Annotated in this window: 46 protein-coding genes (1 of these 46 running past the window's edge); 17 read left to right on the top strand and 29 right to left on the bottom strand. The window is 69.4% G+C overall.

Annotation, left to right across the window (positions count from 1 at the left end; all coding sequences use genetic code 11):
* Positions 1 to 95: 95 nt before the first annotated feature.
* From AB0M73_RS32490 to AB0M73_RS32515, 6 genes are all read right to left on the bottom strand, one after another.
* The gene (locus tag AB0M73_RS32490; RefSeq protein ID WP_363898692.1) at positions 96 to 1,493 is read right to left on the bottom strand and encodes a carboxylesterase family protein; all 1,398 of its coding nucleotides are present in this window, start codon (positions 1,491 to 1,493) and stop codon (positions 96 to 98) included.
* Between the two features lie 2 nt (positions 1,494 to 1,495).
* Positions 1,496 to 2,443, bottom strand: a complete 948-nt coding sequence (locus AB0M73_RS32495; protein ID WP_363898695.1) for a catalase family peroxidase — start codon at positions 2,441 to 2,443, stop codon at positions 1,496 to 1,498.
* A 466-nt stretch (positions 2,444 to 2,909) separates the two neighbouring features.
* Complete coding sequence (locus AB0M73_RS32500; RefSeq protein ID WP_363898698.1) at positions 2,910 to 3,638, bottom strand: pentapeptide repeat-containing protein; 729 nt, start codon at positions 3,636 to 3,638, stop codon at positions 2,910 to 2,912.
* A gap of 21 nt (positions 3,639 to 3,659) precedes the next feature.
* Complete coding sequence (locus tag AB0M73_RS32505; RefSeq protein ID WP_363898701.1) at positions 3,660 to 4,553, bottom strand: hypothetical protein; 894 nt, start codon at positions 4,551 to 4,553, stop codon at positions 3,660 to 3,662.
* A gap of 617 nt (positions 4,554 to 5,170) precedes the next feature.
* Positions 5,171 to 6,778, bottom strand: coding sequence for an AMP-binding protein (locus AB0M73_RS32510; RefSeq protein ID WP_363898704.1), 1,608 nt, complete (start codon positions 6,776 to 6,778; stop codon positions 5,171 to 5,173).
* Between the two features lie 70 nt (positions 6,779 to 6,848).
* On the bottom strand, positions 6,849 to 10,211 hold the full coding sequence (locus AB0M73_RS32515) for a S8 family serine peptidase (protein ID WP_363898707.1): 3,363 nt from the start codon (positions 10,209 to 10,211) through the stop codon (positions 6,849 to 6,851).
* 322 nt (positions 10,212 to 10,533) lie between these two features.
* Here AB0M73_RS32515 and AB0M73_RS32520 point away from each other — a divergent pair, with 322 nt between their 5' ends.
* The gene (locus AB0M73_RS32520) at positions 10,534 to 12,210 is read left to right on the top strand and encodes a cytochrome c biogenesis protein DipZ (RefSeq protein WP_363898710.1); all 1,677 of its coding nucleotides are present in this window, start codon (positions 10,534 to 10,536) and stop codon (positions 12,208 to 12,210) included.
* Positions 12,211 to 12,372: 162 nt separating this feature from the next.
* Positions 12,373 to 13,215: an SAM-dependent methyltransferase gene (locus AB0M73_RS32525; protein ID WP_363898713.1), complete on the top strand. Its 843-nt coding sequence runs from the start codon at positions 12,373 to 12,375 to the stop codon at positions 13,213 to 13,215.
* Positions 13,216 to 13,345: 130 nt separating this feature from the next.
* Here the strand turns inward: AB0M73_RS32525 and AB0M73_RS32530 are convergent, their stop codons facing one another.
* The 9 genes from AB0M73_RS32530 to AB0M73_RS32570 form a co-directional block, all read right to left on the bottom strand.
* Positions 13,346 to 13,513, bottom strand: a complete 168-nt coding sequence (locus tag AB0M73_RS32530; RefSeq protein WP_363898716.1) for a hypothetical protein — start codon at positions 13,511 to 13,513, stop codon at positions 13,346 to 13,348.
* Positions 13,514 to 13,520: 7 nt separating this feature from the next.
* On the bottom strand, positions 13,521 to 14,318 hold the full coding sequence (locus AB0M73_RS32535; protein ID WP_363898719.1) for a hypothetical protein: 798 nt from the start codon (positions 14,316 to 14,318) through the stop codon (positions 13,521 to 13,523).
* 192 nt (positions 14,319 to 14,510) lie between these two features.
* Positions 14,511 to 15,818, bottom strand: a complete 1,308-nt coding sequence (locus AB0M73_RS32540) for a rhamnulokinase family protein (RefSeq protein ID WP_363898722.1) — start codon at positions 15,816 to 15,818, stop codon at positions 14,511 to 14,513.
* On the bottom strand, positions 15,815 to 17,857 hold the full coding sequence (locus tag AB0M73_RS32545) for a bifunctional aldolase/short-chain dehydrogenase (RefSeq protein ID WP_363898725.1): 2,043 nt from the start codon (positions 17,855 to 17,857) through the stop codon (positions 15,815 to 15,817). The genes AB0M73_RS32540 and AB0M73_RS32545 overlap by 4 nt, the downstream gene beginning before the upstream one ends.
* The gene (gene rhaI / locus AB0M73_RS32550) at positions 17,845 to 18,993 is read right to left on the bottom strand and encodes an L-rhamnose isomerase (protein WP_363898874.1); all 1,149 of its coding nucleotides are present in this window, start codon (positions 18,991 to 18,993) and stop codon (positions 17,845 to 17,847) included. The genes AB0M73_RS32545 and rhaI overlap by 13 nt, the downstream gene beginning before the upstream one ends.
* 32 nt (positions 18,994 to 19,025) lie before the next feature.
* Positions 19,026 to 20,078 carry a rhamnose ABC transporter substrate-binding protein gene (gene rhaS, locus AB0M73_RS32555; protein ID WP_363898728.1) on the bottom strand — a complete coding sequence of 351 codons (1,053 nt, stop codon included), beginning with the start codon at positions 20,076 to 20,078 and terminating at the stop codon, positions 19,026 to 19,028.
* Between the two features lie 14 nt (positions 20,079 to 20,092).
* A complete protein-coding gene (locus AB0M73_RS32560) occupies positions 20,093 to 21,043 on the bottom strand; it encodes an ABC transporter permease (RefSeq protein WP_363898731.1) in 951 nt (316 codons plus the stop codon).
* Positions 21,040 to 22,002, bottom strand: a complete 963-nt coding sequence (locus AB0M73_RS32565) for an ABC transporter permease (protein ID WP_363898734.1) — start codon at positions 22,000 to 22,002, stop codon at positions 21,040 to 21,042. The genes AB0M73_RS32560 and AB0M73_RS32565 overlap by 4 nt, the downstream gene beginning before the upstream one ends.
* A gap of 87 nt (positions 22,003 to 22,089) precedes the next feature.
* The gene (locus AB0M73_RS32570; RefSeq protein WP_363898737.1) at positions 22,090 to 23,577 is read right to left on the bottom strand and encodes a sugar ABC transporter ATP-binding protein; all 1,488 of its coding nucleotides are present in this window, start codon (positions 23,575 to 23,577) and stop codon (positions 22,090 to 22,092) included.
* Between the two features lie 135 nt (positions 23,578 to 23,712).
* Here AB0M73_RS32570 and AB0M73_RS32575 point away from each other — a divergent pair, with 135 nt between their 5' ends.
* Positions 23,713 to 24,723, top strand: a complete 1,011-nt coding sequence (locus tag AB0M73_RS32575) for a LacI family DNA-binding transcriptional regulator (RefSeq protein ID WP_363898740.1) — start codon at positions 23,713 to 23,715, stop codon at positions 24,721 to 24,723.
* Here AB0M73_RS32575 and AB0M73_RS32580 read toward each other — a convergent pair.
* Entirely contained in the window at positions 24,720 to 24,875 is a 156-nt protein-coding gene (locus tag AB0M73_RS32580; RefSeq protein ID WP_363898743.1) for a hypothetical protein, read from the bottom strand. The two genes, AB0M73_RS32575 and AB0M73_RS32580, sit on opposite strands and share 4 nt — an antisense overlap.
* Positions 24,876 to 25,425: 550 nt before the next feature.
* On the opposite strand from AB0M73_RS32580, the gene AB0M73_RS32585 reads away from it, so the two are divergent.
* On the top strand, positions 25,426 to 27,033 hold the full coding sequence (locus AB0M73_RS32585; RefSeq protein WP_363898746.1) for a DUF885 domain-containing protein: 1,608 nt from the start codon (positions 25,426 to 25,428) through the stop codon (positions 27,031 to 27,033).
* Complete coding sequence (locus tag AB0M73_RS32590) at positions 27,030 to 27,464, top strand: DUF6086 family protein (protein ID WP_363898749.1); 435 nt, start codon at positions 27,030 to 27,032, stop codon at positions 27,462 to 27,464. Before AB0M73_RS32585 ends, AB0M73_RS32590 begins: the two co-directional genes overlap by 4 nt.
* Positions 27,465 to 27,505: 41 nt before the next feature.
* Here AB0M73_RS32590 and AB0M73_RS32595 read toward each other — a convergent pair whose 3' ends face one another.
* Entirely contained in the window at positions 27,506 to 27,940 is a 435-nt protein-coding gene (locus tag AB0M73_RS32595) for a hypothetical protein (protein WP_363898752.1), read from the bottom strand.
* A 26-nt stretch (positions 27,941 to 27,966) separates the two neighbouring features.
* Positions 27,967 to 29,043 carry a DUF6745 domain-containing protein gene (locus AB0M73_RS32600; protein ID WP_363898755.1) on the bottom strand — a complete coding sequence of 359 codons (1,077 nt, stop codon included), beginning with the start codon at positions 29,041 to 29,043 and terminating at the stop codon, positions 27,967 to 27,969.
* Positions 29,044 to 29,210: 167 nt separating this feature from the next.
* Between AB0M73_RS32600 and AB0M73_RS32605 the strand changes: the two genes are divergently transcribed.
* Both AB0M73_RS32605 and AB0M73_RS32610 read left to right on the top strand, forming a co-directional pair.
* Complete coding sequence (locus AB0M73_RS32605) at positions 29,211 to 29,963, top strand: class I SAM-dependent methyltransferase (RefSeq protein ID WP_363898758.1); 753 nt, start codon at positions 29,211 to 29,213, stop codon at positions 29,961 to 29,963.
* A 283-nt stretch (positions 29,964 to 30,246) separates the two neighbouring features.
* Complete coding sequence (locus AB0M73_RS32610; RefSeq protein WP_363898761.1) at positions 30,247 to 31,392, top strand: DUF222 domain-containing protein; 1,146 nt, start codon at positions 30,247 to 30,249, stop codon at positions 31,390 to 31,392.
* A 4-nt stretch (positions 31,393 to 31,396) separates the two neighbouring features.
* Here AB0M73_RS32610 and AB0M73_RS32615 read toward each other — a convergent pair whose 3' ends face one another.
* Both AB0M73_RS32615 and AB0M73_RS32620 read right to left on the bottom strand, forming a co-directional pair.
* Positions 31,397 to 33,592: a hypothetical protein gene (locus AB0M73_RS32615; protein ID WP_363898764.1), complete on the bottom strand. Its 2,196-nt coding sequence runs from the start codon at positions 33,590 to 33,592 to the stop codon at positions 31,397 to 31,399.
* 61 nt (positions 33,593 to 33,653) lie between these two features.
* Positions 33,654 to 34,397, bottom strand: a complete 744-nt coding sequence (locus tag AB0M73_RS32620; RefSeq protein WP_363898767.1) for a TetR/AcrR family transcriptional regulator C-terminal domain-containing protein — start codon at positions 34,395 to 34,397, stop codon at positions 33,654 to 33,656.
* A gap of 88 nt (positions 34,398 to 34,485) precedes the next feature.
* Here AB0M73_RS32620 and AB0M73_RS32625 point away from each other — a divergent pair, with 88 nt between their 5' ends.
* From AB0M73_RS32625 to AB0M73_RS32635, 3 genes are read left to right on the top strand one after another with little or no spacing between them, the layout of a single operon-like run.
* Positions 34,486 to 35,973, top strand: a complete 1,488-nt coding sequence (locus tag AB0M73_RS32625; protein ID WP_363898770.1) for an FAD-dependent oxidoreductase — start codon at positions 34,486 to 34,488, stop codon at positions 35,971 to 35,973.
* 54 nt (positions 35,974 to 36,027) lie between these two features.
* Positions 36,028 to 37,386, top strand: coding sequence for an FAD-linked oxidase C-terminal domain-containing protein (locus AB0M73_RS32630; protein WP_363898773.1), 1,359 nt, complete (start codon positions 36,028 to 36,030; stop codon positions 37,384 to 37,386).
* Positions 37,383 to 38,780, top strand: a complete 1,398-nt coding sequence (locus AB0M73_RS32635; RefSeq protein WP_363898776.1) for a carboxylesterase family protein — start codon at positions 37,383 to 37,385, stop codon at positions 38,778 to 38,780. The genes AB0M73_RS32630 and AB0M73_RS32635 overlap by 4 nt, the downstream gene beginning before the upstream one ends.
* On the opposite strand, the gene AB0M73_RS32640 is transcribed toward AB0M73_RS32635, so the two are convergent.
* The 4 genes from AB0M73_RS32640 to hrpA form a co-directional block, all read right to left on the bottom strand.
* Positions 38,767 to 39,186, bottom strand: a complete 420-nt coding sequence (locus tag AB0M73_RS32640) for a hypothetical protein (RefSeq protein ID WP_363898779.1) — start codon at positions 39,184 to 39,186, stop codon at positions 38,767 to 38,769. The genes AB0M73_RS32635 and AB0M73_RS32640 overlap by 14 nt on opposite strands.
* 78 nt (positions 39,187 to 39,264) lie before the next feature.
* Positions 39,265 to 39,642, bottom strand: a complete 378-nt coding sequence (locus AB0M73_RS32645) for a hypothetical protein (protein WP_363898782.1) — start codon at positions 39,640 to 39,642, stop codon at positions 39,265 to 39,267.
* Positions 39,635 to 40,120 carry a SigE family RNA polymerase sigma factor gene (locus AB0M73_RS32650; protein WP_363898784.1) on the bottom strand — a complete coding sequence of 162 codons (486 nt, stop codon included), beginning with the start codon at positions 40,118 to 40,120 and terminating at the stop codon, positions 39,635 to 39,637. Before AB0M73_RS32650 ends, AB0M73_RS32645 begins: the two co-directional genes overlap by 8 nt.
* 69 nt (positions 40,121 to 40,189) lie before the next feature.
* Positions 40,190 to 44,071 (bottom strand): ATP-dependent RNA helicase HrpA, encoded by a 3,882-nt coding sequence (gene hrpA, locus AB0M73_RS32655; protein WP_363898787.1) that lies wholly within the window; start codon positions 44,069 to 44,071, stop codon positions 40,190 to 40,192.
* Between the two features lie 110 nt (positions 44,072 to 44,181).
* Between hrpA and AB0M73_RS32660 the strand changes: the two genes are divergently transcribed.
* The gene (locus AB0M73_RS32660) at positions 44,182 to 44,949 is read left to right on the top strand and encodes a hypothetical protein (protein WP_363898790.1); all 768 of its coding nucleotides are present in this window, start codon (positions 44,182 to 44,184) and stop codon (positions 44,947 to 44,949) included.
* 553 nt (positions 44,950 to 45,502) lie between these two features.
* Here AB0M73_RS32660 and AB0M73_RS32665 read toward each other — a convergent pair.
* Both AB0M73_RS32665 and AB0M73_RS32670 read right to left on the bottom strand, forming a co-directional pair.
* Positions 45,503 to 46,222 carry a PaeR7I family type II restriction endonuclease gene (locus tag AB0M73_RS32665; protein ID WP_363898793.1) on the bottom strand — a complete coding sequence of 240 codons (720 nt, stop codon included), beginning with the start codon at positions 46,220 to 46,222 and terminating at the stop codon, positions 45,503 to 45,505.
* 17 nt (positions 46,223 to 46,239) lie between these two features.
* Positions 46,240 to 47,886 carry an Eco57I restriction-modification methylase domain-containing protein gene (locus AB0M73_RS32670; RefSeq protein ID WP_363898796.1) on the bottom strand — a complete coding sequence of 549 codons (1,647 nt, stop codon included), beginning with the start codon at positions 47,884 to 47,886 and terminating at the stop codon, positions 46,240 to 46,242.
* Positions 47,887 to 48,021: 135 nt separating this feature from the next.
* Here AB0M73_RS32670 and AB0M73_RS32675 point away from each other — a divergent pair, with 135 nt between their 5' ends.
* Entirely contained in the window at positions 48,022 to 49,125 is a 1,104-nt protein-coding gene (locus AB0M73_RS32675; RefSeq protein WP_363898799.1) for a methyltransferase domain-containing protein, read from the top strand.
* Here the strand turns inward: AB0M73_RS32675 and cynS are convergent.
* Complete coding sequence (gene cynS / locus AB0M73_RS32680) at positions 49,106 to 49,552, bottom strand: cyanase (protein WP_363898802.1); 447 nt, start codon at positions 49,550 to 49,552, stop codon at positions 49,106 to 49,108. The genes AB0M73_RS32675 and cynS overlap by 20 nt on opposite strands.
* 138 nt (positions 49,553 to 49,690) lie before the next feature.
* Between cynS and AB0M73_RS32685 the strand changes: the two genes are divergently transcribed.
* The 3 genes from AB0M73_RS32685 to AB0M73_RS32695 all read left to right on the top strand — a co-directional run bounded on the left by AB0M73_RS32685 (position 49,691) and on the right by AB0M73_RS32695 (position 52,266).
* Positions 49,691 to 50,572 (top strand): hypothetical protein, encoded by an 882-nt coding sequence (locus AB0M73_RS32685; protein ID WP_363898805.1) that lies wholly within the window; start codon positions 49,691 to 49,693, stop codon positions 50,570 to 50,572.
* Between the two features lie 61 nt (positions 50,573 to 50,633).
* Entirely contained in the window at positions 50,634 to 51,395 is a 762-nt protein-coding gene (locus tag AB0M73_RS32690) for a TIGR02452 family protein (RefSeq protein ID WP_363898808.1), read from the top strand.
* Between the two features lie 205 nt (positions 51,396 to 51,600).
* Positions 51,601 to 52,266 (top strand): phosphotransferase, encoded by a 666-nt coding sequence (locus AB0M73_RS32695; RefSeq protein WP_363898811.1) that lies wholly within the window; start codon positions 51,601 to 51,603, stop codon positions 52,264 to 52,266.
* Here the strand turns inward: AB0M73_RS32695 and AB0M73_RS32700 are convergent.
* Both AB0M73_RS32700 and AB0M73_RS32705 read right to left on the bottom strand, forming a co-directional pair.
* Positions 52,230 to 53,252, bottom strand: coding sequence for a 3-oxoacyl-[acyl-carrier-protein] synthase III C-terminal domain-containing protein (locus AB0M73_RS32700; protein ID WP_363898814.1), 1,023 nt, complete (start codon positions 53,250 to 53,252; stop codon positions 52,230 to 52,232). The genes AB0M73_RS32695 and AB0M73_RS32700 overlap by 37 nt on opposite strands.
* Positions 53,249 to 53,983: a methyltransferase domain-containing protein gene (locus tag AB0M73_RS32705; RefSeq protein ID WP_363898817.1), complete on the bottom strand. Its 735-nt coding sequence runs from the start codon at positions 53,981 to 53,983 to the stop codon at positions 53,249 to 53,251. The genes AB0M73_RS32700 and AB0M73_RS32705 overlap by 4 nt, the downstream gene beginning before the upstream one ends.
* Before the next feature lie 45 nt (positions 53,984 to 54,028).
* On the opposite strand from AB0M73_RS32705, the gene glgX reads away from it, so the two are divergent.
* Entirely contained in the window at positions 54,029 to 56,143 is a 2,115-nt protein-coding gene (gene glgX / locus AB0M73_RS32710; RefSeq protein WP_363898819.1) for a glycogen debranching protein GlgX, read from the top strand.
* Positions 56,140 to 57,671: the 5' portion of a malto-oligosyltrehalose synthase gene (gene treY, locus AB0M73_RS32715; RefSeq protein WP_363898822.1), read on the top strand. The gene runs 661 nt beyond the window's last position; the window shows 1,532 of its 2,193 coding nt (coding positions 1-1,532); the start codon lies at positions 56,140 to 56,142; its stop codon lies off the right edge, out of view. The genes glgX and treY overlap by 4 nt, the downstream gene beginning before the upstream one ends.

A 57,671-nucleotide genomic window follows, 5' to 3' on the forward strand; every position in this document is an offset into this window, starting at 1 on the left:
TCGAGGCATCACAGTCACGTCGGCGTCCCGGACGGACGCCGGCCTATTTTCCCGCATCAACAGCGGCCGTCACAGGCCCCCGTTACTCGCGGGGGTTAGAACCAGGTGCTGGAGGGCCAGGTCAGGTCGCCCCAGGCCTGGCGGCGAACCGCACCGGGGTCGTCCTCCAGGCGGGGCGGGGAGGCCATGATCATGGTGGGGCGGGAGATGGTGTCGTAGGGGGTCCAGGGGACCTTGCCGTCGCGGACGAAAGAACCCCAAGCGGCGTGCATGGTCCGGGACAGCGAAGTCGCGGCGGGGTCGCCGAGGTCGCCGCCGCCGACGGCCCACGCGAAGACGACGTCGGTGCCATGGGCGGCCCGAACGGCACCGGGCAGGGCGCCATCGAACAGGTAGCGCCAAGTGGGCGCGTAGCGGGACTGGGCGTCGACGAGCCGCAGCGTCGGAATGCCGTACCGCTCATCGGTCATCACGCCAGCCAGATCATCCCCATACACGGCAAGGATTTCGCCGGCACGGGCAGAACCGAAGGCCTCGGTCAACACGCGAGGAGCCGGCAAAGCGGCGCGAGGGTCGAGACCGACGAAGGTCCCGGCCTCGTTGACTGCACTGGAGGCAAGCAAAGCGACCTTGGCGGCCGAACCCGAGGCGATCCGGCGGACGGGAACGTCGGGCAGCACGGAGCCGTCGACCACGGGACGCCACGTCCACACGCCGTACATCGGCGGCGACACGGTCTGCTGCGCGGCCAGCAACTCCCCCGCCGGCACAACCGGAATCCGCCGCCGGTCGATCCCCAACCGGTCGGCGTTGGCGCGGGCGACCGCGGGCGTCGTCACGTGATCACCGCCCCCGCTCTGGGAAATGGCCCGCTGGAACAGACCAGACGCCGCGGGCACGGCCATCAGGGTGGCCACGCTCTTGGCCCCGGCGGACACCCCGCCGACGGTGACCTGCCGCGGATCCCCGCCGAACGCGGCGATGTTGTCCCGCACCCACCGCAGCGCGGCGACCTGGTCCAGCACACCGCAGTTGGTGTCGTCGAAGAAGCCGAACGCCCCGAGCCGGTAGTTGAAGGTCACGACGACCACGTCGTGGTTGCGCACGAACGTCTCGCCGTCGCCGATACCGTCCGGCCCGGCTCCGGTCATGTAGCCGCCGCCGTGGATCCACACGAACACCGGCCGCGGCGTCGCGGACGGCCGGGCGGGAGCGCACACGTTGACGTAGAGGCAGTCCTCGCTCATCCGCTGTGGATCGTCCACAGCGGCCGGTCGCGGACCGGGAATCACCCCGGCCGGCAACACGGTCTGCATGGCCCGCGCGCCGAAAGCGGTGGCGTCCCGCACGCCGATCCACGGCGACGGGGGCAGCGGCGGCCGGTGCCGCAGCGGGCCGGTGGGCGGCTGCGCGTACGGAATTCCGCGCCATGCCAGGGCCTCTCCGAGATCGACGCCGCGTACCTGTCCGTTGCTGGTGGCGACGATCGCCATGCTCACTTCCCCTGGGTGCGCCTGCCGTGCGAGACCGAATACACCTGGCCGCGGAACCGCAGCACCGGGTCGTCGGACAACTCGATGCCGGGCACCAGCCGGGTCGGGTCGAACATACGCCGGTCCCACTTGGCCTGGTCCTCGACCGGGCCGGTCACCAGCAGCCGCCCGGCGGTGATCTCCGTGCGGTCGTGCGGCCACAGCACCGTGCAGTCGTCGGTGGGATCGGTCGGCTCGGCGATCTGCACCTTGAGCTGGAACGCCACCGTGGTCGTGGCCAGCCGCTCGGCCAGCTCGTCGCTCAGGTACGTCGGCGACTTCTCCGAGGCTCGCTCGTCCGAGAGCTGCTGCACGCCGGCCTCGGGCTCCCAGCGGTAGCGCACGGCCGTGCGGCGGCGCATCTTGTCCAGCCAGATGAAGGCGTGCACCGCCCAGTAGCGGATCGTCGCGTAGCTCACGGGAATCGGCGTGTTCTTGACGGCGCGCAGGCCGCGCATGGCCTCCGTGTGCTCGGTGGCGTAGCGGCGCACGACTTCGGGGTCGGGCGAGCCGGTGAACATGTTCGGCTCGGCCGCCTCCAGGAAGTTGCGGAACGCCTGCGGTGTCGCCGCGACGAACACGGGCTGGCTCACCGACACCAGATCAGTGGCCACGCCGCCCGGCAGGTGGAAGGCGACCGAGAGGCCGCGGGCCGACCGCGTCCGGTCCCAGATGTAGGGGTTTCCCGAGAAGTTGGAGAAGCGCACCGTCGCCGGCACCGGATCGCCCTGCAGGTGCGCCGCTGTCGTCAGTTCCGCGGCTGCCCCCGTCGGCAGGAAAACCGCGCGGTAGCAGGAGCCCTTCGCGTGCGCCCGGCGGTAGCCGGGGTAGAGCCCGGACACCCATTCCAGCCGGTCCACGATGTCTACGGCCGACTGGGGGTGGGCGCCGTCGGGGGGCTGAACGGACATGTGGGCGATCCTGTTCGGCTCTGCGTCGGAGCGCCAGACTAAGGCGCGACCGTCTTGGTGCCAAGCTGAGTACCGTGTCGGGCATGGACGGGCACCAGCCGCCGGGCCCCGAGGACCGCTTCGAGGACGACCTGATCGGGTTGGACCGCGACGATCCCGAGGCCAAGGCCTTCGCCGAGCATCTGGACCGCATGGAGCGGGTCCGCAACGGCTACACCGTGGAGGGCTATCTGGCCGGTGTCACCGATTTCGCCGAGTCGGCCAACCGGTCCAGGGGACACCGCCGGTTGATGGTGACGCTCGTGGTGGCCCTCGTCCTGCTGGGCCTGGGCTTCGCGACCTGGGACCTACTCACAGTGGTCTTCGGCGTCATCATCCCTGATCCGCTGCCCGATCGGGCGGCGACCGTCCCAAGCGGACGCTCGGTTCGCCTTGCCGTGACGTCAAAGGCTGCCATCGAGTCTGGTCAAGGGCAGACGTTGCCTGGCGGCGCAGACGCGGGCCAGTCCCGAGCGTGCTGCATCTCGTCGCCGGTGACAGTGACCTTGATGACGTTCGCGCCGGCGAATGTCGCGCCGTCCAGCGTCGCGCCGGACAGGTTGACCCCCAACAGGCACGCCCCCGTCAGGGTCGCGGCGCGGAGGTTCGCTCCGGACAGATCCGCGCCCCGCAGGTCAGCGCCGCTGAGGTGGGCGGCGCTGAGATCCGCGCCGGACAACTTGGCTCCGGCGAGATGCGCATTGTCCAGGATGGCATGGACCAGCGACACCCCTGGCGCACTAACCCCGTCGAGCATGGCTTTGCTCAGGTTCGCACCGTTCAGATCTTCACCCGCGCGCAATTGGCCCGGACTCGTGGTTGGCATCGTCAAGGCGACGACACCGACCAGCACGACGCTTGCGGCAGTCAAGAAGACGATCGTGGGTTTACGGTCATCACCCCCCAGGCCCGTCAGGGCGACCACGGTCATCGTCCCACCGATGCCGGCGGCGAGCACCCCGGCCGAGCCCCACCGGCTGGCCATGGCCATCGCACAGATGATCAGCGCTGGCCACGCCCACAGCAGCCGGTCCTGCCAGCGCAGCGGGGCCGCCCGGACCGTGGGGTCCATGGACACCGCCACGTCCGGGGCGTCCTCGTCGAACAGCACCTTCGTCGCCGGCCGATCTTCGGCGGCCTGTCTACCGCTGCTCATTGAGGACACCGGTGCATCGTGTCAGGTCCGACTCGTGCCACCGTCAGCTGGCGGCAGGTCGTGTTCCAGGACCGGGCGGTCACTGAATTCGAAGAATTCCGACAACCGGCGGTTGGTGGCTCGCTCGTCCTCGGTCGTCTCCGGCAGCTTCAGGCGCATCCGCTCGTAGAGGGTAAATCGGCTCAGGTCAACCATCACCGCCATGCTCGTGCCGTACTCGTGTGCGATGGTGACTGAGCCGCGGTAAGCGAGGAAGGCGACCGTGTACGGCAGGAGGGCGAACAGCATCCACGGACCGTCTCGCCACGTCAGCACCAGCGTCACAAGAACGGCCGCGAGCGCCAGAAAGCTCGTCCGGGTAGCCAGCTCAAGTTGGGTTCGCTGATTGTCCACGTAGGCGACCTCGCGCTCACTGGCCACCATACCCAGGCGAGGAATGGAGGTCAGCACGTTGAGCCCGTATGGCGTTCCGATCGCCGTTTCGTAGCGGCGAAGGACATTCCCAAGCCGAGTCGGTAGTATCATTTCCAGCTCCGACGGATACCCAGCGAGCGCACGCTGACTTTCGCCGAACCGCACCCGATTCAGCACTTCTTCAGACTCATCCATAGAACGGACTAGATCAACTCCCGCAAGCTCGGCGATCCGACGCCGATGGTGCAGCGTGCGAATGTGAGCAAGTCGAATGGCCAGCGGACTAGTTCCCCAATAGCCCTCAAAAAATCGGATAATGCCCATCTGGAGCGGATTCAAGGTGAGCGCGAGCATGATAGCGGTCAGACCGACCGGCACGATATCCTGAACACGGAAGTCCACAGCGGCCGCCAGGTCGACTGTACCGGACCACGCCCCGGACCGCACAAGCAGATAGGCGTAGAGCACGAAAACACCAGCCGGCATCAGGCTGACCACCACGAAGTAGCGACCAATGCTAGTAACCGCGCCGACTATCGACGTGTCCAGGATTCACCTCCCACGGTGCACGGATTCCTTGCCACAGAACTCGCACACCCACAGTTTCGACCGAACCAATGAGACAAGATATCCGAATTCACACTCTTCGCACAGCACGAAGTCAGTTACGAACTGATCGCGACGCTGCGCGCACATCCACAGGTCCGATCTGACCGACACACCAATTCCCCAGCAGTCTGGACACATCGGGGCCGCATACCCATGCCCGGCCCAACAACCCCATTTCCCGTACCTGTCCCGAATAGCGGCGTACTGGCACTGCATGTTCGGTGGCGTGCATTGGGCCCTGAGATACTGATGCCCAGCCTTGCACACGACGACATGGCCCTCAAGGAGAGCCGCGCCTGCCCGACCGCAAACTGCGCACTTCGCCCTGCCGCGGGGGCCCTTCCAGTAGAAACCCGGCGGGCTCCAACCACTGGTAGTCGTCAGCACAAGTGACGCCCAGAGCTTGACAACTCGCCTGGCTCTGTTCACGGCCCGTCCCCCCGCGCGTCGAGGGTCCAGGCTAGGACGTGGGCCGACGCAAAACGAGTCGCCTAACCGGAGCAACGGTCTCACAGGGTTCCGTCGAGATAGCGGCGACGGATGGCGGCGCGGGTCGGGTGGCCGGACCAGCCGGCCGGCATGCGGCCGGACTCGACGAGGACGACGTCGCGGACACGGACGTCAAAACGCATGGCGACGGCGGCCCGCACGGAGTCCACCACGACGGCCCGGTCGAGGTCAGCCGGCGGGATGTGCTGGGAGCGTTCGGCGACGATGACCACGGCCTCGCCGAAGGACAGGGCGACGACGCGGTCGGGGCGCACGGCGGGATGGGCGGCCCGGGCGACCAGTTCGACCTCACGGGGATCGAGCCGGCGGCCGTCCACGGTGAGCAGGTCCTCCTGCCGCCCGAGCACGAAGAGCTCGCCCTCGTGCAGGAAGCCGAGATCGCCGGTGCGCAGCCACTCGCGACCGTCCAAAGAAACCAGTTCCTGCCGAGCGGCCACGGCGGGGCCGAAGATCCAGATCTCGCCGACCATGCCGTCGGGCAGGGGCCAGCTGGCGCTGGGGTCGACGATGAGCACGGCGCCCTCGACGGGAGTGCCGCTGGACACCAGCAGCGAGGAGCGGCCGTCGGTGCGCAGGACGGCCTTGCCGGCGGCCAGCTGCTCCCGGTCGACGGTGATGCGCCGGGGCGGGACGGCGGCCGAGGTCATGGTCACCGGCCCGACGGCCCCGATGGCGCTGTAGCAGGTGCGCAGGGACTGGGCCGGCAGCCCGCACTGCCCGAAGACGTCGACGGCCACCCGAACGGTGCTGGCGTTGATCGGCTCGCCACCGTCCAGCATGGTGCTGACCTGCGACAACCGCAGCCACGAGCGGTCCTGCTCGGTGGTGCGGGAGGCGCAGTAGGCCAGGGCGAAGTCCGGCGCGGCGGTGATCACGTCCTGCCCCGACGCCAACGCCTGCAGCCATCGGCGGGGCTGCTCCAGCACCGAGGACTGTTCGAGCAGCACCGCCCGCAGCCGCCCGGTCAGCGGCGCGGCGACGGCCAGCACGAAGCCCAGGTCGTAACACAGGGGCAGCCAGTTCACGGTCACGGAACGCCCGGTCACGGCCCGGAACGCCGTCACGGCGCGCTTCCCGGCCAGGGCGAGATCACCGTGGCTCAGGGCCGTGCCGAACGGGTCGGCGCCGGGGTCGACGGGATATCGAAGCATGGCCACCTCGTCGAAAGCGGCCTGGTGCTGCGGCAACTCGTCGTCGGGCATGGCGTCCACGAGGACCACGGGGGCGTCGAAGAACGCCTGCACCCGGGGCTTGGCGGCGGTGGTGGTGAGCACGGCCGTGGCCAGGCAGTCGGACAGCACGGCGCTCACGTGGGCGGGATGGTCGTCGAGGTCGGCGAGGTCGAGGGGCACGGCGACGACGCCGGCCCACAGCGCGGCCAGCAGCGCCACGACGTCGTCGACGCCCTGGGGCGCGAGCACGACGGCCCGGGTGCCCGGGCCGGCCACGCGGCGCAGCGCGGCGGCGGTGGATGCGACCCGGCGGTGCAGCGATCCCCAGGTCGCGGTGACCGACAGCCCGTCGAGACTGGTGCTGTGGTCGACATAGGTCACGGCCGCGTCGTCGGCGTTGCTGGCGGCCCATGCGGCGAGGTGGTCGGTCAGCACGGTTCCTCCTAACGCGAGGGGACCCCGTCGGACCTCTAGTGTCCGACGGGGTCCCCGAAGCGCAACAGGCTTAACCGATCGTGTAGCTGTACGGAACCCCGCTCAGCTCGTCACCGCTGAGCAGCACGCCGTTGAAGTTGTCCACGTACAGCATGCCGCTGACCTTCGTGCCCTTCGCCCCGGTGGGGGTGACGGTCACGGTGATGGTCGTCGACTGCCCGGGGGCCAGCGTCACCGGGGCGAAGTCCGCCTGGGTGTCGACGCTGAACCGCCAGAGGTCGCCGGTGGTGCTGGTGACCGTGCGGTCGAAGTCCTGCGCGTGGACCTGGGCGGCCAGCGTCACCGAGCCGGCGACGTCGCCGTCCTCCGGCCCGACCGGGGTCGCGATGGCCAGCCACTGGCCCTGCGTGACCTCGGGCGCGGCCGTGCTGCCGGTCGCGGAGTTGCCGCGCGGCGAGCCGTAGACCTCCGCCACGCCGCTGAACCCGGACGCGTCGAAGTCGGCCGGCAGGGTCGCGTTCTGCTGGATGGTCAGCGACCGGGTCTCGGTCGGCACCAGCCAGGCGGTCCCGGTGGCCGTCGCCGGCTGCGGGATGGTCTGGTTGGCCGAGGTGCCCGGCAGCACGGCCAGGGCCTGGTCGACCTCGGTCGTCAGGCGCGGGTCGACGAACACCGCCTCGGGGGCGACGCCGTTGTTGCGCACCTTGACCCGCACCTGGATCGGCTTGCCGGCCTGGACCTTGCCGCTGGGCAGGCCCGTCACCGTCGCGTCGACCGTGTTGAACTTCAGGTGCCCGGTGAACGGCTGCGACAGCGCCGTGCCGCTCACGCCCTGGTTGACGTTGATCACCAGCTCCCAGCGGCCCTTCTCCGGCGCCCGCACGTACGACTGGAGGGTCTTGGTGCGAACGGCGCCGGACGCGCCGGGCTGCTGGTTGGTCGACAGCGACACGACCTGGCCGCTGGGCGACTGCAGCGCCGCGTAGACGACCTGGTTGGGGTCGCCGCCGAGGCTGACGTCGAGGCCGAAGTCCTTCTTGCCGGCCGGCACGTCGAACCAGTACGTCTGGGTCTGCGCCGGCGCGAAGTCGCGGCCGTTGCCGCCGACGATCGTGCCGCTGAACGCGCCGCCGTTGGCGGTCGTGATCAGGCTGCGCAGCGTGAACGGCACCGAGCTGACCGCGCCGAGCGGCGTGTCCAGCTCGACCGCGGCCGACAGGTCGCCGGGCTGGCCCGGCGTCGTGCCGTTGACGTGGAAGGTGCCGGACTGACCGGGCTTCAGCGTCAGCGTCTTCGGGCTCACCGAGCCGAAGTCGACGTACTTGGTGCTGGTGAACTGGTAGGCCACGTTGCCCTTGAACCCGGTCGCGCCCTTGGTCACGTAGAACACGGCGGTCCACGCGCCCGGGGCCGGGTTGTGGACGTCGACCCGGCCGTGGTTGGCCTGGCTGCCGGAGTTCTGCGGCCGCGAGTCGACCTGGTACACGCCGTTCGGGTCGATCAGGGCCATGCGGACCGTCGCGGTCTGCGACGAGTTGCCCGGCCAGGCCAGGTCGCCCTGGAGGTGGTCGGCGCCGAACGGCACCTGGAACGTGGTCTTGCTGTACACCCGGGTCGCGCTGGTGCCGTCGACGAAGGTCGGGGCGGTCGCCGAGGTGGCGTCCAGTGCGATGCTGCTGGTGGTGTCGGACAGCGTCTTGCCCAGCACGCGGCCGTGCGCGGACACGGTCTGCGTGTTCGGGCTGGTGTTGGTGACGGTCAGCGGCTCGCTGACGTTCGCGCCGGGCTTGCCGACGGCGGTCAGCTGCGTGTCGCCGCCGGTGGTGGTGGCCAGCAGGCCCGCGCCCTGCGCCGCCGGCTTGCCGTTGCCGTCCTGAATGGACATGGCGGCCCGGACCGCGGCGTAGGTGTTCATCTCGCCCGCGCCCTGCTCGTAGGCCGGGTGGCCGAGGTCGGCGGCGGTGCTGGTGAGGATCTGCTTGACCAGCTGCGGGCTCGGCTTGGCGCCGTTGTGGGTGTTCTTGTACGCCTCGATGACCAGCGCGGCGCCGCCGGCGATGAACGGCGAGGCCTCGCTGGTGCCGCCGAACGTGCGGATGTTGGACGGGCGGCCCTGCTCGTCGGTGCAGCCGGCGAAGCGCGGGTCGGCGTCGCACACCGACCACCCGGACTCACCCGGGGCGACGAGGTCCGGCACGCGGCCGAGGTCGTCGATGCCGCCGGAGGACAGCGAGGACATGTTGTCGTTGGCCCAGGTCTTGGCGAAGGTGCGCGCGCCCCGCTCGCCGGTCTGGGCGTACAGCCGGTAGTTGGTGACCGAGCCCGCGGAGATCACGTGCGGGTCGACGGCCGGGGTGCCGATGGTGCCGCTCGGGCCGGCGTCGCCGGTGGAGGCGACCACGGTGACGCCCGCGGCGACCGCGGCGTCGTTGGCCAGCGCGACCGGGTCCACGCCGTCGGCCGGGAACGGGTTGCCGCCCAGCGACTCGTTGATCACGTCGACGTTGTCGTTGTTCACGGCGTAGTCGATGGCCTGCAGGATGATCGAGTTGGTGACCAGCTCGGCGCTGCCGAAGACGTTCAGGCCGACCAGGCTCGCGCCCGGGGCGATGCCCCGCACGGTCACGTTGCAGCCCTTGGGAAGCGGGTGCGCGGCAGCGACCACATTGGACAGGTCGTAGGTCACGCGGCCCTGCGCGGCGATGGAGCTGGCGTCGCCGAAGGCTTCCTCGCCGGACTGCGGTCCGTTCGGGTCCGTGCCGGAGAAGTCCTGGTAGTCGGTGAAGACGTGGCTGCCGTCCGCCCGGATGAAGTCGGGGTTGTTCGGGTCGAGGCCGTCGGCGATCCACGCGACGGACACGCCCTTGCCGTCCACGATGTTCTGCGCCTGCGGCAGACTCGGGTTGGTGAAGGCGGTGTGCGTGGTCTGCAGCGCCTCCGGCTCCAGGATCGGCTTGGCCGGATCCGTCGGGCACGCGCCGGCCGCCAGCGGCTGGTCGGCGGCGGCCTGGGCCTGGATCTGCTGCTTCTGCCCGGCGTCGAGCGGCTTCACGGCCCGGGTGCGGTCGGGCACGACGGCGGCCACGTTCGGGTCGGTGGCGAGCTTGCCGGCCTCCGCGTCGGTGACCTTGGCCGAGAAGCCGTTGAGCACGTCGAACGCCTTCACGTTCTGCGCGCCGACCTGCTTGGCCTGGTCGACCAGCGGGGCCTGCTCCTGGCCGACCGTCTGCTTGCGCTGGTTGCGCTGGGCCTTGGGGGATAATTCGGGGTGCTGGTTGCGCAGCACCACGATCACCGACTGCTTGCTCCCGCTGGCCAGGGCCTGGTCGGCGGCGGCCGCGTTGGCGGCCATCGCGTTCGGGCCGGTAGCGGCGAGCACGCCGGTGACCGTGGCCACGACGAGCACCAGTCTTCGGCGTTGTTGGCGGAACATCCGCGCACACCTCATTCCGGGCGACTCCACATCGGACCGCCGGAGCGTATGCGCGTTTTCGACCTTGAAACACGGGACTGAACAGCTAGTTCCGGTCTTACCCGAAATTCCGGACAGAACGCCGCCGTAACTGTTAACAGCAAGCGCGAAATCCGCCCGGATGGCGACTGGCATTCTCACCCGAGGTGGCGTAAAAGCTCCGTGAAAATCGCTTGGTCACCACGGGAAACCGATCAGATGCGTACGGTAGCACGCCCTTGGACCACCCGCCGTAAGAGATCGGTAACTCGGCGGAGCACACCGGGGCAGTAGCCTTGCCTTCATGGTCACGTTGGTCGTCGTCGGGTTCCTGGCCGGGGTGATCACCAGCCTCTCCCCCTGTGTGCTGCCGGTGCTTCCGATCGTGCTCACCTCGGGCGGGCCGCAGCGCCGCACGTGGCGGCCGTATCTGGTCATCGCCGGGCTGGTGCTGAGTTTCGCCCTGTCCACGCTGTTCGGATCGCTCGTGCTGAGCACGTTGGGGCTGCCCCAGACGCTGCTGCGCGACGCCGGCATCGTGGTGCTGGTGCTGATCGGCGTCGGCCTGATCTGGCAGCGGTTCGGCGATCTGCTGGAACGCCCGTTCGCTCGCCTGCGCGGCCGCCCGGTCAATCCCGACGGCAACGGAATCGTGCTCGGCCTCGGACTCGGACTCCTTTTCGTGCCCTGTGCCGGCCCCGTGTTGGCGACCATCGCGGTCATCGGCGCCAATCACGCGTTCAGCGCCGGCGCCCTGGCGCTCACCGCCGCTTTCGCCATCGGCTGCGGCGTGCCGCTGCTCGTTCTCGCCGTCGCCGGCGACGCCATCACCCGACGGCTGTCGGCCATTCGAACCCGGGCCCGCGGATTCCGCGTCGCCAGCGGTGTGGTGATGCTGCTGGTGGCCGTGGCCATCGCTTTCAACCTCACAGACGGCCTCCAGACCGCCGTGCCCGGATACACGAGCGCGTTGCAGCAATCCGTCGAAAGCAATTCCGAGGCCCAGGGCGAATTGCACAAACTGAACGGCTCGCAGAACCAGGCCACCTCCCCCGGCGTGACCTGCACCCCCGGCAACGCGACGCTGCAGGACTGCGGCAAGGCGCCCGAACTCGCCGGCATCACCGACTGGGTCAACTCCAAGCCGCTGACGCTGGCCGGGTTGCACGGCAAGGTCGTGCTGATCGACTTCTGGACGTACAGCTGCATCAACTGCCAGCGCACCCTGCCGCACGTCGAATCCTGGTACAACGCCTACCACCAGGCCGGGCTGGAGATCATCGGCGTGCACACGCCGGAGTTCGCCTTCGAGCACAGCGTCTCCAACATCTCCGCGCAGGCCAAGGCGCTCGGCGTGCAGTACCCCGTGGCCGTGGACAACGGCTACGGCACCTGGAACGCCTACGGCAACCAGTACTGGCCGGCCGACTACCTGATCGACGCCGAGGGCAACCTGCGGCACGTCAACTTCGGCGAGGGCGACTACAGCGGCACCGAGCAGCTCATCCGCCAGCTGCTGACCAGCGCATCGTCCACTGTGGACCTTCCCGCCGCCACCGAGGTCGCCGACACCACCCCGGCCGAGCAGCAGACCCCCGAGACCTACCTCGGCTCCCAGTACGCCCCGCTGCACGCGAGCGGCCAGACCCCCAGCGGCAGCAACAACCAGCTCTTCCAGTTCCCCGCCTCGGTGCAGCCCGACACCTTCGCCCTGGCCGGCGCCTGGCAGGGGCAGGCCGAGTACCTCACCTCCGGGCCCGGCGCCCAGCTCCAGCTCAGCTACCAGGCCCGGGACGTGTACCTCGTGCTCGGCGGCTCCGGCACACTCACCGTCCAGGTCGACGGCAGGACCACCCAGACCATCGCCGTCTCCGGCGTGCCCAAGCTGTACACCTTGGTGGACAACGGGCCCTATCAGCGCTCGACCATGATCCTCGGCTTCACCCCCGGCATCGACGCCTACGACTTCACGTTCGGCTAGGACCGGCCGCCGGATGTCCCCCGGCTGCCGAGGTGTCGTCCCCGTTTGCCGTATTGCCTTGTCCGGTCGGGAAAAAACCGGCTCATACCTTCCGGTGAGGGGCGGTTGCGCTCGGGTCGAGGCCCTGCTTGCGTGAGCAGTTCGACTGCCCAAGGAGGAGTCATGGCCGGGGATGTCGGGCTGACCGCCCTGTTGGTTGCCGCCGCCCGCGCGCAGGAGGCCGCCCGTCCCGATTCGCTGGCCGGCGACGAGTTCGCCGAGCACTTCGTGCGGGCCGCCGGGCTCGACTGGCCCGTGTCGTGGTCGGCGGCGGTGGACGACAGCCCCGTCTGGGGCCGGCTCGGCCGCTACTTCGGCCTGCGCACAAGAGTTCTGGACGACTTCGTGCCCGGCACGCCGCAGACCGTGTTCCTCGGCGCCGGCCTCGACACCCGGGCCTTCCGCCTCGACTGGCCGTCCGACTCCCACGTCTTCGAGCTCGACCGCGCCGCCGTGCTCGGCTTCAAGCACCGGGTCCTGGCCTCCGTCGGCGCCGTCCCCCTGGTCAAGCGCACCCCCGTCGAGGTCGACCTGCGCGGCAACTGGTCCGCCGCCCTCATCGACGCCGGCTTCTACCCCGGCCTGCCCACCACCTGGGTCGCCGAGGGCCTGCTGCCGTACTTGTCCGCCACCGCCGAGACCTCGTTGATGCGCACCCTCAGCACCCTCTCCGAGCCCGGCAGCCGGCTGTTCTACGAGGCCAAGCTGGCCGTCGAGGGTCCCGAGGTGCGGGCCAGCCCCATCTACACCGGCACCCTGGCCGAGACCGGCATCGACCTGCTCGGCCTGTTCGCCGACCACCCCCGCCCCGACTCCGCCGCCCTGCTCGCGTCGCTGGGCTGGGGCGTCACCGTCAACACCTGCTTCGACTTCACCACCCGTCTGGGCGCGGGTCCCCTTCCCGTCGCCGCCGATCCCTTGGCCAGCAACCGCTGGGTCATCGCCACGACCACACCCTCACCGTAAAATCGGGCAATGGCCCCCACGCGGCGCTGGAGATCAACCGGCCGGCGCCGATCGAGGTCACGTGGTCGGAGTCGGGACGGCCGGTGGCGGCGCCGGCGGCGGCCGTTATCGGGGGTCTGGTCGGCGGGCGCTAGATGTTGGTGGCGACGTCGTTGGCGGCGATCCGGGCCTGATCCTCGCCCAGCGCGCCGCCGACGCTGACGTGCACCGCCTCCGCCAGGCCGCGGCCGCCGCCGGTGAAGTTCCGGTAGGTCATGACGATCTCGCACGTGGCGCTGCCGTCCGTCGGTGTCGACATGAAGCCGTTACGGGCGCCGAACTGCGCCGGGACGCCGTCCTGATCGGCGTTGGGCGGCGGGCCCCGGTCGAACCAGACCTTGGCCCAGCGGTCGTCGGGTGCCCCACTCGCAGGCCCAGCCGCCGAACTTCGGGGTCTCGCTCGTCAGCGGCAGGCCGAGCCGGGTGAGCGTCGGGGAATCCAGGCCAGTGCAGGCATTCCGGTTGGCCAGCGACCACGACGGAAAGGTCCCGCCCCTGCTCCAGGGAGCCGTCCGTGTACGTCGCCAGCGCGGCTCGCGCGGCCTCGCTCGCGATGGCGCACAGCAACTCGCCGCCCTCGTCCGACTTCGCCGCGATGTCCATGGCGTACCGCCGGCCAGCATCAGCACCCGGTCACACCCGTCTTCGTCCAGCTCGTCGTTCTCCATCAGCACCGATCCGAACTGCTGCTTCGGTGCGGTGTCCTTGAGCGTGGCCGTCTTCTGGAACTGGAACTCGACGTCGATCTCCCGCTTGCGGTCGGCCCGGTGCACCACCAGATCGCACCGGTCGAAATTCCCGTAGTGCTCATCAAGTTCCGTCAGCCCGAACTTCGCCACCGCCGCCTCCGCCTTACGGCAAAGGCACACGGGTCCACCCGCTGCTCGTCGTCCAGCGGCCGGACCGGCCCCGTCCCGTCCGCCAGCGAGCTCGCCCCGTCCGTCACCGCCAGGCACAGCCACCACCAGCACAGTCATCTGCCCCGCATACCGCCACTGGTGTCGGTAGATGTGCACCGTGCCGTTGTAGATGATCTTGACACCGCCGTTGACGATCTTGGCCATCACCCCGCGATTGACCCGACACCAGTTCATGACATGTTCGCGAAACACACCCAGGCAACGGAAAGCGCTCGCGGAAAGCGTGCTGCCTACCGGGGCTTGATCGCCGCTTCTACCTCAAGCCAGGGATTCGCGCGGGAGTCGCCCACCAGGACTGCGCGATGACCCCGCCGGGAAGATCATCGCGCGCCGGTGCTACTCCGGGTCGTAGCGGCGGATCTCCTGGGTCGCGGCGACGAGGGGGCGGGGGTCGGGGACGCCGGCCTGGACGAGGAGGTTGCCCAGCGCGGTGGCTTCGACGGGGCCGGCGAGGACGGGGAGGCGGCAGGCGTCGGCGGTGAGCTGGCAGAGCAGGGAGTTCCGGGAGCCGCCGCCGACGATGTGGACGACGTCGATCTCCTTGCCCGACAGGCGCTGGGCGTCGAGCAGGGTGTCACGGTAGGCCTGGGCGAGGCTGTCGAGGATGCAGCGGACGATCTCCGGCGGGTCGGCGGGGACGGGCTGGCCGGAGGCGCGGCAGGCGGCGGCGATGCGGGAGGGCATGTCACCGGGCGGGAGGAACTCGGGGGCGTTGGGGTCGATCACGGCGCGGCGGGGCAAGGAGGCGGCGGCCCGGAGCAGAGGCTCGCGGTCCAAGCCCCAGACGCGGAGGGACTCCTCCAACAGCCACAGACCCATGACGTTGCGGAGATAACGGACGGTGCCGCCGACGCCGCCCTCGTTGGTGAAGTTGGCGGCGAGGCTGTCGGCGGTGACCACGGGGCGATCGAGCTCAACACCGACCAAAGACCAAGTGCCACAGGAGATGTAGCCGAAACGGTCGGTGGTGGCGGGCACGGCGTAGACGGCGGAGGCGGTGTCGTGGGAGCCGACGGCGACGACGTTGCCGCCGATGGTGGAACCCGGCTGACGGAGAGGCGGGAACAGGCCGGCGGGAATGCCCAGGCGGGACATCAGTGCGGTGGACCACTGTCCGGTGTGGACGTCCAGCAGCTGGGTGGTGGAGGCGTTGGTGTACTCGGCGCCGATCTCGCCGGTGAGCCAGTAGGCCACGAGATCGGGCATCAGCAGCAGGCGGGAAGCCTGCTGCGCCAAGGGATCGGCGACGAGCTGGAACAAGGTGTTGATGGGCAGGATCTGAATGCCGGTGATGCCGTAGAGCTCCTCGGCGGGCACGGAATCGAGGACCCGGGCGACCATGCCGTCGGTGCGGGAATCCCGGTAGCACACGGGATCGGCCATGAGCTCACCGGAGGAATCCAGCAAACCGTAGTCGACGGCCCAAGAATCGATGCCGACGGAGCGAACGTCCAAGCCTCGCAGGCCTTCCTCCACGGCGTGGCGGAGGAAGGCGGCGTCCCAGCGCAGAACGCCGTCCCGAACGGCGGGACGGTACGAGAACCGGGACACCTCCCGCAGGGACAGCCGGTCGGCCTCGACGCGTCCGAGCATGATCCGCCCGCTGGACGCGCCGAGGTCGACGGCGGCATGAGCTCCGGTCATCGCAGGAACGCGGCGGCGACACCGGCATCGACCGGGACGTGCAACCCGGTGGTGCGGGACAGCTCCCCGCCGGTGAGCACGAAGATCGCGGCGGCGACGTGCTCGGGCAACACTTCCTCCTTCAGCAGGGTCCGCTGGGCGTAGTACTCGCCCAGCTTCTCCTCGGGCACCCCGTAGACGGCGGCCCGCTGCGCGCCCCAGCCGGAGGAGAAGATGCCGGAACCTCTCACCACAGCGTCGGGATTCACGCCGTTGACGCGGATGCCGTGGGCGGCGAGCTCGGCGGCCAGCAGCCGGACCTGGTGCGCCTGGTCGGCCTTGGCCGAGCCGTAGGCGACGTTGTTGGGCCCGGCGAAAACGGCGTTCTTGCTGACCACGTAGACGATGTCGCCGCCGATGCCCTGGGCGATCATCACGCGGGCGGCGGCCCGGGACACCAGGAACGAGCCGCGGGCCATCACGCCGTGCTGACGGTCCCAGTCCTCGTCGGTGGTGTCCACCAACGGCTTCGACACCGACAGGCCGGCATTGTTGACCACGAGGTCGATGCCGCCGAAAGCCAGGCACGCGGCGGAGATCGCCGCCTCGACGGCGTCCGAAGAGGACACATCGGCATGCACGGCGACCGCCGTGGAACCGATCTCCTTGGCCACGGCCACGGCCTCGGCGGCGGCCAGATCGCGGTCGGCGACGACGACGCACGCGCCCTCGGCCGCCAGCCGCAGTGCGGTTGCGCGGCCGATACCGGAGCCGCCGCCGGTGACGAAGGCGACCCGGGCCGTCAACGGCTTCGGCTTGGGACGCCGACGCAGCTTCGCCTCCTCCAGGTCCCAGTACTCGATCCGGAACTTCTCGCTCTCCGGGATCGGCTCGTACCGGGACACGGACTCGGCCCCACGCATGACGTTGATGGCGTTGACGTAGAACTCCCCGGCCACCCGGGCGGTCTGCTCGTCCGCGCCGAAGGAGAACATGCCGATGCCCGGCACCAGCACGATCGCCGGGTCGGCCCCGCGCATCGCGGGCGAGCCCTCGACGGCGTGGCGCTCGTAGTAGGCGCGATAGTCCTGGCGGTACTCGTGGTGCAGGTCCCGCAGACGCTCCACAACGGACTCGAACGGAGCGTCGGCCGCCGTGTCGAGGATCAGCGGGCGAACCTTGGTGCGCAGGAAGTGATCCGGGCAGGACGTGCCGAGTGCGGCCAGATCCGGCGCCTTGGAGCCGGCGAGGAACTCCAGCACCTCGGGGGAATCCGTGAAACGCCCGACCTGACGGTTGTCCGTCGACGCCAGGCCGCGAACCACCGGGGCCAGGGCCGCCGCCCGCGAGCGCCGTTCCTCCGCCGGCAGCGGTTGCCACTGCGGCACGACGGAGCCGAACGGCTGTGCGGATCCCCGCTCGTCGAGGAATTCCTGCGCCCGCCGGATGATCTCCAGCGAATTGGCCTGGCACTCCTCGGAAGTAGCACCCCAGGCGGTGATCCCGTGACCGCCCAGGATCACGCCGATCGCCGCCGGATTGGCCCGCTTGATCTCGCCGATGTCCAGCCCCAGCTGGAAACCAGGCCGCCGCCAATCCACCCACGCCACCCGGTCGCCGAAGCACTCCCGGGTCAGCGCCGGACCGTCGGCCGCCGTGGCCAGCGCGATGCCGGCATCCGGGTGCAGGTGATCCACGTGAGCGGCGTCGACCAGGCCGTGCATGGCCGTGTCGATCGACGGCGCGGCACCGCCCTTGCCGTGCAGGCAGAAGTCGAACGCGGCGACCATCTCGTCCTCGCGCTCCACGCCCGGATACACGTCGACCATGGCGCGCAACCGGTCCAGCCGCAGCACGGCCAGCCCGGCCTCGGTCAGCGTCCCGAGATCGCCGCCGGATCCCTTGACCCACATGAGTTCCACGTCGCCGCCGGTGACCGGGTCGCGGTCGACCGCCTTGCACGACGCGTTGCCGCCGGCGAAATTGGTGTTGCGCCGGTCGGCCCCGATCGAACGCGCTCGGTCCAACAACAACGAGACTTCCGGGTTCACGCGCCCCATCCCATCGCCGAGCCGCCGACCCGCTCGGCCTCGATCTTCTGCTGGTAGCCGGACCGGTGGTACGCCCCGATCGGGTCCGGGTCACGCCCGTCCTCGGTCCGCAGCTCCGCGAGCAGCGGCCGGACGTCGGTGTTGTAGGCGTCCATCAGCGCCGCGTTCGCGCCGAGCACGTCCCCCTCGGCCTGGGCCTTGGCCAGCGCCGCACGGTCGACGAGCAGCGCCTTGGCCGTGGCCTCCTGCACGTTGAGCACGGACCGGATCATCGCCGGCACCTTGGGCTCGATGTTGTGGCACTGGTCGAGCATGAACGCCACGTCGGCCTCGGGGGCCAGCGCGTCCGCGGCGACGATCTCGTGCATGATCCGGAACAGCTGGAACGGGTCCGCCGCGCCGACCATCAGGTCGTCGTCGGCGTAGAAGCGGCTGTTGAAGTGGAAGCCGCCCAGCTTTCCGGCCCGCAGCAGCAGGGCGACGATGAACTCGATGTTGGTGCCGGGCGCGTGGTGGCCGGTGTCCACCAGCACCTGGGCCTGCGGCCCGAGGTTCACGCAGTGCGCGAACGAGGTGCCCCAGTCCGGCAGGTCCATGGTGTAGAAACTGGGCTCGAACAGCTTGTACTCCACCAGCATCCGCATGCCGTCGGGCAGCTGTCCGTACACTTCGGACAGTGCCTCGGCCAGCCGGTCCTGCCGGGCCCGGATCGAGTCCTGCCCCGGATAGTTGGTGCCGTCGGCGAACCACAGCGACAGGATCGTCGACCCCGTCTGCACGCCGACCTCGACGCACTCCAGCAGGTGGTCCGTGGCCTTGCGGCGGATCTTCGGGTCGGGGTTGCAGACGCTGCCCAGCCGGTAGTCGTCCTCCTGGAACACGTTGGGGTTGATGGCCCCGATGGCGATGCCGTGGTCGGTGGCGAACCGGGCCAGCGCGGGATAGTCGTCGACCTTGTCCCACGGGATGTGCAGGGCGATGCTGGGCGCGACCCCGGTCAGCTCATGGACCTTGGCCGCGTCCGCGATCTTCTCCTGCGGCGTGCGCGGCACGCCCGCCTGGGCGTACACCTTGAACCGGGTGCCCGAGTTGCCGTACGCCCACGAGGGCGTCTCGATCCGGTGCCTGCGCAGCTGCGCCTTCACGCCTTCCACGGCTCTCCTTCGCCTGCTGGCTGTCAGAAGTTGTACTTGTCGACGTTGTCCTTGGTGAAGGTCAGCGGCGGGCCGAGCACCACTTCCCCCTTGGCGCCGATGGTGCGCTCGCCCAGCTCGCCGGCCTTGAACTTCTCGCCTTCCTTGCCGGTGATCTGCCCCGAGGCCAGCGCGACCGCGGCATAGGTCGCCAGCTCGCCCAGCTGCGCCGGGTCCCACAGCTCGATCGAGCCGACCGTGCCGTCCTGGATGAACTTGCGCATCTGGTTGGGCGTGCCCAGGCCGGTCAGCGCGACCTTTCCCTTGTACGACGAGGAACTCAGGTAGCGCGCGGCCGCCGCGACGCCGACCGTGGTCGGCGAGATGATGCCCTTGAGGTCGGGGTGGGCCTGCAGCAGGCCCTGGGTCTTCTGGAACGAGGTCTCGTCGTCGTCGTTGCCGTAGGCGATCTCGTCCAGCTTGATCTTGGCGTACTCCGGCTTGGCCAGCTCCGTCTTCATGATGGCGATCCAGGCGTTCTGGTTGGTCGCGTTGGCCGTGGCCGACAGGATGGCGATCTCGCCCGAGCCGCCGATCGCGTCGGAGATCAGCTTCACCTGGCCGGCGGCGATCTCCTGCGAGGAGGCCTGGTTGATGAACACGTCACGGGCGTCGACGGCCGCGTCGGAGTCGAAGGTGACGACCTTCATGCCCTGCTTGCGGGCCGCCTTCAGCGCCGGCGCGACGGCGTTGCTGTCGTTGGCCGCCAACAGGAGCGCGTTCTGGCCCTGCTGCGCGGCGGTGTTGATGTAGGTGACCTGGGAGGACGCGTCGGCGTCGGACGGGCCGGTGGCCTTGAGCTGCTCGCCCAGCACCGTCGCGGCCTTCTCGGCGCCGCCCTGCGCGACCGTGAAGTACGGGTTGTTGACCTGCTTGGGCAGGAACGTGATCTTCAGGTCCTTGGCCGTCGCGGCGTCGGGGTTGGCGGTGGTCTGGGTCTGCCCGCCGCCGTTGTCGCCGCCCGAGTTGCTCTTGGTGGTGCCGCCGCAGCCGGCGAGCAGCAGGGCGGCGGACGCGACGATGATGGCTTTCCTCAAGGGTTCCCGCCGTCTCATGGCGTTCCTCTCGTCATTCGCTGGGTCACGGCCGGCGCGAAAACGCTGGCCAACAACAGAAGTCCGGTGACGAGCTTCACCACCTCGGTGGCGATGTCGTCGACGATGAGCGCGTCGGTCAGGCCGCCCAGCACGAGCGCGGCCAGGATCACGCCGCCGATCGTGCCGCGGCCGCCGAAGATGGACACGCCGCCGAGCAGCACCGCGGTCACCACCTCCAGCTCCAACCCGGTGCCGTTGTCGGCACGGGCGCTGGCGAATCGCAGGGTGTAGACGATTCCGGCCAGCGCCGCGACCGCGCCGGTCAGCACGAAGAGAATGAACTTGATCCGTTTGACCCGGATGCCGGAGAACCGGGCGGCCTCCTCGTTGGCCCCGATGGCGAACACCGCCCGGCCGAACGTGGTGGCGTGCAACAGCAGCCCGAACACCACCGCCAACACCGCGAAAAGCAGGATGGGATAAGGGATCCAGGTGCCCGGCACCGGCGTGGTGCCGAACTGCGTGTAGCTGTCCGGGAAGTCGGCCACGGCCTGGTCGCCCAGCACCACGAAGGCCAGCCCCCGGTACAGCGCCAGCGAGCCGATCGTGACGGCCAGCGACGGCAGGCCCAGCTTCGTCACCAGGAACCCGTTGACGGCCCCGCACAGGGCGCCGACGATGATCACGACCGGCAGGATGGCCTCCAGCGGCCAGCCTTCGTTCCACAGCGCGCCCATCAGGGCGCTGGACAGGCCCAGCACCGAGGCCACCGACAGGTCGATCTCGGCCGCCACGATGACCAGCGTCAGCGGCAGCGCGATCAGCGCCATCACCGCGAGGTCGCTGCCCACGTTGAACGCGCCCCGGCCGGTGAGGAAGATCCCGCCGGTCGCCGCCGACCCGACCACCACGACCAAGGCCAACAGGACGGCCAGGGCGCTTTCCCAGCGCAGCAAGGACTTCACGCGCTGACTCCCCTCGACTGCCGGCGCAACCGGGCCGCCACCCGCAGCGCGACCGACCGGTCGAGCGCTATCGCCCCGATCAGCAGGGCGCCGGTGATCGCCTGCTGCCAGAACTGGGCGATGTGCACGACCTCCAGCGCGCTGCCGATCGTGGACAGCAGCAGCGCGCCGAGCGCCGCCCCGGCCACGGTCCCGCTGCCGCCGAAGATCGCGACGCCGCCGACCACGACCGCGGAGATCACCTGCAACTCCAGGCCGTTGCCGACCGTCGCGTCCACCGTGCCGTAACGGGCGACCGCGAGCACGCCGGCCAGCCCGGCGATCGTGCCGGACAGCAGGAACGTCGTGAACACCCGGCGCCCCACCGGAATGCCGGCGAGCACCGCCGCCTCCGGGTTGGAGCCGATCGCGTACAGCTCGCGGCCACTGCGGTAGCTGCCCAGGTGCAGGGCGACGATCCCGAGCACGATCAGCGTGATGATCACCAGGTACGGGATGCCCAGCACGCTTCCGCTGCCCAGGGCCAGAAAGCCGTCCGGCAGGTTGGCCGCGTTGATCTGCCGGCCGTGCGCCCACATGAAGTCCAGGCCGCGGAACACACTCAGCGTGCCCAGCGTGACGACCAGGCTCGGCACCTTGCCCAACCCGACCAGGGCCCCGTTGAACAGCCCGCACAGCGCGCCGACGACGATGCCGACGACGACCGCCAGCACCGGGTTGACCGCGAACGTGTCGGCCGTGACGAACGCCGACAGCCCCAGCACCGAGCCCACCGACAGGTCCACGTTGCGGGTGATCACGACCATGGTCTGGCCGACCGTCAGCAGCGCCACCAGGCACGCGTTCAGCAGCAGGTCCCGAACCCCTTGCCCGCTCAGGAAAAGCGGGTTCACGATCGTCGTCACGGCCACGACGACCGCCAAGGCGATCAGGATCCCCAGTTCACGGATCGCCGTCACCGCCGCCCCACCCCCTGTTGACGCAGGGAAGGACGCTTACCCTCGTTGAACGCAGTGAAGGAGTCCTTCCCTGCATCAAGGTCGCCCTCATCCGGCCGCCACCCCCGTCGCCGCCAGCACGATCCGCTCCTCGTCCGCCTCGGCCCGGCTGAACTCCCCCACCAACCGCCCCTCCCGCACGACCAGCACCCTGTCGGCCATGCCCAGCACCTCCGGCAGCTCGGAGGAGATCATCAGAATCGCCACGCCCTGCGCGGCCAGCTCCGACAGCAGCCGGTGCACCTCGGCCTTGGTGCCGACGTCGATGCCCCGCGTCGGCTCGTCCACGATGAGGATCTTCGGCTGCCGGGACAGCCACTTGGCCAGCACGACCTTCTGCTGGTTGCCGCCGGACAGCACACCGACCGGGTCGGTGAGCCGGGAGAACTTGAGCTGGAGCTTGACCGCCCAGTCCCGGGCCAGCGACCGCTCGGCCGAGCTGCGCAGGAAACCTAAGCGGGACAACCGGTTCAGCGAGGCCAGGGCGGCATTGCGCTCGATGGACGCCGCCAGGACCAACCCCTGCTGCCGCCGGTCCTCGGGCACGAAGCCGATGCCGGCAGCCATCGCCGCCCCCGGCGAGCCGGGTCGGATCCGCTTGCCCCGCACCAGAACCTCGCCGCCGTCGGGCTTGTCAACGCCGAACACCGCGCGGGCGATCTCGCTGCGGCCGGCCCCGACCAGCCCGGCCAGCGCCAGGATCTCGCCCGCTCGAACGTCGAAGGAGACGTCGGTGAACACGCCCTCCCGCGTGAGCCGGCGGACTTCCAGCGCGGTGTCACCCGCCTCGACGTCCTGCTTGGGGAACAACGCATCCAGGTCACGGCCGACCATCAGCCGCACGACGCCGTCCGGCGTCTGCTCGGACAGCGGGCCCGACCACACGAAGCCGCCGTCGCGCAGCACGGTCGCGTCCTGGCACAGCTCGAAGACCTCGTCGATGCGGTGCGACACGAACAGCACCGCCGCGCCGTGCTCCCGCAAGGCCCCGACCACGCCGAACAGCCGCGCCACCTCGGTGCCGGACAGCGCCGCCGTCGGCTCGTCCATGATGATCACGCGGGCATCCGAACTCAACGCCTTGGCGATCTCCACCAGCTGCTGGTCGGCGATGGACAGGCCGCGGGCCGGCCGCTTCGGGTCGATGTCCACGCCCAGCCGCTCGAACAGCAGCTCGGCCTGCTCGCGCATGGCGGCCGTGTCGACCATGCCGCCGCGGCGGGTCGGATGCCGCCCCATGGCGACGTTCTCGGCCACGGACAGGTCGCCGAACAGCGTCGGCTCCTGGTAGATGACGGCCACGCCGGCGGCCTTGGCGTCGGCCGGCGAGGCGAACCGCGTCGGCTCGCCGTCGACCAGCAGCTGCCCGCCGTCCGGCCGGTGCACACCGGCCAGGACCTTGATCAACGTGGACTTGCCGGCGCCGTTCTCCCCCAGCAGCGCGTGCGCCCGGCCCGGAATCAGGGTCAGCGACACCTCGCGCAGCGCTCGCACCGCGCCGAAGGACTTGCTGACCTCTGCCAGGGCGACCTCCACCGGCACCCTCCCCTAAATCGTTTCAACGCCCCACCGTCGGAAGAGTGCCGTGAGCACTCGAAGGTGTCAAGTTTCACACGAGTGACCAGGAGCTATGATTTTTGAAACGATTTACAGCCCGAACGGGAGAACAACGTGCCGGTCAGCATCAAGGACGTCGCCGCGCTGGCCGGGGTGTCCGTCGGGACGGTCTCCAACGTGCTCAACCGTCCGGACGTCGTGGCCGACGATACGCGCCGCCGGGTGCAGACGGCGATCGACGAGCTCGGATTTGTCCGCAACGAGTCAGCGCGGCAGCTGCGCACCGGCACCGCCCGGGCCATCGGGCTGGTCGTGCCGGACGTCTCCAACCCGTTCTTCACCGACGTCGCGCGGGGTGCCGAGGATGCGGCCAGCGACGCCGGGCACGTGGTCATCCTGTGCAACAGCGACGAGTCCGAGCAGCGCCAGGACCGGCATCTCCAGCTGCTGGTCGAGCAGCGGGTGCACGGGGTGCTGATCACGCCGGTGGAGGCCGCGCCGGAGCCGGTGCTGAGACTGCGGGCGCGCGGCGTGTCCGTGGTCCTGTTGGACCGACACGCCGACGTGCAGGACACCTGTTCGGTGTCGGTGGACCACCGGCTCGGCGGCACGCTGGCGATCAACCACCTGCTGGCCGAGGGGCACCGTGAGCTGGCGATGATCACGGGCCCGCTGTCCATCGCGCAGTGCCGGCAGCGCCTGGACGGGGCACGCGACGCGCTCGTGGCGGCCGGGCGCGATCCCGACGGGCTGCGGGTCATCGAGGTGGGCGCGATGAACGTGGTCTCCGGCCGCAATGCCGGAGAGCGGGTGCTCGCCGGAACGCGCAGGCCGGACGCGCTGTTCTGCGCCAACGACCTGCTCGCGCTCGGCGTGCTCCAGGTGATGGTGCGCGCGGGGGTGCGCGTGCCCGGAGAACTCGCCATCGTCGGGTACGACGACATCGACTTCGCGGCTGCTGCCGCAGTGCCCCTGACTTCCGTGCGACAGCCGAGCAGGCTGCTCGGTCGGCGCGCGGCGGAACTGGTGCTGGGCGAGACCCAGGCGCCGCAGGAGCACGTCCATCATCACGTGGTGTTCTCCCCTGAGCTCGTGGTCAGGGAGTCCAGCCGGCGGTTCCGTTAGTCGAAGCCGCGCATGATGAGCGGCTCGTAGCCGTCTTCGCGGTCGGCGTTCCAGACCAGGCTCTGCTGCGGCAGCTCCGGTCCGTCGCCTTCCTCCTCGCCCCAGTTCCAGCTCCAGGCGCGAGGGCTGTCGTCGATGTCCAGTCGTCCCATGGGTTTCTCACTCCCCAGATCTCATGACGTTCGGGCTTCCTTCGGTGTCTCCACTTCGCTGTGGCCAACATCACTGTGCCTGAGCGCAACCTTGGACTCAACCAAGTTTAGGGATCTTCTGTTAGGTTTATAGGGGTTCTCTAGAAGGTTAGCCATACCTAACCTCCCTTTAGGTGACAGATCCGCCGTTCCGGCCGGTCTTGGTGTATCGGGCGGCGGGCGCCGTCACCCGACGTATCGAATCCGCAGGTCACACGGTTACAGTCGGGCTCGTGCCGCGGGTGCTCCGGACCGGTCGGACGTATGTCTCAGACAGTCGATTAGTCGCCGCAGATTCAGGGCGCGCTGTCCAAGGTTGAACCGATCCAGGGCGGTCCCGCCCGAGCCGCGAATAGGGGTGGGCGCGGCGATCGGGGTGCCCGTCGGCGCCGCCCGGCGGAAGGGCGAACCCGGTAGGGTCGCCGTCGGGGGAACCGAGACGACCGAGCATATCGCTAGTTTTTGCCGATGTCGTGTGCTCCCCACTGTCATCTAGTTGCCAGGGGGTTACATGTCAGCGGTCACCGACCTCGCCGACGCCTTCTTCGAGCTGATCCTGGACCGCTTCCCGATCGGCGCCAGCTTCATGGGCGTGCCCGGGCACGACGACCGCCTCACCGACTTCGGCAAGGCCGCCGAGCAGCGGTTTCACGCCGCCGTCCGCGCGCTGGCCGAGCGGGCCGAGGCCGTGCCGGACGAGGGCCTGACCCAGTCCGACCGGATCACCAAGCGGATCATCGCGCACCAGGCGGAGGCGCTGTCCCGGCAGATCGAGGGCCGCGCGCTGGAGTTTACGGTCAGCCCCCTGTTCCTGACCGCCGTGCCCGGCCTGCTCATGTCGCTGGGCGACGTGCCCCTGACCGACGACTTCCCGGCGCGGCTGGCCATGCTGCCGTCGGTGCTGGAGACCATCGCGGACCGGCACCGCGCCGGCCTGGCCGACGGGCTGACGCCGGTGGCGCACCTCGTGGAGCAGACGATCGCGCACCTGGACGGCCATCTGGCCACTGTGGACACCTTCATCCGGTCGGAGGAGTGCCGCCCGGTGGTTCTGGAGAAGGTGGCGCCGGCGATCGCGGCGTACCGGGACTTCCTGGCCGCCGAGATGCTGCCGCGGGGCCGGGACGCCGAGCACGCCGGCCTCTGCTGGCTGCCCGACGGCGACGCGCGGTACGCGGCCGCCGCCCGCGAGCACACCACCACGGCGCTGACCCCCGACGAGCTGCACCAGATCGGGTTGGACGTGATCGCCGGGCTCGCCCGTGAGTACGTCGAACTGGGGCGGTCGGTGTTCGGCAGCGACGACCTCCAGGAGATCTTCCGCCGGCTGCGGGACGACCCGTCGCTGCGGTGGTCCAACGCCGAGGAGATGGTCGCCGCGGCCGAGGTCGCCGTGCGCCGGGCCGAGGCCGCCGCACCCGCCTGGTTCCGGAAGCTGCCCGATTCCCCTTGCACCGTCGCGCCCTATCCCCCGTCCGTGCCCGCCTCGACGCCGCCGGCCTACCGCCACGGCACCCTCGACGGCTCCCGCCCCGGCACGTACTACGTCAACACCGCTGTGCCCACGGAGTCCGTCCGGTACAAGAACGAGGTCACGTCGTTCCACGAGGCCGTCCCCGGGCACCACTTCGAGGTCACCAACGCCGAGTCCCGCACCGAGCTGCCCATGCTGCGGCGGACCGGTTCCGTCACGGCCTACCGCGAGGGCTGGGCCCTGTACTCCGAGCGGCTGGCCGACGAGATGGGCCTGTACACCGACGACCTGGCCCGGCTCGGCATGCTGATGATGGACTCCACCCGGGCCGGCCGCCTCGTCGCCGACACCGGCCTGCACGCCAAAGGCTGGTCCCGCCAGCAGGCTATCGACTACCTGCTGGCCAACACCCCCATGGCTCGCCACCACGTGGTGTCCGAAGTGGACCGTTACATCGCCGCACCGGGGCAGGCACTGGCGTACATGGTGGGACGCCTGGAGATCCAGCGCCTGCGCCGGGTCGCGGAGGCGCACCTCGGCGACCGCTTCGACATCCGCGACTTCCACGAGGCGGTGCTCGGCGAGGGGCCGGTGCCGCTGTCCGTGCTGGCGGAGCTCATCACCGAATGGATGGAAAGCGCGTGAGCCAGTACTTCGCCGTCGGCGAGCAGACCCTGTGGAACCCGTCCAACGGGCCCGGGCGGTTGTTCGTGGAGGTGGCCAAGGCGTTGGAGTCGGTGGCCGAGCTGCCGTGCGGGATCGGCGTCGGCCGGTGGGGCCCCGGCGACCCCGACAGCCACGGCATCGACCTTCCCGCCTTCACCGCGTTCACCGACGCCCTCGTCCGGCGCTATCGGGGGTCCAGCCACCTGATCCTGCGGTCGCTGATGGAGGGATTCATCGCCACCGCCATCGTTCTGGTCGAACGCGGCGGCGGGACCGTGCCCGCGTTGAGCGAGGAACCGGGGACCGACAACCGGGACGTCCAGGTCGGCCCCCACGGCCGGGCGCCCAAGGCCGATCCCGACCGCCTGGTCGAGTTGGCCGCCGAGCACTCGGGCTCGATGGCCTGGTGATTTGTGAGAGCCGGGCGGAACCCTATCCGCCCGGCCCGGTTTCAGTCGGCGACGAGCACGTTTCCCTTGCGGCCCAGGCCTCGTTCCTGCTGCCGGCGGACGAGCCAGCTGCCGGGGGCCACTCCACTGCCGCCGTGCTCCGGGTGCACGAGGTAGGCCGGCGCGATGTTCTCGAACACCGCGATAGCCAGCCCCGTGTGGTCCGTCACGGCATTGGTCCATCGGCACTTGCCGCCGTCCGCGACGAGGGTGTGCGGGTTGTTGCCGTCCTCACCGCGTACCAGCTCCACGCCGCCGGGCGGCACCTCGCGCCAGGTGACGAAGCGCCAGACGTCGACCGTGGGGAGCATGGACAGCGGGATGACGATCAGGTCGCCCTGGGCCTGCATGCCGTCCACCACCGGGACGGTCACCTCGCGCTCCAGGTGGTCCAGCACGTCGAGTCCGGACCGGTCGAGCAGTTCAGCCAGTTTCATGGTGATCACCTTGGGAGTCTTGGGTTTCAGGTGCGGCGCAGGAGCCGCGAGTACTGGTGTGCCGTCAGGCCGTAGGACCAGCCGGCGGCCTCCAGCGGATCGTCGAACCACGGCGGCACCCGCAGGCCGTACCAGCGCCGGGTGCCGTCCCTTTCGGCGGATCCGTTGACCGCCAACAGGATCCGGGTCTTCCACTGCGGTCTGTCTTCGTACAGGCGGAGTTCGCAGCCGGGATTGCCGGGATCGTCGGCCCGGTCTATCAGCCTCAGGCCCGCCTGCTCGATGTAGTTCGGCCAGCCCAGGTGTTCGATCGCGCAGCGGCGCACCTCGATGTTGGACTCCGCCGCGATCGCTTCCACCGTCGGGTTTTCGATGACCCAGGCCGGCACACGGGCACCGCGCCAGCAGTGCACCGCCCAGCCATCCGGATACAGCAGGGCCGGTCCACTGTCGCTGTGCAGCTTCCCTTCGGCCGTTCTGAGGGCCAGCGGCCGTTCGGCGATCACGCACACCGTGTCCCTCGGCCACCACCAGCCGCAGGACTGCACGATCTGCGCCAGCAGCAGTAGTCGCTCGGCGTCGTCCTGGTCGTACTGCACGCCCAGAATCTGTTGGCACAGCTCGTAGTGCGCCACCCAGTCCGCGTCCTGTTGGCCGTACCAGTACAGGCCGTACCCGGTCGTCAGCTCCGCTCGTATTCGATCCGCCACGCCCGTGCGCACCGTTTCTCGCAGCGGCACACGCACGGCTCTGTCCACCTCGGACAGGTCGAGGTGGCCTAGGTAGGCGTCAAGCCCTTGGCGCATATCGGAAATCAGCGTCGCGATGCGACTGGCCAGCGGCCATTTTCCGTCCGACCTCAGCGTGACCGGCGACGGTTCCAGCACCTCGCCCACCGCGCCCGGCGACCCGATCCACACGAACTCCGGCGGCGGCTTCCCCAGCAGGCCGTACAGTCGGCCGATCGCCTCTTCCGCCGCCGCCCGATCAGCCCCGACCGTGCTCAGCGCATGGCCCAGCCACTCCGCTGTGAAGCGGGTGATCTCGGGCCAGGACTCGGAAACCTCGATGCGGCGACTCTCACGCCGCTGGTGGCGCCTCACCGCGCCTGGGCGTACACGCCCTTTCCTTCAGACATGGACCGATCATGACAGCGCCACCCCTTTCCGCGCAACCAATTCCCATATGTCACGTTTGAGTCAAGGCGGACATCCCTCGCGGACCGGCGCACGTCCTAAGGGCAAACAGCGAGCCCAAGGGGGGCACACCAGTGACCAAGCGAGCCGATTTCTACGACGCGCCGGCGCACGACTACCTTCGGTACTGGGACGGTCGTGACTACGAGAACGCAGCCGAGCAGGCCGCGATCCGCCGTCTGCTGCACGGCCGGCACTTCACCTCGGCCGCCGACGTCGGCGGCGGCTACGGCCGACTTTGCCTGCTGTTGCAGGAATTCGCTGACCGTGTCACCCTGGCCGAGCCCAGCAGCCGGCAACTGGAGATCGCCGCCACCTTCCTGGCCGATCACCCCCGCATCGAGCACCGCCAGATGCAGGCCGACGCCCTGTCCTTCGCCGACAGCTCCCTCGACCTGCTGACCATGATCCGCGTCATGCACCACATTCCCGAGCCCAGCACCGAGTTCTCCGAGATCGCCCGCGTCCTGCGCCCCGGCGGCACCGCCGTCATCGAGGTCGCCAACCTCGCCCACGCCCGCAACCGCGTGCGCTATCTCCTGCGGGGTCAGCGAATTCCCCACCTCCCCGTCGACATCCGCTCCGAGGCCAACCGCCACGACGACGAGATCGCCTTCGTCAACCACAACCCCCACACCGTCATCGAGCAGCTCGCCCGCGCCGGCCTCCGCACCGAGCGTCTCCTGTCGGTGTCCAACCTCCGCAGCACCACCCTCAAGAAGGTCCTGTCGCATCGCGTTCACGTCGCCGCCGAGGTCGCGTGCCAGCGCGTCCTGGCCCACACCTTCTTCGGTCCCAGCGTTTTCCTGCTGCTACGCAAGGCCTGAGGTCCACAAAACAATCACTCACTCATCGGCATGCGGTGCTGGAGTTAGGGGGGCGCGAGGTGTGCGGGGTGGGCGGGGTGCGTTGCGCGACAATGGTTTGGTGGGTGCGTGCGTTTACAGAAGGCTTGGGACGGGTCGGAGGGTGAGGACTGATCTCCGCGCGGGAAGCGTTGCAAGGGGAGCTGGAAAGCGCTTTCCGACGAAGGGGAATGAAGGCCGCCACGATCGTGTATCGGTTGGCGTGTAACGGAAGTCGATCACATAAGGGTAGTAGAATGGGGGTATGTCAGCGAATCCTGAATTCCCTGCCGACACCGAAGGGTGGCAGCACGGCGAACTGGAGCTGTGGCAAGCCGGCGAAGAAGCCGAGAGCCGGTGTCGGGCGCTCTACATCCAGCAGCTGGAGCGGGTGTGGGAGGTGTGGGACCGGTCGTGCCGGTCGAAGGAGGACCGGACCTCGATCGTGTCGACAATGGTGATCCGCTGGCGGCTCACGGTCAGGGAAGCCCGTGAGCGGCTTCGGTACGCGGAGCTGTTCCAGAGTCAGGCGATCCGCGAGGCGGGCCGCGACGGGGTGTTGGGCCGTGAGCATCTGAAGGTCATCCACGAGACGTTGCGGATAGCGCCGGCGGTCGAGCGGGACCGGGTTGAGGCGTCGCTGTTGGAGAACGTCCAGTTCGACGAGGGCGAGTTCAAGAACATCGCGCAGCGGATCCTGTTCCACCTCGACCAGGACGGCAAAGCGCCGGACGACCGGGAGTTGCGGGCGCCGAAGCGGGAGTTCCGCTTCGAACGCAAGCTGGACGGCAGCATGGTGTTCTGGGGAATGCTCGACCAGGAGTACGGGGCGAAGATCGTGGCGATGCTCAGTGCGCTGGCCAAGCCGACCTCGGGCAAGGATCCGCGCACGACGGCGGAGCGGCAGGGGGATGCGTTCGCGGAGATCATCGAGCTGGCCTCCCGTAGTGAGGGCTTGCCGGAGCAGGGCGGGGAACGGCCGCATCTGACGTTGTCGATGTCGTTTCAGGATTTCATGGACAACACGGGTGTGGCGAAGGTCGAGGGCGGGGGCGTGATGAGCGCTGCGGAGGCACGGCGGATCGCGTGTGACAGCACGGTGATGCGGCTGGTGCTCGGGGCTGGCAAAGAGATCCTGGATGTGGGGCGGCAGCAGCGCACGGCCCCGAAGGGGATCCGCAAGGCACTGATCGAGCGGGACGGCACCTGCGCGTTCCCGGGCTGCCACACGGAACCGGCGCGATGCCACGCCCACCACATAGTCGAATGGGCGAACGGAGGACCCACCAGCCTGGACAACATGGTCCTCCTCTGCGGAGCCCACCACAGGCTCATTCACCACAGCCGGTGGACGGTGAAAATGGTGGACCAGCGGCCGGTGTTCTCCGCCGGGCTAGAGGAAACGGGCTAGGAGGTCACGACCTCCGGCGGCGGCTACGGGCCACGGCCAAGGGGTCGCCTTCGGGGCGGGGGATCTCGACGTCGCCGAACATCTGGCGCTGCTCGGCCGGGGACCAGGCCACCGTGGCCTCCGAGGGCGACGGCGCGGATGCCTGAGGGGCCGACGGCTCGGGCTGGTGCTTGCGGCTCCACCAGCGGCGGCTCGGCTCGCGGTCGACGGACTCGCGGCCGGCCGAGGGCTCGGGCTCCGGTGGCTGGTGGTTGCCGACGGCGCGCTGTGCGGCTTCAAGGAGCGCGGCCTCACGCTGGGCGGCCTCACGCTCGGCCATCAACTGCTGCTCGGCCTCCCACTGGGCGGCCTCCCGTTGGGCTATCTCGCGCTGCGCCGCCTCACGGCGAGCGGCCTCGTGCTGGGCGGCCTCACGCTGGGCGGCCTCCCACTGCGCGGATTCCCATTGGGCCGGCTCCTGCTGGGCCGACTCCTGCTGGGCGGCCCACTGGGCCGACTCCCACTGAGTCGATTCACGTTGCGCCGCTTCCCACTGCGCGGCCTCGCGTTGAGCCATGTCCCGCTGAGCGACCTCACGCTGCGTCATTTCGCGCTGGGCCATCTCCCGCTGAGCCAACTCGCGCTGCGCGGCCTCACGCTGGGCGGCTTCCCACCGGGCCAAATCGCTGCGTGAGATGGGCTGCGAGTGCGGCACCGGCGAAAGCGGACTCGGGGCCGGACCCCATCCGGACTCCCGCGCGACCAGCTCCCGGAACTCCGACTCCCACTGGTCCGGCTCCCACTGCTCCGACGCCCGCTGAGCCCGATCGACCCGAGGCTGCTGCGCACGCTCAGCCTGGGACAGCTCGGACCTGGGCCGGTCGACCGGGAAACGCTCGACCGGAGGCTGAAGGGCCGGAGGCTGATGGGACGGAAGCTGGTGGGACGGGGCCTGGTGCGACTGGGGCGGCTGGACCTGGGGACGATCATGGCGACCCGACCGCATCTGCCCCGGCTCGGCCGGCCGGGCGGCATTGAGCTGGGACGAGTTCATCTGCGGGGCGTTCAGATGGGCCGCGTCCATCCGGGCGGAGTCCATCGGGGCCGCATTCAGCCGGGACGAGTCCATCTGGGGGGCATTCATATGGGCCGGGTTCATCCGGGCGGAGTTCATCTGCGCCGGGTTCATCTGCGCCGAGCTCGGCTGGGCGGGGTCCATGTGAGCGCCCGAGGACTGGGCAGCCTGCAAGCGCGCGCCGTTGACGTGGATGGACTGGGTGAGGCCGGCATCGGCCTGGGCGGCCTTCAACTGAGCGGGGGTCATGCGGAGGGACTGGGTGCGGCCGGACTCCAAGCGGGCGGCGACCAGGCGGGCGATCTCGATGTGGTCGGCGTCCACGTGGAGGGACTGGGTCAAGCCGGCCCCAGCCTCGGCGGCTTCGAGGCGCGCGGCCTCACGCTGAGCGGCCTCGAACAGCGCGACTTCGCGTTGGGCCGCCTGGCGTTGAGCAGCCTCGAACAAGGCGGCCTCGCGCTGGGCGGCCTCGCGCTCAATGGCTTCACGTTCAAGCGCCTCACGCTGAATGGCCTCACGCTGGGCGGCTTCGAGCTGGGCAGCCTCGAACAGGGCGGCCTCGCGCTGCGTCGCTTCACGCTTGGCGGTGGCCTCCAGCAAGGCGGCCTCACGCTGCGCGGCCTCGCGTTCGAGGGCCTCGCGCTGGGCGGCGTCGGCCAAGGCGGCCTCGCGCTGGGCGGCCTCGAAGAGGGCGACTTCGCGCTGAGCGGCCTCACGCTCGGCGGCTTCGCGCTCGGCTTCCTCGCGGAGGGCCTCCTCCTGGCGGCGGCGGGCGGCGCGGCCACCGGAGACGCGCGCCGAGGGGGCGGCGACGCGGGGCAGCGGCTGGGCAGGCTCGTGCTCGACGGACCAGGACTCGCCGTCGACGGAGCGCCGGGCCTCGGAGCGGGTGGCGAACTTCTCCACGTACTCGATCCATCGGGCGTAGGCGTGCGACTGCTCCCACTCGGCCAACGAGGCCTCGCCGTCGAAACGGTAGAAGACCTCCCACTCACGGCCGGTCGGAGCGGCGCCCATGACGCCGGCGCCGAGGTAGCCCGGCTGCGTCGCGGCCGTGCCGAGCAGCGAGGTGGCGGACACGGAGAACTGGCTTCCCCGCCCGCGACGCACCTGATAGCTCAGAGTGACGGTGATCGGCCCGCTCATCTCTGCGGCACACCCCCTTCAGGCATCCGGCTAGAAAGTACGCGGCACCGCCAGGACCGGTTCAGCCGATTCCGGGACCGCGGGTTTCACCGCTGTCCGCCCCGGTGGCCATCGCCTGACTGCGCGCGGCCACCGTCTCCACGCCGGCGATGATCAGGTCCAGCGCGGCCCGGAAACGCGTGTCGGGGTCGCCGGAGCCGAGCAGCGGGGCGAGGGCGAGCAGGGATGGGAAGCGGTCGGGCGGCAGGGAGGCCATGTACTCGCCGAGCTGCCGAGTGCGTTCGGCGATCTCGGCCGGGGGGAACTGGCCCGAGCGCACGGCGTTGACCTCGACGGCATAGGCCGTCAGGTAGAGGCTGAGCACGTCGAAGGCGACGGCGATGTGGGCGTCGGGCAGCCCGGAGACCCGCAGGAGCCCGAGCATGGCCTCGGCCTGGGCGAAAGACGCCTCGCCGGTGGGGATGACGGTGGCCAGGGCGACCTGCGCGATGCCGGGGTGGGTGACCAGGGCGTCGAGGGAGCGCCGGCAGAGCTCCCGGAGCTGAGATGCCCAGCGAGCGGGGTCGGGGGCCTCGTGCGGAACCTGGGACAGCACGCGTTCGAGCAGGAGCTCCTGAAGCTCGTCCTTGTTGCTGACGTGCGCGTACAGCGACGCGGCGCCGGTGCCGAGCTCGGTGGCGATGCGCCGCATGCTCAGGGCGTCCATGCCCTCCCGGTCGAGGATCTCGAGCGCGGTGTCGACGATCAGCTCGCGGCTGAGCTGCTGGCGCACGGGCTTTCGCCATGGTGGTTCCGGGAGCGGCACGCCCTCACTCTAAGTTGACACGAACACCGTTCGCGAATAGAAACGGCGTTCGTCAGAGCGAACGGCGTTCGAAGGTGGGAGAGAGACGATGACGGTGTTAGTGGTGGGTGGCGGCCTGTCCGGGCTGTCGACGGCGATGTACCTGGCGCTGCACGGCGTGAGGCCGGTGCTGGTGGAGAAGCACCCGACGACCTCGGTGCACCCGAAGGCGAGGGGCCAGTTCCCGCACGTCATGGAGGCGCTGAAGGTGGCCGGCGTCGACGGGAAGGTCACCGCGGCCTCACCCAAGGACGGGCAGTTCCGGATCACCCGGGCGGTGAGCCTGAACGGGCCGGTGCTGACCGAGATCCTGGCCAAGTCGCCGGACTTCGGCCACCTGTCGCCGGCGCCCTGGGCCGATGTGAGCCAGGAGCGGATGGAGCCGATCCTGGCCGACCGGGCCCGGGAACTGGGCGCGGACCTGAGGTTCGGCACGGAGCTGGTGTCGTTCGAGCAACACGGCAACGGCGTCACGGCGGTCATCAGGACCGCCACGGGGGAAGAAACGATCGAGTCCGACTACATGGTGGCGGCGGACGGCCACCGGAGCCCGATCCGGCACGCCCTGGGCATCGGGCTCGAAGGCCGGGGCGTGCTAGGCGAGGGGACGGGCACGCTGTTCGAGGCGGATCTCCAAGGCCAGCAACATTTTCTGTGCTACCTGCTGAACCCGGAGCTGCCGGGAGGGGCGGGTGTGCTGGTCAGCACCGACGTCCCGGGGCGATACGCGGTGGGGGTGTCGAACGTCGACGGCCCCAAGGACTGGAAGCAGATCATCCGCACGGCGACGGGAATCCCCGATCTGGAGCCCAAGATCCTCGACCTTCCGCACGGCCGCTCGGAGACCAGGCACGGTGTGGCGCAACGGTTCCGTGACAACCGGGTCTTCCTGGTCGGGGACGCGGCGCGGATGATGCCGCCCACGGGGGCGTTCGGCGGCAACACGGCGATCATGGACGGCTTCAGCCTGGCCTGGAAGCTGGCCATGGTGACCAAGGGCGAGGCGGGCCCGGGACTGCTGGACAGTCACGACCCCGAGCGCCGGCCGTACTCGAAGATCCTGGCGGACCAACAGTTCCTGCTCTTCACCCAGCGTGGACGGCCGGATCTGGCCGACGACCCGACGCTGCCGGCCCCGGTGGAGCCCGTGAGCGCACTGTTCTTCGGTTACCGCCAGCTCGGCGGGGCGATCGTCGCGGAGCCGGGCGACCGGGGCGAACTGGTGGAGAACCCGGAGCAGCCGACCGGTCGGCCGGGGGTTCGAGCCCCGTACGTGAAGCTGGCGGACGGCTCGACAACGGACCTGCTCGGCCACGGATTTGTTCTGCTGACCGGCAATCCGGCGTACAAGGCGACCGAGCTGCCGATCGCGGTGCACGTGATCGAGGAGCCCGAGTTCTTCGACAAGTACGGCATCGCCAAACAAGGCGCGACGCTGGTGCGGCCGGACTTCGTGATCGCCTGGCGCAGCGTCGGCGAGGCGACCCTCTCGGAGCTGGAGAAGGCCTGGCGGACGGTGCTCGACCGGCCGGCCTGACCACGCGCTTTCGGGCAGCGCCCCTGGAGCGGCTCCGGGATTAGCCTGGAGGGCGTGCTGATCGACGACCTACGCGCGGCGCTGCCGGCGGACCGGGTGGTGACGGACCCGGACGTGCTCCGGAGCTACGCCCACGACGAGGCCGAATGGGCCCCGTACGAGCTGCCGAGGGCGATGGTGCGGCCGCGCGGCGCCGAGGACGTGCAGGCGGCGGTGCGGGCGTGCATCGAGCACGGGACGCCGCTGGTGACCAGGGGTGCGGGCACCGGCCTGTCGGGCGGGGCGAACGCGGTCGACGGCTGTGTCCTCATCGCCATGGACCAGCTGAACCGGATCAAGGAGATCGACCCGGTCGAGCGGCTGGCCGTGGTGGAGCCGGGCGTGGTCAACGACGACCTCCGGGCGGCGGCGGCCGAGCAGAACCTCTGGTACCCGCCGGATCCGGCCAGTTCGCCGTGGTCGACGATCGGCGGCAACGTGTCGACCAACGCCGGCGGCGTGTGCTGCGTGAAGTACGGCGTGACCCGTGACTACGTGCTGGGCATGCAGGTGGTCACGGGCACGGGCGAGATCGTCCGCCTCGGCCGCCGGACAGCGAAGGGCGTGGCCGGCTATGACCTGGCCGGCCTGATGGTCGGCAGCGAGGGCACGCTGGGCGTCATCACGGAGATCACCGTGCGGCTGAAGGCCAAGCGGGCGGCGGAAACCACGGTCGCCGGCTACTTCGATTCGATCGTGCAGGCCGGCGCGGCCGCGTCGGCGGTCGTCGCGGCGGGTGTGGTGCCGTCGGCGCTGGAGCTGGTGGACAAGCACTGCCTCAAGGCCGTCGACGCCTGGAAGAACATGGGGCTGTCGGCGGAGGCGGAGGTGGTGCTGCTCGGCCGCACGGACACGCCCGGCGACGGCGAGGCGACGACCATGCTCCGGTGCTTCGAGCAGGCCGGCGCGACCTGGGCGGCGATGTCCACGGACCAGGAGGAGGCGGACGCGCTGTTCTCGGCCCGCCGCCTGGCCTATCCGGCGCTGGAGCGGCTGGGCCCGGTGCTCACGGAGGACGTGTGCGTGCCAACCCACAAGATCGCCGAGATGCTGGGCCGGATCGAGGCTGCGGCCCACAGGCACGACATCCTGATCGCCAACGTGGCCCACGTCGGCGACGGCAACCTGCACCCGCTGCTGATCACGCCGCTCGACGACGACAGCGCCCGCGCTCGGGCACAGGCGGCGTTCGAGGACATCATCGCCGACGCGCTCCGACTCGGCGGCACGGTGACCGGCGAGCACGGCGTGGGCCTGCTCAAGCGACCGGGCCTGGTCCAGGAGCTCAGCCCGGCGGTGCTGGACATGCACCGCGCCGTGAAGAAGGCGCTCGACCCGCACGGAATCCTCAACCCAGGGAAGGTATTCGCGTGAGCGTGATCAGCACCAGTTCCGGCCGCGTCCGCGGCGAGATCGTGGACGGCATCCACCGCTTCCGGTCCGTGCCCTACGCGGCGGCCCCCGAAGGCGCGCTGCGCTTCGCGAAGCCACAGCAGTCCACATGGGACGGTGAACGGGATGCCACGCGGCGCGGGCCGATCGCGCCGCAGACCGTCCGCAAGCTGCCGGGCCTCGACCTGGGCGCCATTCTCGGTGGCGACAGCCCGCAGGGCGGCGACTTCCTGACCGTCGACGTCCACTCCCCCGACCCGTCGGCCGGCGGCCTGCCGGTGATGGTGTTCATCCACGGCGGCGCTTTCGTCTACGGCACGGGATCGGCCGCGGTCTACGACGGGATGGCCTTCGCCCGTCGCGGTGTGGTCCTCGTGACGATCAACTACCGCCTCGGCATCGACGGTTTCCTTCCGCTGCAAGGCGGCGACACCAACCTCGGCCTGCGTGACCAGATCGCGGCACTGCACTGGGTGCGGGACAACGCGTCCGCGTTCGGCGGCGACCCCGACAACGTCACCGTGTTCGGCGAGTCGGCCGGCGGCATGAGCATCGCGTGCCTGCTGGGCTCGCCGCTGGCCCGCGGCCTGTTCCGACGGGCGATCGTGGAGTCCGGCCACCCGGACATGGTTCGCGCGCCGGAAAACGCCCGGCTGCTGGTGGACAAGGTGGCCGAGAGGCTGGGCGTGCCGGCGACCGCCGAGGCGTTCCGGCAGCTGTCCACACAACAGCTCCAGGAGGCGCAGACGGCGGTCACGACGCCCGGCCAGGGGCCAGACCTCCGCGACGGCGACGGTTTCGACCCCGGCTACGCCTTCGCCCCGTTCTTGCCGGTGCTGGGCGACGACGTGCTGCCGACCAACGCCCGCGAGAACCTCAACCCCGACGTGGACCTGATCACCGGCTACAACGCCGAGGAGATGCGGCTCTACTTCGCCCCCAGCGGGCTGATCGACGTGATCACCGACCAGCAGGCGCTCGGGATCCTCGGCGCGACGCGGCCGGACGCGGCGGAAATCCTTGCCCGATACGGACTCGGCGAGAAGCCGACCGGCGAGGTGTTCATCGCCGCCATGACCGATCTGGTGTTCGCCGACGGCGCCCGCCGGCTGGCCGAGGAGCACCCCGGCCAAGCCCACCGGTACCGCTTCGACTGGCGGTCGCCGCAGTTCGAGGGCCGGCTCGGCGCGTGCCACGGCCTGGAGCTGCCGTTCGTCTTCGACACGCTGCCGAGCGCGGAAGCGCTGGTCGGCACCCAGCCGCCGCCGGAGCTGGCCAAACAGATGAACGCGGCGTGGGTGCGGTTCGCCGAGACCGGCGACCCCGGCTGGGAGACCGGGGTCGTCCGGAGCTTCGGGGAGATCAGTGGTTCTTGACGGTCGTCGTCGGGTAGGCCGGCGACGACTGCGGCTCGTACGTCGTGGTCCTGGTGGTCTCCGTCGGGTACGTCGTCGTCGTGGTCTCGCTCGGCGAGGTCGTCCTGGTCGTCTCGACCGGTGACGACGTCGGCTCCGCCGTCTTCGTGGTCTCGACCGGTGACGACGTCGGCTCCGCCGTCTTCGTGGTCTCGATCGGCGACGACGTCGGCTCGGCGGTCCTGGTTGTCGTGGTCGGCAACGGCGTCACCGGGATCGACGTGACCGGGATGGCAGTGGTCGGCGTCGGCGCGCCACCGGCCGCCGAGGTCGCCGCCATGGCGGCCGTGCCGGCCCCCAGCACGCCGACGGCGACCGCCGCCGCCACGATGACCTTCCGGGACCGCAGCACAGCGGGGATACGCATGGGGTGTCCTCTCGATTTCGGATCTGACACCACTTCCATGCGGCCCGAGCCGGATCTGTTGCAGCGACCGCGAAATTCTCAGCGCTTCGTGGTGGTCGTCACGGAGGTCACGGTCGTCTCGGTCGTGCTGGCCGGCGAGCTGGTGCTGTCGTGCGTGTGCGTGGTGGTCGCGTCCGGCGTCGTGCCCACCGTGGACGTCGGCGACGGCACCGTCGTGGTGGACACGGGGGCGGCCGGCGGCAGCTGCTGCACCGGCGGCGGATCGCCGCGCTGCAACAACACCAGGCTCACCACGACGACCCCCAGCACGGCCGCGGCCGTCAACACCGGCGCGAACCGGCGCAGCGGCCGCCGGGTCGAGGCGCGGGCCCGGATGGCCGGGCCGGACAGGGTGGAGTGCACCCGGCCGGCCCGAGCCGCCAGCAGCCGCCGCAGCTCGTCCTCCTCGTCACTCATGGCCCCTCCACACCCGTTCCGACGACCCCAGCACCGACCGCAGCGCCGCCAGGCCCCGGCTGACGTGGGCCCGAACGGTGCCCTCCCGGCAGCCCAGCACCGAGGCGATCTCCGTGTCGGTGAGGTCCTCGTAATAACGCAGCACGACCGCCGCTCGTTGCTGCCGGGGCAGTTTTCGCAGCTCACGGGCCAGGCGCTGGTCCGGCTCGTCCCAGGCGAACTCGACCCGGACGTCCGGGACCTCGGCCGTGAACTTGATGGTGCGGGTGCTCCAGCGCCGCCGCCACGACAGGAACTCGTTGGTCACCGCCCGTCGCACATAGGCGTGGCGGTTGCCCTCCAGCGTCTCCCAGCGCGGGAAGACCCGGATCAGCACCTCCTGCACCAGGTCCTCGGCGTCGCCCTGCCCGCCACACAGCAGCGTGGCGTAGCGGACCAGCGCCTGCTGGTGCTCATGCACGAACTCGTCGAAGGACATCGCACCGCTAGACGCCGTGGCTCCCCGATGCGTTGCTCGCTGTGCTCAATGGTTCGCTCGCAAGCTCGCTCACAGCTCATCCATCGCCTTGTAGATCCGCTTCTCGGAGACCGGGTAGGCGGTGCCGAGGGTCTGCGCGAAGTAGCTGACCCGCAGCTCCTGGATCATCCAGCCGATCGTGCGCAGCGGCTTCTCCACCGGCTCGCCCGGCGGCACCGCGTCCAGCAGCGTCCGGTACTCGGCGTTGATCTCGGCGATCTCCGCGGTGCGCTGCACGTCCCGCTGCGGGTTCTCCGGCAGCTTCTCCAGCCGCCGCTCGATCGCCTTGAGATAGCGCTCGACGTCCGCCAGCCGCTGGAAGCCGACCTCGGCCGCGAAATCGGCGTGGACCAGGCCCCGCAGCTGGGCCCGGATGTCCCTGACCGAGGCGTCCGGGGCGAACTTGGCCGCCGCCAGCTGCCGCTCCACGTCCTGCGCGGCGTTGAGGACCCGTCGCACCCGGTTGACCACGTCCAGCACGGTCTCGTTCAGCCCGGACCGGGCCCGGACCAGCAGTTTCTCGAAGCCGGCCTGGTCGAACACGGGCCCGCCGCCGTCGGCGACGAGCTTGTCCACGGCCGTGGCGATGCAGTCGTTGAGCAGCGCCGGCACGCCGCCGTGCGGGTTGCGGCTCAGGGTCAGCTTGGCGTCGTTGGTGAGGCTGCGGACGACCATCTTCACCGGCGAGGGCAGCTGGAGCAGCAGCAGGCGCCGGGTGCCCAGCACCATGGCCGCCCGCTGCTGGGCGGCGCTGTCCAGCAACTTCACGTCCACGTGGTCGCCGCGGTCGACCAGCGACGGATACGTGGTGACCTCGTAGCCGGCGACGGCCTGCCGGTGCGTGCGCGGCACCGTGCCGAAGTCCCAGGTCGTGACGCCCGTGCGCTCGATGTCGTTGGGGGCGGCGGACAGGGCGGCCCGCATGGTGGCCCGCAGGTCCTCCTTGATCGCCGCCAGGTTCTTGCCCTCGGCCAGGGTCCGGTCCCGCTCGTCGACCACGTGGAAGGTGGTCTTGAGGTGGTCGGGCACCTGGTCCAGCTGCCACGCCTCGCGCGGGATCGTCACGCCGGACAACGCGCCCAGCTCGCGTTCCACCGACTCCAGCACGTGCTGGTCGTTCGGGCCCAAACGGTCCACCACGGCCTTGGCGAAGGTCGGGGCGGGCACGAAGTTGCGGCGGATCTGCTTGGGCAGCGACTTGATCAGCGAGGTGACCAGTTCCAGCCGCAGGCCCGGGATCTGCCAGGCCAACCCGTCGCCGTCGACCTGACCGAGCACCGGCAACGGCACCCGGACCGTGACGCCGTCGGCGCGCTGCCCCGGCTCGAACCGGTAGGTCAGCGGCAGCTCGACGCCGCCCTGGGTCCAGTGGTCCGGGTAGTCGGCCGCCGTGACGCCGTCCGCGCTGTCGTTGATCAGCATGTCCGGGTCGAAGGTGAGCAGCTCCGGGTCTTCCCGGCGGGTCTTCTTCCACCAGGTGTCGAAGTGCCGCACCGAGACGACTTCCGCGCCGACCCGCTTGTCGTAGAAGTCGAACAGGGTCTCGTCGTCGACCTTGATGTTGCGCCGGCGGACCCGGTCCTCCAGCTTCTCCACGTCGTCGAGCAGCTTGCGGTTGTGGTGGAAGAACTGGTGGCTGGTGCGCCACTCGCCCTCGACCAGCGCGTGCCGGATGAACAGCTCGCGGCTCACCTCGGGGTCGATGCGGCCGTAGTTGATCCGCCGCGCGGCGACGATCGGCAGGCCGTACAGGGTGACCTTCTCGGTGGCGATCACCGCGCCCTGCTTGGCTTCCCAGTGCGGTTCGCTGTAGTTGCGCTTGACCAGGTGCGCGCCGAGCTTCTCGGCCCACTCCGGCTCGATCTTGGCCACCACCCGGGCCCACAGCCGGGACGTCTCGACCAGCTCGGCGGCCATCACCCACTGCGGCTGCTGGCGGGACAGCGCCGAGCCGGGGAAGATCGCGAACTTGGCGCCGCGCGCGCCGAGGTACTCGCTGGGTCCCTTGCGCGGCACACCCTTCGTGACGACGTCCTTCATGCCCAGGTGCGACAGCAGGCCGGTCAGCAGCGACACGTGGATGCCGCGGGTGTCGATCTCGCCGCCGTTGAGCGACACGCCCTGGCCCTTGACCACCTGGCGCAGCTGGGCGTAGATGTCCTGCCACTCGCGGACCCGCAGGTAGTTCAGGAACTCCGCCCGGCACATCTTGCGGAACTGGTTGGAGGACAGCTCCTTCTGCTGCTCCCGCAGGTAGTTCCACAGGTTCAGGAAGCTGATGAAGTCGCTGTCCGGGTCCCGGAACCGGGCGTGCTGCTGCTGGGCCTGCTCCTGCTGCTCGGTCGGCCGCTCGCGCGGGTCCTGAATGGACAGTGCGGCTGCGATCACCATGACCTCGCGCACACAGCCGTTCTCCTCGGCGGCGACGACCATGCGGGCCAGCCGGGGGTCGACCGGCAGCTGGGCCAGCCGGCGGCCGATGGCCGTCAGCTTGTCCTTCTCGAGGGCGCCCAGCTCCTGCAGCAGGCCGATGCCGTCGTTGATGTTGCGGCGGTCCGGCGGGTCGATGAACGGGAAGGCCGCGATGTCGCCGAGGCCGGCGGCGATCATCTGGAGGATGACCGAGGCCAGGTTGGTGCGCAGGATCTCGGGATCGGTGAACTCCGGCCTGCTCTCGAAGTCCTCCTCCGAGTAGAGCCGGATGCAGATGCCCTCGGAGACCCGGCCGCAGCGGCCCTTGCGTTGGTTGGCCGAGGCCTGCGAGATGGCCTCGATCGGCAGCCGCTGCACCTTGAGCCGGTGGCTGTAGCGGGAGATGCGGGCGTTGCCCGGGTCGATCACGTACTTGATGCCGGGCACCGTCAGCGAGGTCTCGGCGACGTTGGTGGACAACACGACGCGGCGGCCGGTGTGGCGCTGGAACACCCGGTGCTGCTCGCCGACCGAGAGCCGCGCGTACAGCGGCAGGATCTCGGTGTTCCGTAGGTCCTGTTTGGACAGTGCGTCCGCGGTGTCGCGGATCTCCCGCTCACCGGACAGGAACACCAGGATGTCGCCCGGGCCCTCGGCCTGGAGCTCGTCCACCGCGTCGAGAATGGCCTGCACCTGGTCGCGGTCCGGGTCGGCGTCCGGGTCCTCCGGATCGATGATCGGCCGGTAGCGGGTCTCCACCGGGTAGGTGCGGCCGGAGACCTCGACGATCGGGGCGTCGCCGAAGTGCCGGGAGAACCGCTCCGGGTCGATCGTGGCCGAGGTGATGATCACCTTGAGGTCGGGGCGGCGCGGCAGCAGCTGCTTGACGTAGCCCATGATGAAGTCGATGTTCAGGCTGCGCTCGTGCGCCTCGTCGATGATCAGCGTGTCGTAGCGGGACAGCAGCCGGTCGCTCTGGATCTCGGCCAGCAGGATGCCGTCGGTCATGAGCTTGACCAGCGTCTCGTCGCCGACCTGGTCGGTGAAGCGGACCTTGTAGCCCACCACCTGGCCCAGCTCGGTGTGCAGCTCCTCGGCCACCCGCTCGGCCACCGTGCGGGCGGCGATCCGGCGGGGCTGGGTGTGGCCGATCACACCGCGCACGCCCCGGCCCAGCTCCAGGCAGATCTTGGGCAGCTGGGTCGTCTTGCCGGAGCCGGTCTCGCCGGCCACGATCACGACCTGGTTGTCGCGGATCACGTCCAGGATGTCCTGCCGGCGCTGGCTGACCGGCAGTTCCTCCGGGTAGCTGATGCGCGGCACCGCCGCCACCCGGGCGGCCAGCTTGGCCTGCGCGGCCAGCACCTCGTCGTCGATCTGCTCCAGCGCGGCGCGGCGTTTCGCCTCGTCACGGATCTTGTTGGCGCCGTCGACGCGCCGACGCAGCCGATGCTCGTCGCGCAGCATCAGCTGGGGCAGTTCGAAGGGGGCAGCAGTCACCGGTAGCGATCCCATTTGGTTTCTCAGGGTAGTCACCCGCGGTTCGGACACGCGCGCGGTTTTCTCTCCCCTCCAGTCTAGGTGACCGGCGGGCCTGCCATGATCTGCTGGTGCCGCATCCCGACAGCACGCTGCTCCGCTCGCTGAACACGGCCATCGACGACGGCCTCCGCGCCGCCGTCGGCGAGTCCCGCCGGGTCTCCCTGGTGCACTTCCCCGACCCCGACTCCCCCGGCGAGCCCGCCGCGTGGCTGGGCACCCGGATCGCGCTGCGCCGGCTGGGCGTGCGCGTGGCGTACCAGTGCCTCGGGGACACGCTGGCCACCGACGCCATCGAGGGACCGCTGCTGCTGGCCGGCGGCGTGAAGGTCGGGCGGGAGGCGCCGGCCGTGCCCCTGGCCGATCTGAAGACGCCGCATCTGGCCTTGGCCCTGGGGGCTTTACCGCGGCTGGGCAGCGTCGAGGTCGACGTGCTGTGGCAGTGCCCCGGCCCGCCGCCCGCGGGCGTGAGCAGCCGCGTCGTGACCTGGGGTTCGCCCGAGGCGGGCTACACGCCCCGGCAGCGCGTGGCCGCCAAGGCCAACGCCGAGCTCCGTGCCCGGGCCTTCCGTGACCCCGAGTTCGCCCGCCGGACGTGGCGCGCGTTGTCCGCCACCTTCGTGCCGCTGGCCAAGGCGCACGTCCAGTACGCGTTGACCGTGCTCGGCGGCGGGCGGGTGCTGGTGACCGACGACCTGACCGGGCACCTGCTGGCCCTGCTGGCCGGGATTCCCCACGTGGTGGTCGGGGACCTGCCCGGCGGCGTGCCGGAGAGTTCCCTCGTGCGGGTCGCCGTGGACGTCGACACCGCCCGCGAGCTGGCCCTGGAGCTGCTCTAGCGCCTGGCGCTCGGGCGGCGCGCCACCCGTTCAGACTTCTGTAGTTCTGACTAGAAGAGTCGTGGTCACTGGTTTCAGTAGAGGTCCGGGTTCGGGTGTGTCTCCGACAGCACCCGCCCCGAGCACCCCATGTCCTGGTAGTAGCCCCACACTTGGCCAGCTACGGGTAGCCGCCCCGTTCAGCACTTCTGGACACAGCCCCGCCCGCCGGTTCTCCAGCAGGCCCAGCGATCCCAGTCCCAGTACGCCTCGCAGCTGTTGCAGTTGCCACCGATTACTGGTACCCCTGGCACAGTCGGTTCGGCTCCACGCCATGCATTTGCCCGTGCCGGTGTTGCAGATCAGCCCGTTCGACGCCGACGCCGGACCCGCCATCCCAGCACCTATGCCACGGCCGCCCGGCCACCACAGGGGCCTTGCGTGTGAATGTGAACATCGCCCAAGTATTGGCAGGCCTTCGGCCCGACCACCAGGGAGCCATTCCCGAACCGCCCGAGAAATCAGTTTAGGACACACAGGAGCAGGAGCCGAACTCCGACATCATTTGGCACACCTAAGCGGATCCACCAAGCTCTTGAATGAACGAAACCCGTTCCGCAATCGCAGCGGTCAAATTTGCCGTTGACAACTCAAGCAACGGCTCATCGTAGATTCCTTCACCATTAACCGAGCGAATGAAGCACGCAGCATCGTAAAGCCCGTCGCGAACAAGACGTTGAAACAGAAGTTGATACCGATCAGCGTACGATGAATTGTCAAACATCCTGTCGGCATTGTACAACAAATTGGCCGTATCGCGTTGAACCCTCACTGACGCATCGGCGTATTCCAAAACGAAAACAAATCCAAGCCACGGCTTGACCGCCCCAAAGAATCCTTGCGCATTCGCACGCCACAGGTCGACAGCGTTGCCAATCGCCTCTTCGGTCCGATTGTTGAAGTTATTACCGAAAGAACCTACTTGCGACTTGCACTCAATTGCTGCAACCAAAATATCTCCATAGGTTACAACAATGTCCCAGTTCTTTGTCCGCCTATAGTATCCCGGAAGTGTCAACTTTCCCCTGCTTCGAACCCTAACACCAAGGTCGACTAGCGGCTCAAACTGGCGGGCGATCAACTCTTGCAGTGCGTTAAGATGCAGGCCACCCGTCACCGCTCCACGCGTGCCTGAATCTATCCTGCCCGAGTCAAACTGCTTTTGCTGCTGCAGATTGCGACCCGCCCAAAATGCCCTAATAGCCGCATCGTAGTCTTCGAAGCCCACTGCCACAGTTCATCCTCCCATAGTCAGGAGGTAAGATCATACTCCGACAAATCTATGCCGTAAGCAGCGGCCGCCGCACGCGTCGCCCCGTCCGCATCGCGTTTTCTGAACGCAACACGGAGTGCCTGCTTGACAGCTTCACTGATCTCATCTTGTTTGGGCACGCGGATTCGCTTGAGATACTGAGCCTGAAATCGCAAGGTCCCTCCACGCATACGCACACAGTAAGCCTCAATAAATGCCTGAGCAATCCGGGACAACAGAATTCCACCAAGAACTTCCATATCCCAGGTATCGGAAGTCACATAATACAGATTATGATGTGGATAATGACCGCCCGACTCCAGAACAGGGTGAATGGTCGTCTTCATATCCTGAAGAAGCAGCTTCGCCCTGCCCGTAAGACCGGGCTGCACCTTGTCGATCGTACGATACCACGAGGACGGATCTTTCTTGGCAACAAACCGCATCCGAAGAGCCGGATAGCGGGATAGATACGCCGCCAGCTTCGGATATTCAGCGAGCGACACGAGCGACCCATCATCATTCCATGGATTGATTAGATAGTTTCGCTGCCAATCGAACGTGCCAGACATAAGATCGCGACGCATTGCCAGCGGCAAGATACGACTCTGTTCGACAACACCAGGATCCTTAACTACGTAGACTTTATCCGCGCCGGTCGCGATCCCGATGGACACCTTCGTTCCAGTGTTCGAGCCATGGAGAGGCTCGAACTGGTCGTTGAGGTACTCGATCAACGCCAAGCGACCGGGAGAACCCGTCGGCCACAGCTCGCTACCATCAAACCAATGTGGCAGCCTGTGCGCTTTCACACCTACACCCGAGAACTCTTCAAAACCGTCATCCGACGCAGCCTTTACAAGAGCGGCCGCGCCGACCGCGCCGAATTCCTTAGATGTATCGGCAACAACGGCGGACACTTGAGGACGATTCCCGATGACCGTGATCGCCGGATATGCGGATACTGACGATTCAAATGCGTCAACGTCGTGCATGGTCCAGACATGTTCGACGGCATAATTGCTGGCAATCAGTTTACGCAGGTCAGCACCATACTGGTTCCGCATCCAGCGGTCGGCGCAGATAAATCCAACCCTGCCTTCAGGCTTGAGTAGACGTAGCGATCGCTCGATAAAACCAACGTAGATGTCACCCCGGCCGCGCATTGTTGGCCACCTGGAGCGGTATCGCGCCGCAAGATCCTCCGACAAATCATCATAACGAATATATGGCGGATTACCGATCACAACGTCGACACTGGGCTCCTCCACGCCAAGGAGAAGGAAGTCAGCGTAGGAAACCCATTTCTCTGCCATCGCGCTTGCGACGGGCTCTGCGACGCCGGCACTGGCTAGGAGGCTCCGACACAAGGCGCGGCAGACTCCCACATGCTCGTCCTGAAGGTCGTACGCGCGGATGGCGTCACCTAGGGAGCTGAGGTCACGGTCGTAGGCCCGAGCGCTTGCGATGAGCCGCTCAACCACAGGTACCAAGAACGCCCCTGAACCACAGGCCGGCTCAACCAGCCGCAGCGTGGCGAGATCGCGATCTGTGGTGTACGCAGTGAGGTCGAGCAGTACATCAACCACCCATCTGCGGGTGAATACCTCGCCATAGTTCCGGGTGCCAGTGGCTACGAGTGTCACGGGCACAGCTTAGGGACAGACCCTGACAGCCCCGGCGGAGACACGGTCCACCGGCCAGTATGGGTTCGTGGAGAACGCCACTGGTGCGCCGTTGACGGCTCAGCTCGCAGACCTGCTGGCGGGGGCAGGCCGGTGATGGATGTGGACTGGAGGCGGGAAGCGCTGGCGTTGGCGGGGCGGTTGCGGGAGGCCGGGGATCTGACGGATGCGGCCTGGGCGGCGGCGGTGGCGGCGACGCCGAGGCATGTGTTGGTGCCGAAGGCGTATCAGCAGGGGGAGGACGGCGGCTGGGAAGAGGTCGACACGGTGGAGAGCGGGCTGGCGTACTCGACGACGACGCTGGTGACGGAGCTGGACGGGGACGGCCGGCCGGTGTCGTCGAGCACGAAGCCGGATCTGATGGTGCGGATGCTGGAGGCGCTGGACGTCCGGGACGGGCACCGGGTGCTGGAGATCGGCACGGGCACGGGGTACAACGCGGCGCTGCTGGCCAAGAGGCTCGGGGATGAGCGCGTGTACTCGGTGGACGTGGACCCGAGGCTGGTCGCGACGGCTGGGAAGAGGCTGGCGGAGTTCGGGTGTCGACCACGGCTGGCGGCGAAGGACGGCATCGGGGGATGGCCGGAGCACGGACCGTACGACCGGATCATCGCCACCTGCGCCGTGCCGAGCGTTCCGAGCGCCTGGATCGGGCAGGTGGCCGAGGGCGGCAAGGTGCTGGTGGACGTCAAGGTCAACACGGGAGCGGGCAACCTGGTGCTCCTGACCAGGCACGAAGACCGCCTGGAAGGCCGGTTCACGAAGCGGTGGGCGGCGTTCATGGGGATGCGGCACGACGTCAAGGCCGGAAAGACGGTCGAGAGCCCGAAGGCGGCGGGGGAACGGCAACGGACGACGACGGCGCCGCGGCGGCCGTGGGACGACCACCGCGAGGTCTGGTTCCTGGCCGGCCTGGGGCTGCCGAAGGAAATCCGGTACGGCTACGTGCTGGACCCGGCCACGCGAGAGCCGACGGCGTCGATGCTGCGGGCGCCGGACGGCTCGTGGTGTGAGGCGTGGGACGGCGGGGTGCGGGAGGCCGGCCCGACGTCGCTCTGGGCGGAAGTCGAGCGGGCCTACCGGATGTGGTGCGACTGGGGCGAACCGGGCTGGGAGCGCCTCGGTCTCACGGTGACCCCGGACGGGCAGTGGTGGTGGCTGGACGAACCGAGCAGGCGGATCAGCCCCACTGGTACTTGAGGAACTTGCCGTCGAGGGTGACGACGACCCGCTCGCCGCCCGGGTCCTCGCGGCGGTCGACGTCGATCTTGAAGTTGATGGCGCTCATGATGCCGTCGCCGAACTTCTCGTGGATCAGCTCCTTGATGGTCGGCCCGTAGACCTGGAGCACCTCGTAGAAGCGGTAGATGGTGGGGTCGGTGGGCACGGGCGTGTCCAGGGCGCCGCGAGTGGGCTGGGCGACGAGGGCGGCGACGTCCTCGGGCCCGAGTTCGAGGATCTGGGCGACGGTCTCGGCTTGCTCGACGCTCATCGGATGCTGCCCGAGCAGGGCCGAAGTGACCCAGGCCAAGGGCGCGTCGAGGGTGTCGGCGAGCTGCTGCCAGGTGAGGCCCAGCCGGGCCTTGGCGGCCAGCACGGCGGCGGCGGTCTCCCGCTTGGTGGTCATGAGCGGCACGGTAGTCCGAGATGCCCGTTCACTGTTGATTTTCTGGCCGGCGGACAGGACTTCCGGACGGTTCGCATCGGAAAAAGCGTCGGTAGCGTCGGGTGCCACTCGTAACCCTGCGACGAGCGGACATCATCTATGCGAGCGAGTATTTTCCGGCGCATCGGCGCCGGTCTGGTGGCGTGCACGGCGGTGGCGCTGATGGCGCCGGTGGCCGGCGCGGCAACAAGCCAGACGGCACAGGCGGACGTGGCGGGCGTGCAGCGCGGTGACGCGGTGCGGCAGGCGACGGCGCAGCAGAAGGAGTCGTTCCTGACGGCGCACGAAGGCCTGCTGGGCCGGCGGCTGAGCGGGCACGCGGTGGCGGCGCCGGCGACGATCCACCCGTCGGCGGGCACGGCGTTCATCAACACGGGCAACAACCAGGGCGCGTCGGCGGCCCAGAGCGTGAGCACGGCGGTGAAGCCGACCAACGGCGGCACCACGATCTACACGCCGACGCTGTACCCGGCGGGCGGCTCGTGCATCGAGGTGACGACGGTGTACACCAATTCCACGCAGGCGGTCGAGGCGTGGGACTGGTGCAACCACATCGACTTCGAGGCCTCGGTGGCGATCAACTCCTCGTTCGTGAGCAAGTACACGAGCGGCGGCGCGTACACCACGCAGATCGTGAAGACGACGGGCAGCACCTGGGTGGCCTACCTCTACAACTACAGCACCAAGGCCTACGACAAGCTCTACACGTCCTCGGGCAGCACCCAGGCCGGCACGACCGGCTGGGACGTCAACGAGCTGTACTCGGAGCTGCAGAGCAACGGCCAGAGCTACGCCTGCGCGGACATGGCCGGCAAGACGTTCTCGGCCAACAACATCCAGGTGAGGCTGGGCAGCACCTGGACGGCGGCGGCCCCCGGCAACTCGGACACCCGCTTCGACTCGGGCGACGCGGCCTACAAGTGCTCCAGCCGCACCTACACGATGGTCAACAAGTACAACCACTGGCAGGTCGTGGGCTGACCCGGCGGGGCCCGGCGCGGGCGGATACCCGCTTGCGCCGGGCCTTCACACTGATCGGGACATGAACGAGAGACTGAGGGCGATCGCCCGCGACACCGTCGCCATCTGCGACCGGGGCTGGTACGAGACCAAGAGCGGCCGCACCGAGATCCGGGTCGCGCCCGAACAAACCACACTGCACCTGCCGGACGAGCCCCTGAACCTGCCGCCGCAGCGGCAAGAGCTTCCCCGCGTCGAGGTGACGAACGAGTCGACGCTCCAAGCGGCCCAACGGATCCACGGTGCCGCGCTGGTGTTCGCGTCGGCCCGCAACCCCGGCGGCGGCTTCCTGAACGGGGCGCGGGCGCAGGAGGAGAGCATCGCCCGCAGCTCGGCGCTGTACCCGTATTTGCTCACGGCCGGCGACTTCTACGCCCACCACCGCGCCCACGAGGACCTCGCCTACAGCGACCGGGTGATCCACTCCCCCGACGTGCCGGTCTTTCGCGACGACCAGGGCAACCTCATCGAGCCATACACGGTCTCCTTCCTCACGGCCGCGGCGCCGAACCGAGGGGCCGTCGTGCGCAACCAACCCGGGCGGGCCAAGGACATCCCGGCGATCCTGCACCGCCGGGCGGCGCGCGTGCTCCAGGTCGCGGCGGCCAATGGCCACACGCGCCTCGTGTTGGGGGCGTGGGGATGCGGGGTCTTCGCCAACGACCCGATCACCGTTTCGCAGGCGTTCCGGGCCGCGATGGACGAGAATAGGCACTTCGAGCACATCGTCTTCGCGGTCCTGGGGGCACCGAACCTGGCCGCCTTCAACGAAAGCTTCGGATGAACCTGGATCCCCGCACGATCGCGGCGGCCGCGCTCGGCCGCGACCCCGGCCCGCTGGTCAAGGCCAGGAGCCTGTCCAATCTGGTCTTTCTGGGCACGGACGTCGTGGTGAAGCTCTGCGACCGCCACGCCAGGCTGAGCCGGGAGGCCACGCTCACCCGGCACCTGCCGGCCGGTGTCGCGGGCCCCGCTGCTTGGCCAGCGGCGTGCACGACAACGTCGACTACGCCTGCTACGCCCGGATGCCGGGGGCCTCGCCGAGCATGGAGGCCATTGATGCCAGGACCGCGCGCGGGCTGGCCGGGCAGGCGATCCAGCGACTGGAGCAGTTGCACGACTGGACGCCGCCGGCCGAGGTGGTGCCCACGCTGAGCGAAACCCTCGACCACGGCGGCTTCACTACCAGGGAGGCGTTCGGGGAGGAGATCGACCGCGTCAAGGACGCCGTGCCGCCGAACGTGCTGGACGGCCTGAACGCCATCGCCGAGAACGCTCCGGCGCGGGCCGTGACCACAGTCCCCGTGCACGCGGATTGCTTCTGGGACAACTGGTTGGCCGACGGCGACACCGTCACGGCGCTGCTGGACTTCGAGTGGGCCCGCTTCGGCGAGCCGCTGGACGACTGGTTCTTCCTGATCCGCTTCAGCGGCCGGCACGCGACGGACGTGCTCGATCTCGTCGCCGACCGGACGGCGCTGCCCAAGGACGTGCTGCGGGCCGGATGCGAGCTGCGGGAGGCGAACTTCGTTGTCTCCGATCTCCGCATCGCCATGGCCGAAGAGCCGGAGGCCGTCGCCGATCAGCTCCGTCGACTCGAGGAGCTGATCGCCGGCCGCTACTGGTGGAGCCTGCCCCGCAGCAGCATGGCGTAGAGGGTCAGCCCGGGACCGAAGGCCAACATCACCACGTGCCCCTTGGCCGGCAGCAGCCGCTGCAACACCAGCAGCACGGTGGCCGAGGAGCAGTTGCCGTGCTCGGACAGCACGGCCCGCGAGGCGTCGAGGGCGTCGGAAGGCAGCCGCAACACCTCCTCGACGGTCTCCAGGATCCGCGGACCACCGGGATGCACGGCCCAGCCGGCCACCGATTTGACGTCGTTGCGCCGGAGCAGCTCCTCGACCGCGGGCCGCAGGTGAACGGCCAGCACATCGGGCACCTTGGGCGACAGGCCCATGCGAAAGCCGAGGTCGGTGACGTCCCAGGTCATGTGGTCGGACGTTCCCGGATCGGTCACGGCCACCAGGTCCACGACCTCAAGCCCGCTGCCCGGAGTGAGCACGGTGGCCACGGCGGCGTCGCTGAACAGGGCGTGAGCCACGACCTGGTCCCGGGACAGGTCCGGCTGGACGTGCAACGAGGTGAGCTCCACGTTGAGCAGCACCGCCGGACGAGAGTGGGCGGCGACGTAGTCGGCCACCGCGCCCAGGGCGGGGATGGCGGCGTAGCAGCCCATGTGCCCGAACACGAGTCGCCGCAGGTCGGAGGGCATCCCCAGCTCGGCGGCCACGTGCACGTCCACGCCGGGGCTGGCGTAGCCGGTGCACGAGGCGACGGCGAACAGGCCGACCTCCGAGGCCGCCAGGCCGGCGTCGGCCAGCGCCGCGGAGACGGCCAGGGAGCCCAACGGCAGGGCCTCCAGGGCGTAGCGGCGCATCCGCTGCCCGGTCGACCACCCGGACACGTCCTCGACCAGCGGATTCACCACGGCATGCCGCCGCACCACGCCTGAGTTGGCGAAGATGCGGGACCCGAAGCCGGGCGAGTCGACGTGGCCACGGAAGTAGCCGTCCCACAGCTCCTGCTGCGACACGGCGGCCGGCAGCGCCCGCCCCATGCCGGCGATCGATACGGCGGTCATCCCGCCTCCTTAATCCCACGGCCCTGGAACAGGACTGCCGTCGACGCCGACGGCACGATCTCCACTCTGCCCCTCCGACGCGGCAGCCACCGGACCAGCTGCGGCACGGACGGACGAATACCCCGTAACGAGAGCGGCACACCGGCCCGGGCGCACAGACGCACCAGCCGCCGCCGGTTCACGAACAGCGCCGGGTCGTGGATGCCCCGCGGCACCCCGGGCACCCGCTCCGCCACGGTGATGGCCAGGAGCCGGGCGATCGCCGTGTCGGCCAGGGTGTCCAGGACGAGGAGCCCACCCGGCCGCAGGACTCGGCAGGCCTCCGTCACGGCGGTGTCCAGGTCGGTGACGTGCTCCAGGATCTCCCCCGCCACGACGACGTCGGCGCACCCATCACCCAAAGGTAGGTGAAGCACGTCACCCTTGATCGGCACGACCCCGTGTGCCCGGGCCTGGCGTAGGGCGCTGGCGGCCATGTCCACGCCGACATGGGTGTAGCCGAAGCCGGCGATGTGGGGCGCGAGCAGCCCGCCGCCGCAACCGAGATCGATGAGCAACGCCCCAGGTCGCCCCGCGAGTGGCACCAGCGCTCCCCGGGCCGCCGCGAGCCAGTGCAGCATGGCGAAGGCGCCGTCGGGCCGCCACCACTGACCGGCCAGATGGTCGTATCGCGCCGTGTCGTCACCCACCCGCTCCACACTTCCACTTTCATGGTTCAGTAGCCCGGTCACCGCCCGGATGATTTGATCGTCCGGCACACGCTGGAAGGAGCGGCAATGCGTCCCTGGCCGGGCACTTCCTACCCGCTCGGCGCCTCCTACGACGGCGCCGGCACGAACTTCGCGCTGTTCTCGGAGGTCGCAGAGTACGTCGACCTGTGTCTGTTCGAGGCGGACGGCACGGAGACCGTGGTGCGCCTGCCCGAGGTCGACGGCTTCGTGCACCACGGCTACCTGCCGGGCATCGGTCCCGGCCAGCGCTACGGCTACCGCGTGCACGGCCCTTACGAGCCGGCGAACGGCCTGCGCTGCAACCCGAACAAGCTGCTGATCGACCCGTACGCCAAGGCGCTGGACGGCGTCGTGGACTGGGACGAGTCGCTGTTCGGCTACCGCTTCGACAGCCCGGACGAGCGCAACGACGCCGACTCGGCGCCGCACCTGCCCAAGTCGGTGGTGATCAACCCGTTCTTCGACTGGGCCGAGGACCGCCGCCCGCGCACGCCGTACCACGAGACGGTGATCTACGAGGCGCACGTCCGCGGCACCACGATCAACCACCCGTTCATCCCCGAGGACCTGCGCGGCACCTACTCGGGGCTGGCCCACCCGGTGATGATCGAGCACTTCACGCGGCTCGGGGTGACGGCGGTCGAGCTGATGCCGGTGCACCAGTTCATCGACGACCACCACCTCACGCAGCGTGGCCTGACCAACTACTGGGGCTACAACACGATCGCCTTCCTGGCCCCGCACAACCGCTACGCCTCGCAGGGCGCGCTGGGCAACCAGGTGCAGGAGTTCAAGGCGATGGTGCGCTCGCTGCACGACGCCGGCATCGAGGTCATCCTGGACGTGGTCTACAACCACACGGCCGAGGGCAACCAGATGGGCCCGACGCTGTCCATGCGCGGCATCGACAACGCCGCCTACTACCGGCTGGTCGACGACGACCCCCAGTACTACATGGACTACACCGGCACCGGGAACTCGCTCAACGCCCGCAATCCGCACACGCTGCAGCTGATCATGGACTCGCTGCGGTACTGGGTGACCGAGATGCACGTGGACGGTTTCCGCTTCGACCTGGCGGCTACCCTGGCGCGTGAGTTCTACGACGTGGACCGGCTGTCGGCGTTCTTCGACATCGTGCAGCAGGACCCGGTGGTGAGCCAGGTCAAGCTGATCGCCGAGCCGTGGGACGTCGGCCCCGGTGGCTACCAGGTGGGCAACTTCCCTCCACTGTGGACGGAGTGGAACGGCAAGTACCGGGACACCGTGAGGGACTTCTGGCGCGGCGAGGCCGGCACGCTGGGCGAGTTCGCCTCTCGCATCACCGGTTCCTCCGACCTGTACCAGGACGACGGCCGGCGGCCGTTCGCCTCGATCAACTTCGTCACCGCGCACGACGGCTTCACCCTCAACGACCTGGTGTCGTACAACGACAAGCACAACGAGGCCAACGGCGAGGACGGCAACGACGGGGCCGACGACAACCGGTCCTGGAACTGCGGCGCCGAGGGCCCGACCGAGGATCCCGGGGTGCTGGCGCTGCGGGCCAAGCAGCGGCGCAACTTCATCGCCACCCTGTTCCTGTCGCAGGGCGTGCCGATGCTGCTGCACGGCGACGAGCTGGGCCGGACCCAGCAGGGCAACAACAACGTGTACTGCCAGGACAACGAGACCTCCTGGATCGACTGGTCGCTGGCCAAGGACAACGCCGACCTGGTCGAGTTCACCGGCCGGATGGCGGCGCTGCGGGCCGAGCACCCGGTGTTCCGGCGACGCAAGTTCTTCCAGGGCCGCCCGCTGCGCAAGGGCGACGACCGCCGCGACATCGCCTGGTTCAACCCGGACGGCGAGGAGATGACCGAGGCCGACTGGGACACCGACTTCGGCCGGGCGGTCGGCGTCTTCCTCAACGGCGACGCCATGGACGAGCTGGACCGGCGCGGCGAGTGGGTCACCGACGACTCGTTCCTGCTGTGCTTCAACGCCTGGCACGAGGCCGTCGACTTCCGGATCCCGGGTGGCGACTACGGCAGCAACTGGCGGGTCGTGGTGGACACGTCCGTCGGGGCGCACGAGCCGCCGAGCACCGAGTTGGAGGGCGGCGCCACGTTGCCCATCCCGGCCCGGTCGCTGGTCGTCCTGCAACGGAGTGCCGAATGATTCCCTCGTCCACGTACCGGATCCAGTTCGGGCCCGGCATGGGTTTCGCGCAGGCCATGCGGGTCGCCGGCTACCTGCAACGGCTCGGTGTCGGCGCCCTGTACGCCTCCCCGCTGCTCCAGGCCACGCCCGGCTCCACGCACGGCTACGACGTCACCGATCCCACGTCGACGTCGGCCGGGCTCGGCGGCGAGGTCGGGCGGCAGGCGCTGCACGACCGGCTGCGCGAGCTGGGCCTGGGTTTCGTCGTCGACATCGTGCCCAACCACGTCGGCATCTCGGAACCGCAGGCCAACCCGTGGTGGTGGGACGTCCTGCGCTACGGCCAGGAGTCCGAGCACGCTGCCAAGTTCGACATCGACTGGTCGCGTGGGCCGATCATGGTGCCGATCCTCGGCGACGAGCACGGCCTCGAAGAGCTGCGCGTGGACGGCGAAAAACTCGTCTACTACGAGCAGATGTTCCCCATCGCACCCGGCACCGAGGGCGGCACGCCGCAGGAGGTCCACGAGCGCCAGCACTACCGCCTGGTGCACTGGCGGACGGCCAACACCGACCTGAACTACCGGCGGTTCTTCGACATCAACACCCTGGCCGCGGTGCGGGTCGAGGACCCCGAGGTGTTCGAGGCCACCCACGCCCACGTGCTGAGCTGGGGCGTGGACGGCCTGCGCATCGACCACCCGGACGGCCTGTCCGACCCCGGCGGCTACCTGCGCCGGCTGCGGGACGCGGCCCCGGACACGTGGATCGTGGCCGAGAAGATCCTGGCCGTCGGCGAGTCGCTGCCGGTGTCGTGGCCGGTCGCCGGCACCACCGGGTACGACGCCATGCGTGAGATCTGCGGCTTGTTCATCGACCCGAGCGGCGAGCCGCCGAACGCGGGATCGCTCCAGTTCCTGGAAAACCGGTGCAAGACGACGGCGGCGAGGACGCTGCTGCGCGCGGAGGTGCGGCGCATCAACGCGTTGCTGCCCTTCGACGACGAGGAAGCCGTCATCGAGCTGCTGTCCATGTTCCCGGTCTACCGCAGCTATCTGCCGGCGGGCCGGGCCTCGCTGGAGCAGGCCGCCTCGGGCAATCCGCGGTGCGCGGAGATCGCCCGGCTGATGATGGCCGACCCGCACGGCGAGCTGGCCACCCGCGTGCAGCAGACGTCCGGCATGGTGATGGCCAAGGGCGTCGAGGACACGGCTTTCTACCGCTACAACCGTTTCGTGGCGCTGAACGAGGTCGGCAGCGACCCGTCCCGGTTCGGCGTGCCGCCGACCGAGTTCCACGTGGCGATGCAGGCGCGCGAGGCCGGGTCGCCGGAGACGATGACGGCACTGTCCACTCACGACACCAAACGGGCCGAGGACGTCCGCGCCCGGCTGGCCGTGCTGTCCGAGGTGGAGTTCGAGACCGCGTTCGCCCGGTGGTCGGAAAAGCGGCCGCTGCCCGAGCGTTCGCTGACCCGCCTGGCGTGGCAGACGCTGGTCGGCGCGTATCCGATCAGCGCCGACCGGCTGCGGGACTATCTGGCCAA

The sequence above is a fragment of the Kutzneria sp. NPDC051319 genome (assembly GCF_040682195.1).
Lineage (GTDB): Bacteria > Actinomycetota > Actinomycetes > Mycobacteriales > Pseudonocardiaceae > Kutzneria.

Bases quoted from the DNA above. Each gene is read 5' to 3' on its own strand.
- AB0M73_RS32490 (WP_363898692.1), bottom strand. From the start codon at position 1,493: ATGGCGATCGTCGCCACCAGCAACGGACAGGTACGCGGCGTCGATCTC.
- AB0M73_RS32495 (WP_363898695.1), bottom strand. From the start codon at position 2,443: ATGTCCGTTCAGCCCCCCGACGGCGCCCACCCCCAGTCGGCCGTAGAC.
- AB0M73_RS32540 (WP_363898722.1), bottom strand. From the start codon at position 15,818: ATGACCGGAGCTCATGCCGCCGTCGACCTCGGCGCGTCCAGCGGGCGG.
- AB0M73_RS32515 (WP_363898707.1), bottom strand. From the start codon at position 10,211: ATGTTCCGCCAACAACGCCGAAGACTGGTGCTCGTCGTGGCCACGGTC.
- AB0M73_RS32675 (WP_363898799.1), top strand. From the start codon at position 48,022: ATGGATGTGGACTGGAGGCGGGAAGCGCTGGCGTTGGCGGGGCGGTTG.
- AB0M73_RS32625 (WP_363898770.1), top strand. From the start codon at position 34,486: ATGACGGTGTTAGTGGTGGGTGGCGGCCTGTCCGGGCTGTCGACGGCG.
- AB0M73_RS32610 (WP_363898761.1), top strand. From the start codon at position 30,247: ATGTCAGCGAATCCTGAATTCCCTGCCGACACCGAAGGGTGGCAGCAC.
- AB0M73_RS32650 (WP_363898784.1), bottom strand. From the start codon at position 40,120: ATGTCCTTCGACGAGTTCGTGCATGAGCACCAGCAGGCGCTGGTCCGC.
- AB0M73_RS32700 (WP_363898814.1), bottom strand. From the start codon at position 53,252: ATGACCGCCGTATCGATCGCCGGCATGGGGCGGGCGCTGCCGGCCGCC.
- cynS (WP_363898802.1), bottom strand. From the start codon at position 49,552: ATGACCACCAAGCGGGAGACCGCCGCCGCCGTGCTGGCCGCCAAGGCC.
- AB0M73_RS32645 (WP_363898782.1), bottom strand. From the start codon at position 39,642: ATGAGTGACGAGGAGGACGAGCTGCGGCGGCTGCTGGCGGCTCGGGCC.
- AB0M73_RS32580 (WP_363898743.1), bottom strand. From the start codon at position 24,875: ATGGGACGACTGGACATCGACGACAGCCCTCGCGCCTGGAGCTGGAAC.
- AB0M73_RS32535 (WP_363898719.1), bottom strand. From the start codon at position 14,318: ATGGCCAAGATCGTCAACGGCGGTGTCAAGATCATCTACAACGGCACG.
- AB0M73_RS32690 (WP_363898808.1), top strand. From the start codon at position 50,634: ATGAACGAGAGACTGAGGGCGATCGCCCGCGACACCGTCGCCATCTGC.
- AB0M73_RS32640 (WP_363898779.1), bottom strand. From the start codon at position 39,186: ATGCGTATCCCCGCTGTGCTGCGGTCCCGGAAGGTCATCGTGGCGGCG.
- AB0M73_RS32615 (WP_363898764.1), bottom strand. From the start codon at position 33,592: ATGAGCGGGCCGATCACCGTCACTCTGAGCTATCAGGTGCGTCGCGGG.
- AB0M73_RS32585 (WP_363898746.1), top strand. From the start codon at position 25,426: ATGTCAGCGGTCACCGACCTCGCCGACGCCTTCTTCGAGCTGATCCTG.
- AB0M73_RS32530 (WP_363898716.1), bottom strand. From the start codon at position 13,513: ATGTCGACACCGACGGACGGCAGCGCCACGTGCGAGATCGTCATGACC.
- AB0M73_RS32520 (WP_363898710.1), top strand. From the start codon at position 10,534: ATGGTCACGTTGGTCGTCGTCGGGTTCCTGGCCGGGGTGATCACCAGC.
- AB0M73_RS32685 (WP_363898805.1), top strand. From the start codon at position 49,691: ATGCGAGCGAGTATTTTCCGGCGCATCGGCGCCGGTCTGGTGGCGTGC.
- glgX (WP_363898819.1), top strand. From the start codon at position 54,029: ATGCGTCCCTGGCCGGGCACTTCCTACCCGCTCGGCGCCTCCTACGAC.
- AB0M73_RS32525 (WP_363898713.1), top strand. From the start codon at position 12,373: ATGGCCGGGGATGTCGGGCTGACCGCCCTGTTGGTTGCCGCCGCCCGC.
- AB0M73_RS32500 (WP_363898698.1), bottom strand. From the start codon at position 3,638: ATGAGCAGCGGTAGACAGGCCGCCGAAGATCGGCCGGCGACGAAGGTG.
- AB0M73_RS32545 (WP_363898725.1), bottom strand. From the start codon at position 17,857: ATGGGGCGCGTGAACCCGGAAGTCTCGTTGTTGTTGGACCGAGCGCGT.
- AB0M73_RS32595 (WP_363898752.1), bottom strand. From the start codon at position 27,940: ATGAAACTGGCTGAACTGCTCGACCGGTCCGGACTCGACGTGCTGGAC.